Source organism: Bradyrhizobium sp. UFLA05-125 (genome assembly GCF_059803515.1).
The window spans coordinates 1-55,930 of record NZ_JBANBJ010000043.1; the positions used below are offsets into that span (position 1 = coordinate 1).

The window sequence follows — 55,930 nt, forward strand, 5'->3', positions numbered from 1 at the left end:
AAGCTATTGTCGCGCATCGAACCCTCCCTGCCGGGCTGGATTCGATCACCGAATTAATGAACATGCACAATTGCGAGCGCAGCGAAGCAATCCAGAAATCCCGCCGCGGAGACAGTCTGGATTGCTTCGCTGCGCTCGCAAGCAATGACGAGATCGTTGCACGCGCGTCCCATACTCTCGCTGTCATCGCCCGCCTCGTGCGCAATTGCGCACTGGGGCGGGCGATCCAGTATTTCAGAGACAGTGACGTACACGGAGAAGCTGCGGCGTACTGGATTCCCCGCCTTCGCCTTCACGGGGAATGACAGTGGTTATGTGGAAGTACGTTGCGCGCAATGACGGCGTCTGTTGAGCCAAGTCCCGTAATGACACGCCGCGTGAAGAGTTCCTTCACCATATGGGTTGACGAGGCGTTTACCTCTTCGCGTGAGGTCGCATTTACCAACGCGCCCGATCGCACCGTGAAAACAACTGCGATTGCTTGAGTGTAGCGTACGCGCAACGTCGATTAACTCCCCGGCAACCTAAATTAGATAACAACAAAAAGGATCGAATTGCACGGACGCACTGCGTTCGATCTTCTCTAGCGTAAGCGTTGCGTGAGCGTATCGATGTTTGTGTTGCGTAACCATCCGAAGGGCGCGCGGTTCGCGTCCTTCGGCATCGGTCTCTGCATCTTCGCATTGATGCCGAGAGAGACCGGATATCAGGACATTGCTTCGCTGCTGGCGCGCCAACCCGGCGTCGCCGAGCGTTGGCAGAGGCAGGTATTTTCCGCGGCGTCCTCGATCCAGCTCGCCACCTACACCTTTGCCCGTCCGATCGGAACCTCGGTTCCGCAGAGCGCCAGCTACCGCCTCGCGAGCCTGGACGATCGCGACGTCACGGGCAGCATCTCGCGCAATCCGGCGCTCCAGACGCCGCCGCGCTATCAGGCCGCCGATTTTCCGCGCGTGGATCGCACGCTAAAGGGCGACCGTCTCGCGACGGCCACCCCCGCGCCGGCTGAGCCGGCCGCGCCGTCCGCGGCGCCCGCCGTGCAGGATCCCGCCACATCGAACAGCTCGGTCTTTGGCGCCAAGACGGCTGCGTTGCCGCAGGCGATGTCGCCGGAGTCCGCGGCCGCGCTTGATCCCGAACTCGAGGAGGCGCTGCGCGCGCCGCCGCTGCCGCAATATTCGGGCGCGCCATCGGCAAGCGACACGGCGCTGCCGCTTGCGGGCCAGCCGCTCAACGATTTGAAGGGAGTCCCGGCCGCGCCGGCGCGCGATCCTTTCGGCGTCAAGACGTCGAACCTGTTCTTCGGCAGCTCGTCGCTCGGCGGGAGCCTCGAGAGCATGGAGAGCTGGCAGCCGGGCGCCGAGCCGCTGATCGTGATGCCGGACCCCGACATGAAGGTGATGGCCTCGCTGCCGCCGCCGTCGGAGGAGGTCGCAACGGCGACCGAGAGCGGCGAGAGCGTTGCGCCCAAGGGCGAGGTCAACGCCGACGACCAGCGCGTCAGGTCGCCGGCCGAACGGCTCGCCCTCGACGAGAAGTCGCGCGCCAAGTCAGAGAAGTGCCTGGCTGAAGCCGTGTACTTCGAGTCGCGCGGCGAGGCCGTGCGTGGCCAGATGGCGGTTGCGCAGGTGGTGATGAACCGCGTGTTCTCCGGCAAATATCCGGACACTGTCTGCGGGGTGGTCTATCAGAACAAATACCGCCACTTCGCCTGCCAGTTCACCTTCGCCTGCGACAACAATCCCGACGTGATCCGCGAGCCCGACATGTGGGAGCGCGCCAAGAAGATCGCGAAAGCAACGCTCGACGGTCAGATCTGGCTGCCCGAGGTCGGCAAGTCGACGCACTATCACGCCTATTGGGTGCGCCCGTCCTGGGTCGCCGAGATGAAGAAGATGTACAAGTTCGGCGTGCACACCTTCTACCGGCCGCGCGCCTGGGGCGACGGTAGCGAGGAGCCAAGCTGGGGCACGCCGGCGCAGACCGCCGCACTCTCAGCCGAGCTCGTGCTGGAAGCCAAGAGCTCGGCCGAGCTCGGCGCGTCCGAGCGGCGATAGCGCTCACGCCTCGATATCCAGCGCGCAGTCGAAGTTCGCCGCTGAGTGCGTCAGCGCGCCGGACGAGACGTAGTCGACGCCGGTGGCCGCGATCTCTGCAATCGAGCCCAGCGTGACACCTCCGGACGCTTCCAGCGCGACGCGGCCGGCCGCCAGTTTCACAGCTTCACGCAACGTGGTGGTATCCATGTTGTCGAGCAGCACCGCATCGGCAAGGCCAGCGTCCAGCACCTCGCGCAGTTGCGCCAGCGTGTCGACCTCGATCTCGATCTTCACGAGATGGCCGGCATGGCTGCGGGCGCGCTCCAGCACGGGGCGGATGCCGCCGGCGACTGCGATATGGTTGTCCTTGATCAGGATCGCATCATCCAGGCCGAAGCGGTGGTTGAAGCCACCGCCGCAGCGCACAGCGTATTTCTCCAGCGCACGCAGCCCAGGCGTGGTCTTGCGCGTGCAGCAGATCCGCATCTTGCTGCCTTCGGTCTGGCGGACGTAGTCGGCCGTCAGCGTTGCGATGCCGGAGAGCCGGCCAACGAAGTTCAGCGCGGTCCGCTCGGCCGTGAGAATGGCGCGAGCGGCGCCGGTGATCGTCAGCACGCGCTGTCCGGCCTTCACTTTCGCGCCATCGCGGACGTGGGCCTGCACCTCGACCGCGTCGGAGAGCTTTAGCAGCGTTGCCAGCGCCAACGGCAGTCCAGCGATCACGCCGGTCTGACGCGCGACCAGGATCGCGTGAGCCGTGTTGGCCTCGGGGATCGTCGCAAGCGAGGTGATGTCGCCGGCCCGACCGAGATCCTCGTCGAGTGCGCGGTGCACGGCCTCATCGATCGCGAGCGGCGACAGGAAAGCATCGGGATGGAGTAGGGAAGCTGGGGTCATGACAAGGGTCTCCGTCAGGCGATCATGGCTTGCGCCGCCCGCCGCGCAGGTTGTTCGGTCAGCGCTTCGGCGACCTCGATCGCCGCGGCGAGTGTCGTCATGGTTCGCTCTGCGAAGGCAGGCGCCTCGGCCGGATGGTCGGAGCGGAAATGCGCGCCGCGGCTCTCGTGCCGCGTGAAGGCGGATGCTGCGACGAGAAGCGCCGTGGTCGCCATGTTGCGAAGCGCAACGCTGCCGGCATCGCGTTCGAGCGCCGCGAAATATTGCACGGCTTCTGCAAGCCCGTTGTGATCGCGGATCACGCCGACATGCGCCGCCATCATGGCGCGCAGGCTGGTCTCGGCTCGCTTGTCGATGGCGGCATTGCGGGGCATCACCAGCACTTCCGGCGGCCGGGCCGGTGAGGGGATTGCGCGGCCGGCGATGTCCTCCGCGATGCGCGCGGCATAGACGACGGCCTCCAGCAGCGAGTTCGAGGCGAGCCGGTTGGCGCCATGCGCGCCAGTCGACGAGACCTCGCCGCCGGCCCAGAGCCCGTCGATGGACGTGCGGCCGCGGGCATCCACCGCGATGCCGCCCATGTGGTAGTGCGCGGCGGGCGCAATCGGGATCGGCTGCGTTGCCGGATCGAGGCCTGCCGCGATGCAGCTTGCATGGACGGTCGGGAATCTTTCGGCGAAGCGCGCACCCAACGCTTCCCGCGCATCGAGGAACGCGCCGCGGCCTGCCGCGATCTCCGCGAACACGCCGCGCGCGACGATGTCGCGCGGCGCCAGCTCGGCGAGCGGATGGCGTGCCGTCATGAAGCGTTCGCCTTTGCCGTTGATCAGCGTTGCGCCTTCGCCGCGCAGCGCTTCGGTCGCAAGCGGCGCTGGATCGCGGCCGGACATGATGGCGGTCGGATGGAACTGAACGAACTCCGGATCGGCGATGACGGCTCCGGCCCGTGCCGCGATCGCGAGCCCTGATCCGCTTGCTTCCAGTGGATTGGTCGTGACGGCGTAGAGATGGCCGATGCCACCGGTTGCCAGAACCACTGCGGGAGAAGCGATAATGACGGGGCGTGCCGCCGGATTGCTGGCGTCGCGGAGCTGCAATCCGGTGACGGCGCCGTCCTCGGTCAGCAGCGCCTCGGCGACAAGGCCTTCGATCAGACGGATCGACGGCGTGCGCCGCACGGCCTCGCTGAGCGCCGCGATGATCGCCGCGCCCGCCATGTCACCGCGCACATGCACGATGCGCCGGGCCGAATGCGCGGCTTCGCGCCCCACGGCGAGCCTGCCCTCGAGATCGCGGTCAAAGGGGACGCCGTAGCTGAGGAGATCGTGAATGCGTGGCGCTGCTTCGCGTGCGATTCCGAGCGCGACGTCTTCATCGACGAGACCGCCGCCGACCGCGACGGTATCGGCAGCATGCGCCTCCGGGTTGTCGCCTTCGCCGACGGCTGCCGCGATTCCGCCTTGCGCCCAGGTGCTTGATGCGCCCTGTCCGAGCGGCGCGGCCGAGATCAGCGTCACGGGTCGCGGCGCCAGCTTTAGCGCACAGAACAGCCCGGCGAGGCCGCCGCCGACGATGACGACGTCGTCGGTGGTACGGGTGAGGTCGTGGATGGTGTTTGGCATGGCTGTCTCCATTCACTCAACTGTCGTCCCGGATCAGCGCTCACTTCGTTCGCTTGTCCGGGACGACGGCTTCGTGTGTTGCGCTAGTTCTTCAAATTGATCATCCGCTCGACGGAACGCCGGGCGCGTTCGGCGATGGCGGGATCTATCGTCACCTCCTCACTGAGCGTCAGCAGGCTGTCCAAAATGTTGGACAGAGTGATGCGCTTCATGTGTGGGCAGAGATTGCAGGGGCGCAACATCTCGACCTCGGGCAGCTCGGCGCGCACATTGTCGGCCATCGAGCATTCGGTGATCATGACGAGCCGCTTCGGCCGCTTCTCGCGCACCCAGTTGATCATGTGGGCAGTCGAGCCGGTGAAATCGGCTTCCGCCAAAACATCAGGCGGGCATTCCGGATGCGCGATGATCTGCACGGACGGATCGGCTTCGCGAAAGCTGCGCAACTCCTCGCCGGTGAAGCGTTCATGCACCTCGCAGGCGCCTTTCCAGGCGATGATCTTCACGTCGGTCTTCGAGGCGACGTACTTTGCGAGGTACTGGTCGGGCAGGAAGATCACGCTCGGCGCGCGCAGGCTTTCGACCACCTGCACCGCGTTCGACGAGGTACAGCAGATGTCGACTTCCGCCTTCACCTCGGCCGAGGTGTTGACATAAGCGACGACGGGCACGCCGGGAAATTTTTCGCGCAGTAGGCGCACATCCGCGCCCGTGATGCTGGCGGCGAGCGAACAGCCGGCGCGGGAATCCGGGATCAGCACCGTCTTGTCCGGATTGAGCAGCTTCGACGTCTCCGCCATGAAGTGAACGCCGCATTGCACGATGATGTCGGCCTTCACCTTGGTCGCCTCGACCGCGAGCTGGAGCGAGTCGCCGCCGATGTCGGCGACGCAATGAAAGATCTCGGGGGCCTGGTAGTTGTGCGCGAGGATCACCGCGCCGCGCGCCTGCTTCAGCTCGTTGATCGCATTGATGGCCGGCGCCATCAGCGGCCACTCGATCGACGGGATCACGTGCTTCACCCGCTCGTAGAGATGCGCCGTGGCCTGCTCGACCTCCGGTGTCCATTCCAGCAAAGGCCGCGGTAATGCAGGGCCGCGATTGCCGACGGGCTTGCGTGCGGTGGGAGCGGTGTGGCCCTGCGGCCGCTTGGCAAAATCGTCGGGGCCGTAAATTCCAAAGATTGGCATCGAAGCCTCCCGTTCAAATATACTCAATATGAGTATATGTGGGCTGTTAGAAATCCGGCCTTTCGAGGCCGGTTGGGTTTGGGAGCCGCATCAGCTTTTGCCGGACAACATCCGCAGCTCGGAGAAGAGTCGGCAGCTCACGTTAATATGCTCAATATGAGCAGATCAAACATAGCACGGGAGGCTGCCGGCCGCCAGACTCATCCGGACACATTCCCGTGCGCGTACTCCGCGCGCGATTTGCAGGGCAGCAATGTTCGCTTCCCTCTTGGGATTTTCATGCAAATGCATTAACCCAATCCGGCGAGGTGACCTATTCCGGACCCCGCCAACCGCAGAAAAGGGAAAATGCATGTCGGCAAGCGTGGGCGACCTTGGTCCGGTTTCGCGTTCTTCCACTTCTCCTACTTCACCTTCTTCCTGGCGCACGCCAGCGATCATCATTCTCTGTGGCTGCGCCATCGGCATGCTGGGCTTCGGCCCGCGCTCGAGCCTCGGCTTCTTTGTCCAGCCGATGAGCCATGAATTTTCCTGGGGTCGCGACGTCTTCGGCCTCGCGATCGCCCTGCAGAATCTGTTGTGGGGACTGGGCCAGCCATTTGCCGGCGCGGTCGCCGATCGCTTCGGCCTGTTTCGCGTGATGTGCGTCGGCGCCGTGCTCTATGCCGGCGGCCTGTTGCTGATGCGCTATTCCTCGACGCCGTTGTCGCTCAACATCGGCGCCGGAGTCATGGTCGGCTTCGGGCTTGCCGGGTGCTCATTCAATCTCGTGCTGTCGGCGTTCAGCAAGCTTCTGCCGGCCGAGAAGCGTGGGCTGGCGCTCGGCGCCGGCACTGCGGCCGGCTCGTTCGGGCAATTCCTGTTCGCGCCCGTCGGCGTCGCGCTGATCGACAATTTCGGCTGGCAGCAGGCGCTCACGGTGTTCGCCGGCCTGATGCTGCTGATCGTTCCGCTCTCGCTCGCGCTGTCCACGCCGCCCGTTGCGAACTCATCCAGCACGACGGCCGCGGACGAGCAATCCTTCACCAAGGCACTCGCCGAGGCGTTCGGCCATCGCTCTTATGTGCTGCTCGTACTGGGCTTCTTCACCTGCGGTTTCCAGCTTGCCTTCATCACCGTGCACCTGCCGGCGTTCCTTGTCGATCGCGGCATCTCCACGCATGTTGGCGGCTGGGTGATCGCAGCCATCGGGCTCTTCAACATGGTGGGATCGCTGAGCGTTGGCTGGCTGCAGAACTATCTGCCCAAGCGCTACATCCTCTCGACGATCTATTTCATTCGTGCGCTCGCAACGCTCGCCTTCATCTCGTTTCCGATCACGCCGTTCTCGGCGGTCGCCTTCGGTGCGGTGTCCGGCCTGATGTGGCTCTCGACCGTGCCGCCAACCTCGGCGCTGGTGGCGCTGATGTTCGGCACGCGCTGGCTCGCAACCCTCTATGGCTTTGCTTTCGTCAGCCATCAGGTCGGCGGCTTCCTCGGCGTCTGGCTCGGCGGCATCGTGTTCGAGCGCTTCGGTTCCTATACGCCGATCTGGTGGCTCTCGATCCTGTTCGGCGTGCTGTCCGCGCTGATCAATCTCCCGATCGTAGAGAAACCCGTCGCCAGAGCGGTTGCACAGCCTGCCTGATCGGCTAAACATCCCCAAAACAAGTCAGGGAGTTTTGCCGTGGCAACGTTCAAGGCGATCCGGATCGACAAGGCGGACAAAGGCACTTCTGCCGTGCTCACGCAGTTCGACGAAGCCGAGCTGATGGACGGTGACGTCACCGTGCGCGTCGAGTGGTCGACGCTGAACTACAAGGACGGCCTCGCGCTCACCGGCAAGGCGCCGGTGGTGCGCCGCTTCCCGATGATCGCCGGCATCGATTTCGCCGGCACCGTCGAGCAGTCCTCCCATCCGCAATGGAAGGTGGGCGACAAGGTCGTCTGCACCGGCTGGGGCATGGGCGAGACGCATCTCGGTGCCTATGCCGAGAAGGCGCGGGTGAAGGGCGACTGGCTGGTCGCGCTGCCGCAGGGCCTGTCGGCGCGCGATGCCATGGCGGTCGGCACCGCCGGTTTCACTGCAATGCTCGCAGTGCTGGCGCTGGAGAAGCAGGGCATCTCGCCGAAGAGCGGCCCCGTGGTGGTGACGGGCGCGGCCGGTGGCGTCGGCTCGGTTGCGACCGCCGTGCTGTCAAAGCTCGGCTATCACGTCATCGCCTCCACCGGTCGCGCGGCGGAAGCGAGTTATCTGGAGGAGTTGGGAGCGGCGGAGGTGATCGACCGCAACGAGCTGTCCGCGCCCGCAAAGCCACTCGCCAAGGAGCGCTGGGCCGGCGGCGTCGACAGTGTCGGCTCGACCACGCTGGCCAATCTGCTGTCGATGACGAAGTATGGCGGAGCGATTGCAGCCTGCGGTCTTGCCGCCGGCATGGATCTGCCGTCCTCGGTCGCGCCATTTATTTTGCGCGGGGTGTGCCTTCTGGGCATCGATTCGGTGATGTGCCCGCCGGAGCCGCGGAAGGCGGCCTGGCAACGCCTGGCGTCCGATCTTGATCGGACGAAACTAGCTGAAATCACTAAAGAAATTCCGCTCGACCAAGTCATCGAGTGGGGGCCGAAGATTCTCGCGGGCGAGGTCCGCGGCCGCATCGTGGTAAAAATTCTCTAACGGCGTTCAGACTTTACCAACCAAGCTGCTTCAATGTCGCCACGGTTAGTATGGTAAGCAGCGGGTAAAGGGTTCAGGCTTGCCCGCTACTGGGGTTGTCGGAGTAAGAGCATGCTTGCGCGTATTGTGTTGGGAGCTGTCACGGCGGCGGCAACGGTTGCGCCGGCCATTGCAGGAAGTATGAACGCGGACGAGGCGCGCCGGTTCGTGGCGGGCAAGGTGTTCGCCTTCACCTGTTTCGACGGGACCCGCGGTGCAGGCCGCATCCTCGACGATCTCGGCGCCGCAGGCGCCGTGCAGTTCTCGGGCGCCGGTCCCGTTCGCCACATCCGTCTGCCGGGCAACACGCTCCAGATTCGTGGCCAGAACGTCTGCGCCTCGATCAAGGGCATTCCATTCGAACCCTGCTTCAACCTCGAAAAGACCGATGACCGCAGCTTCCGCGGCTCGGTCTCGGGCATGGGCTTTGCCTATTGCGATTTCCACCACCAGGGTGGCAATCAGATGCTGATGGCGCGTGCGGTGGCGCGGCCGCGATCGCTGCGCGCGCCGGGCACGACCGGCTCCGTCAGCGCATCCGCAACCGAAGTTGCCGCACGTGTCGAGACGCCGCGTGTCGAGACCGGCCGCATCGAGCCGGTGAAGTCGCAAGCGAAGCCCGAAGCGCCGAAGAATGACGGCGCGCTCGAGTTGCGCCGCTCGACCGACTGAGCTTTGCCTGTCAGGCGCGTATGCTTTCCGCGCCGTTTATCGTTGAAACCTGACGAGCTGTGTTTGCCGCCGCGCCGTAGTCATACGGGCGGCGGTTTTCATGCCTTGGTAGCCGTTCGCGCCGAAGCCTTGCGTGACGGCCAGCGGGGGGGCGGCCCGACAAGAGGGTTCGACGATGGCGCGGTATTACTTTCGGATCAGCACCGGCCGCTATTCCGGCGCATCCGATCACGCTTATGAATTCGAGAATCGTGCGGCCGCCTGGAGCGAGATGACGGAGGTTTGCGCGAACCTGCTTGGCGGCATCGCACGCGGCCTGAAGCCCAACGCGCAATGGCATATGGATCTCCTCGACGAGAACAAGCAGCTCGTGTTTCGCATCAGCCTGGCCAGTGAGGCAGTGAAGGAGCGCAGCTCCACTGCCTAGAATCCGAGCGGCCTACCGCCGCGTGTGGTTAACTTGTTAAGCGCGCGTTCCGTGCTGATTTTCAAGAGGTTTTCTTCAATTCCCGTAGTTTTCCGGCGCGCGCTGTTAATCAAATCGGAATTCCCGGCGCTCAGCTTTTAGGCAAGGGCGATCAACGCCGAGGGTGGCCGACAATGACTTGGCCGCGCATATCCGGGAAACGTGCCCATGCTGAGCTTTGTCCAGAATTTGCGGATCGGTACCAAGCTGGCGGTGACGTCGGCGTTCGGTATCCTTTTGGTCGTCGCCATGATCGCAAGCCAGATCATAGGCAACGGCAATGTGCGTCATTCCAACCAAGCGGCCTTCGCGCAGCAGGAGCTGGCACGGGATGCCGTCGAAGCCAGGCTCTGGGTGCGCAGCATGCAGCTCGCCGTCCGGGATATTCGGCTCGGCAACAATGCAGGTGAATTGCAAAAGGCGAACGAGTCTCTGGTCGAGCGGTCAAGGTCGCTGGGCAACGCCGTCGATGCGATGCTCAAGCTGTCACAGTCTGCGGAAAACCGCGCGCGGATCGAAAAGCTCAGGAATCTCTCCGCAGATTATCTGAAGGGTGCGCAGCAGATCGCCGCGATCCGGAGCGAGATGATCGCCGCGACGAGCGCAGATGCCGCCCGTATCGCCAAGCTCACCGAAGAGAGCATGCGCATCTCGCGCGAAATCACATTGCCGACCGCTACCGAAATGGACGGGCTGGCAGGCCAGATCGCCGACTTCGCAAGACACAAGAGCGAGGAGGAGATCGCCGGCTCCCTTCAGGAGATGGCGTCCAGCGAACATATCGGAACGGTGGTCGGCATCTGCGCCGCGCTTGTCCTGATCTGCTCCTGGCTGATGTCCTTCACGACCATTGCGCGGCCGATCCGCGCGCTCACTGTGGCCATGGACAAGCTCGCTGGCGGCGATTTCTCCGTGGTGCTGCCGGGGCTCGGTCGCAAGGACGAGGTCGGTGGCGTCGCCGCGGCCGTCGAGAAGTTCAAGATCGTGTCCGAGCAGAAGGCGCGTGAGGAGGCCGAAGCCAAGATCAAGCAGGACCAGATTGCCGCCGCGCAGCGCAAGGCCGAGATGCACAAGCTCGCCAGCAGCTTCGAAGCCGCCGTCGGCGAGATCGTCGACACCGTGTCCTCAGCCGCGACCGAGCTCGAAGCGTCGGCTTCGACGCTCACTTCCACTGCGGAGCGCGCGCAGGAACTGACCACGATGGTCGCAGCGGCGTCTGAAGAGGCCTCCACCAATGTGCAGTCGGTGGCCTCCGCGACGGAGGAGCTGTCATCGTCGATCACCGAGATCAGCCGGCAGGTGCAACAGTCCGCGCGCGTCGCCAATGAGGCGGTCGGCCAGGCGCGCACCACGACCGAGCGCGTCAGCGAATTGTCCAAGGCGGCTACCCGCATTGGCGACGTGGTCGAGCTGATCAACACCATTGCGGGCCAGACCAATCTGCTCGCGCTCAACGCCACCATCGAGGCGGCGCGCGCCGGCGAGGCCGGTCGGGGTTTCGCCGTCGTGGCTTCCGAGGTCAAGGCACTGGCTGAACAGACCGCCAAGGCGACCGGCGAGATCGGTCAGCAGATCTCCGGTATCCAGACGGCGACGCAGGAGTCGGTCAGCGCCATCCGCGACATCAGCGACACCATCGAAAGGCTGTCGGAGATCTCCTCGACCATTGCGGCTGCAGTGGAAGAGCAGGGCGCGGCGACTCAGGAAATCTCGCGCAATGTGCAGCAGGCTGCGCAGGGCACGCATCAGGTGTCATCCAACATCACCGACGTGCAGCGCGGGGCGGGCGAAACCGGATCGGCCTCAACGCAGGTGCTGGCGGCCGCGCAGTCGCTCGCGGGCGACAGCAACCGGCTCAAGCTCGAAGTCGGAAAATTTCTCGGCACCGTGCGCGCCGCGTGAGGGCTCGGCACACCTCGCAGGTCTGAGCGGCAGCCCCAGTGATCCCTTCCGGCCGCCGCGCTTTGCCGCGGCGGCCGTGCGTTCATGATGGAAAGCGGCAGCGAAACAATCGCAGGGTTAACGATCCAGAAAACCCAAGCAGGCATCATCCCCGCAATTGGGCCGTATTACTACGGAGTTTCAAATTAACCGTGGCTTGGAACTCAGCGTGCATCTTCGACCCAACAAGAACCAGCCAGCATTTGTCGAACTGAACCCATCCGATCGTCCGTTTTGTCGATCGGAGCGCTAACGACTGCGTCCGCCTGCGTACCGTCCATCTGTCGGGATTATTGCAATGTCGAAATTGTCGATCCGATTGAAAATACTGACCGTGTTGAGTGCTCTGGTGCTCGCGCTCGCCGGCGTCGGCATGATGGCGATCAGCACCATGCAGACCATCAACGCGCATACGGTCGAGATTTCCGAGAGCTGGCTGCCCAGCGTCCGCGCGCTGGGATCGCTTCGCGCCGACATCAACGAGCTACGGGTCGCGCTCCGCCTGCACCTGATGCAGGACAGCGCCGAGGGCAAGGAGGCCGCCGAGAAGCGGATGGCGTCGTTGCGCGAGCGTATCGAGACGACGCGCAAGAGCTATGAGCCTTTGATTACCTCGCCCGAAGAGCGCGCCCTGTATGACCAGTGGAGCAAGGCCTGGGCCGACTATCTGAATGGCGTGCAGGAGGTGATGACGCTGTCGCGCAAGAGTGTCGGCCACTTCCCGACCGACGCCAACGAGCTGTTGCAGACCAAGGTCGCCAAGATGGCGCAGGCCGCCGATCCGCTGCTCCAGCAGGACATCGAGCTCAACAACAAGGGTGCCGAGGCGGAAACCAGGAAGGCCGCCGACAGCTACACCATCGCCTTCCGTGTTCTGCTCGGCATCATCGTGACGTCGGTGCTGATCGCGATTGCAGCCGCCTATTTCCTGGTGCAGGACGTCTCGCGCGGCATCGCCTCGATTGTCCGGCCGATGCAGGCGCTCGGCAACGGCGAGCTCTCGGCAGAAGTCCCGCATCGCGGCGCGCGAACCGAGATCGGATCGATGGCCGATGCGCTGCAGATCTTCAAGGAAGCTCTGATCGCGAAAAAGGCGGCCGACGAGGCGGCGGCGCGCGACGCCGAGGCCAAGATCGAGCGAGCCCGCCGCGTCGACGGAATCACACGCAATTTCGAGGCCATGATCGGCGAGATCGTCGAAACCGTGTCCTCGGCGTCGACCGAGCTCGAGGCGTCCGCGAGCACGTTGAGCGGCACCGCGCAGCGCGGCCAGGAGCTCGCGACCGTGGTTGCGGCGGCATCCGAGGAAGCATCCACGAACGTCCAGTCCGTCGCGTCGGCGTCGGAGGAGCTATCATCGTCGATCAACGAGATCAGCCGGCAGGTGCAGGAATCGGCGCGCATGGCGGCGGAGGCCGTCGACCAGGCGGCGCGCACCAACGAGCGTGTCAACGCGCTGTCGCAGGCGGCCGCGCGCATCGGCGACGTCGTAGAGCTCATCAACACGATCGCGGGACAGACCAACCTGCTGGCGCTGAACGCGACGATTGAAGCCGCGCGTGCCGGCGAAGCGGGCCGCGGCTTCGCCGTCGTGGCGTCCGAGGTCAAGGCGCTTGCCGAACAGACCGCGAAGGCGACCGGGGAGATCGGCCTCCAGGTTTCGGGCATCCAGACGGCCACGCAGGAGTCCGTCAGCGCGATCAAGGAGATCGCGGGCACCATCGAGCGGCTGTCCGAAGTGTCGTCGGCTATCGCCGCGGCCGTCGAGGAGCAGGGCGCCGCCACGCAGGAGATTTCGCGCAACGTGCAGCAGGCCTCGGTCGGCACGCAGGAGGTCTCCTCCAACATCACCGACGTGCAGCGCGGCGCGATCGATACCGGCTCGGCCTCGACAGAGGTGCTGTCAGCCGCGAAATCGCTTGCGTCCGACAGCACGCGCCTCAAGGTCGAGGTCGCCAGCTTCCTGGAGTCGGTGCGCGCGGCCTGATCATCACGCGCTCGTCGGCGTCACGGCTGGCGGCGCCTGCCGGCGGAACAGAATCCGCTGGTAGAGCCAGCCGATCGCGACCAGCACGATGCCGAGGCCCATGAACGACAGCGCGCGCCACACGCCTGTCAGCGTCGACATGTCGATGACGAAGGCTTTCAGGATCGTCAGCGCGATGACGACGGCCGATGCCAGTCGCGCGCGCTCCGAATTGACCAAAAGCCCGACGCCGAGCAGCACCACACCGAAGCCGAGCCAGCCGATCGAATAGGTGTATTGTTCGGCACCCGTCGTCGCGCCGTAGAGCAGCACCGGTCCGTGATAGAAACGGCGGATCTCCAGCGTTACGTAAACGAGGGCGAACACCAATGCGCTGCCCGCGATCGTGTTGGCGTAGGCTTTGGGGCGATGTCCTGCCACCGCGTAGGAGAGCAGCAGCATGAGCATCGCCGGCAGCGCGTAGCCGAGCAGCAGCAGATTGAACACCAGGCCGCCGACGTCGATGCTGCTGAGCAGCCACGGATTCTCCAGCAGCAGGAGGCCGAACACGCTGATGAGGCCTGCGATCACCGTGAGCGCGATCGCGCCGACATTGTGCACGATGCTGCCGCTGCGCAGCCTTAGCCGTTCGAGCCCGATCGCCATTGCGAGCGTCACGCAGACCTGGAGGGCGAATTCGAGCAGCGAGGGCGGCGATGCCATGTCGCCGCCGGTCGCGAAATGACGGATTTCCATGAAGGCGAGAAGCGCGGTGAACAGGATCGCGGCGGCTTCCACCATCCGCAGCGGCGCGTCGTCGCCGCGGCGATGCAGGAAGCGGCTCGCCGCCCAGAACGACAGCGCCGGCACGCCGTAGCCCCAGAGCAGCCAGTTCAGAATCGGCGTGGTGCCGACGGCATCGCCGACGATACGCGGCTCGTAGGCAATGCGCGCGGTGACGATGGCGGCAAAGATCGCGGCGAGCCAGCGCAGGAAGGCGATCGGCCGCTGGATGGAGATCCAGGCGGTGCCGAGCGACATCAGCGCCAGCGCGATCGTGAGCCAGCCCTTCTCCAGCGCAAAGGTCAGCGCAAGCGCCAGCGCGCCGAGCGTGCCGGTTGCGAACAGGGCAATCGAGATCGCAAGGCCGGGCCGGTTCTCGCGCCGGGAGAGCGCTTCGGTCGCGGCCGCAAAGGCGGCAGCGAGCAGCACGGCGAGGATCGCGAACGGGATCGAGCGCTCGAGATGCGCGATGCGTGCATAGGCGGCGATCAGCAATGCGACGGGTGTGAATGTCGCGACAGAGGACCATACCACCGGAATGATCGCGGAGGTCGACCGCCCTTGCGCCAGGAAGCCCGCGATGCCAAAGCCCGCCGCGAAAGTTGCCGCCATCAGCAGGTGCAGCGTCACCGAGGCATCGGTCGCGTTCGGTCCGACGCCTGGCATGGGACCGCCGGGCAGCTCCAGCATGTCCGGATTGGCACGTACCGCCCAGTTGGCGAAGACGATGAAGACGATGGCTGCCGCGGCGCCAAGTGCGCCGGTGGCGGCAGGCGCCCGCCAGACAACGAGCAGCGTCGCCGCGACGAGCATGGTGAAGAAGATCAGCACGACATTGTTATGGAAGCTCGCCAGCACGACCAGCATCGCGCCGAACAGATAGGCAGCGAGCGAGCCGGAGGAAACCGGCTCGATCCGGCCTTCGTCGATGCTGGGGCCGAACATGAAGCCGCAGACGACGAGCATCGCGGCGAGGACGAAGCCAGCCATGACGTGAAACAGGTGCGGCCCGGTCAGGTCCCGGTGGTCCAGCCCAGGGAATGTCCATAGCAACGCGAACACGATGGTGGTGACCGCAAGCCAGCGCCACAGCCGGATGCGCGCGAGGCCAAAGCTCGCTGCGGTGACGATCGCCAGATAGATGTAGAGCGCCGAATAGTCCGGCTCGTCCGAGGAGACGAGGATCGGCGTGACGAAGGCGCCGACCACGCCGAGGCCGGCGAGTGCAGGGCCATGCAGCAACGCAGCAGCAAGCGTGCCGAGCGCAACGAGGCCGAGCAGCACGAAGGCGGTGGCGGGCGCGAGAAAATCGTAGAGCGCATAGGCAGCATAGACGGTGGCAAACGCTACGGCCGTGCCCGCCGCGGTGAGGATCGCGGGGATGTTGGCGATCGGCAGCGCAGGGATCTCGGCGATGCCCTCCTTGCGCCGCGTCCATTCGCCGGCGCCAAGCAGCGCTAGCGCGAACAGGCCGCCGAGGAAGACGCGCACACCGGGGCCGAGAAGCCCGGCCTCGATCGAATAGCGCACCATGAAGAAGCCGCCGAGCGCGAGCGCAAGGCCGCCGATCCACACCACCCAGCGGGTGCCGAGACGCTCTTCGAGACCCGGCCCTGCGGCCGGCGGCGGTGGCGCGGCCTGAGTTGCATCCGTTTCGATCGGCGGCGGCGCGGCCTGATCGGCGACGAGCGGTGGCGCCAGTTCAACATCAGGTATGGGCGGCTCCGCCGTGCTCGGTGCGGCAGGCGCTGGTGTTTGCTCCATCGCCTGCTGTGGCGTCAGCGGGGGCGGCTGGATCGGCCGCGGCGCATGCAGGTTGGCTTCCAGCGCGCTAAGCCGTCGGCGCAGGTCGGTCGCCTGGTTGGACGCTTTCAATGCGATGAGGAAGGCGGCGACTGCGATCATCACCGCGAAGACGTCGAACGGGGCGTCGAACATAAGGCCTCCAGGCGACCGGCCGTATCAGCCCAATCGCGCGATCTATTTTCTCTCTCGAGCATGATCCTGATCGGAAAAACGGTCTCCACTTTTTCCGGAGTCATGCTCCTAGCGCCGGGAGCGGACGCGCAAGCCGGGTGCCGGCCGCTCCTGGAGCACTTCGCGGCGGAAGCGATACAGTGCTGCCGGCCGCCCGCCGGTCTGTGTCGACATCACGCCGGTCGGTTCGACCAGAGCCTCGTTTTCCACCAGGCGACGGAAATTCTGCTTGTGCAGGTGCCGGCCGGAGATTGCCTCCACCGTGTGCTGCAATTCCGTGAGTGTGAACTCGGCGGGCAAAAGTTCAAAGATAACAGGACGATACTTCAGCTTTGCGCGCAGCCTGGCAATTCCGGTGGCGAGAATGCGGCGGTGGTCGAACCGCATCGAGAGGCCAAGCGCAGGAAGCGCCTTGCGCGCTAATGCCGCAGGACGGCCGTCGCGCCGCGCTTCCTCGATCAGCCCGGCCTCGTAGAGCAACTCATAGCGGTCGAGTACGCGCTCCTCGTCCCAGCTAGCTCCCTCGAGGCCGAAATTAAGCCGCACGCGATCTCTGCGCGGCAGCGCACGGATCGTCTCGGGCGTCTCCTCGTCGGCCCACTGGGCGAGTGCCGGAATGATGTCGCGGGCGATGATCGCCGGCGGCTGCTCGCGCCAGTCCTCCCAGGGGAAGAAGCGATACCACGGCTCGAACGATGCACCGGCCGCATGAACGCCGTTGTCAGCGGCGCGAGTCAGCGCGAGATAGCCGATCGAGACCATATGCGCGCCAGTATCGGCGGCCTCCGCATGACGGCCGCGATCGCCGAAAGTGTAGAGCTGCTCGACATAGCCGAGCCTCAAGCCCGCCTGCGCCTCGACCCAGGCGCGCAGGCCGATCTCGAAAGTGCGATGCGTCAGTGCATCGAACGGGCCGAAGGGCAGGCCCGCCAGACCGTCGCTGCCGCGCGCGGTGAGGATCAGCGGCTCGTGGGCCTCGATCGCGACGATCGCGGCAGTCAGGCCGATCTCGATCGGCGTCAGCAGCTTGTCGCTCATCCGGGAAAGGCGTTTTGCGAGGTCATTCGAGCTCGATCACGAACGGACGGCTCTCCACCATCATCGCGCCCGGACCCATCTCGTCGAGCGCGCGCAGCATGCGGCCGTCGCGACGGAGCGCGCGATCGGCGAGCTCGACGATGCGACGGTTGGGCGAGGCGATCGGCGAGGCCGCGCGGATCTTCTTCGCGATCTCGATCTCGTCGCGATGCGGATTGAGCAAGCATGCCGCGGCAAAGGCGCTCGCGGTGGAGCGGCTGATGCCGGCATAGCAATGCACGACCAGTGGCGCGCTGCGATCCCAGCCGCGGACGAAGTTCAGCACCTGTTCAATATGTCCTTCCGAGGGCGCAACGAAGCCGTCCAGTTCCTCGGTGATGTCATCCATCGAGACTTTCAGATGATTGGCCGGCAGCACCGACAACGGCCGCACCACCTGCTCGACATTGGCCATCACCGTCAGCACATGGCTGGCCCCGGTGAGGCGAACGGTTTCAGGCAGGGCGGCGAGGGAGCAGACGTGGATCATGGTGGTCCTTTTGGTCGCCGATTATATCTGGCACCGTAGGGTGGGCAAAGCGAAGCGTGCCCACCATTTTCGAGCAAGGTACGAGGTGGTGGGCAGGGCGCTTCGCGCCTTTGCCCACCCTACGAAGTGCTAAAGCTACGAAAACGTATTGAACCGCTCCAGAAACCGTTTCTCGGCCCTGGCGGCCGTCCATGGCGTCAGGTAGTCGCGGAGCACGGTTTCGGGCAGGCCCGGGTCGCGGCCGAACAGGCGCTTCGCCTCGCTGTCGCTGAAGCCGGCGAGCTGGGTGGCCTCGAGATACGCAGCGCCACGGTCGGCGGCCTTGATGGCCAGCGTGATCTCCTCAGCCAGCACCGCCGGCAGTCCGAAGCGGATGTGGATGGCGCCGAGCAGGCGCTTCTCCACCGCCTTGTAGTGACCATCGAGCACCGCCTTGAACGGCGAGATCATGTCGCCGATCACATATTCTGGTGCGTCGTGCAGCAGCGCTGCAAGCCGTACACGCTGGTCGACGCGTGGGCTCTGGTGTCGCATCACGGTTTCGACCAGCAGGGTGTGCTGGGCTACCGAAAAGATGTGCGCGCCCGTGGTCTGCCCGTTCCAGCGCGCGACGCGCGCGAGTCCATGGGCGATGTCGGCGATCTCGACGTCGAGCGGCGAGGGGTCGAGCAGATCGAGCCGGCGGCCGGACAGCATGCGCTGCCAGGCGCGGGACTGCACGTCGTTTACGGCGCGCTTTCCGGCCTTCATTTGGCTTTGAGGCGCGGCTTGCGCTGCGTCTTGCCGCAGGACGCGTGGCAATGGCAGTCGACGAGATGGTCGTTGACCATGCCGGTCGCCTGCATGAAAGCATAGACGATGGTGGGGCCGACGAACTTGAAGCCGCGCGACGACAGCTCCTTGGAGATCTGCACCGACAGCGGCGTCGAGGCCGGCACGCTCGCGGTGGTCTTGAAATGGTTGACGAGCGGCCTGCCGTCGAAGAAATCCCAGAGCAGCTTCGAGAAGCCGGGGCCCTTCTCCATGATCTCCAGATAGGACTTTGCGCTCAGAATCGTGCCGTCGATCTTGGCGCGGTTGCGCACGATCCCGGCATCGTTCATCAGCGCATGCACCTTCTTGGCGTTGTAGCGCGCTATCTTCTCAGGCTGGAAATCATCGAAGGCTTTACGGAAATTGTCGCGCTTACGCAAAATCGTGATCCAGGAGAGGCCGGCCTGGAAACCGTCGAGAATCAGTTTCTCGTAGAGCGCGCGATCGTCATATTCCGGCACGCCCCATTCGGTGTCGTGATAGGCAACATACAGCGGATCTTCGCCGGGCCAGGGGCAGCGCGTCAGTCCGTCGGCATGAAGGCGAGGAGCGCGGCTCATACGACGGGCTGTTTCGCTGGAATGCGGACGACGTCGGGGTCCGCGAGCCTCACATCGAGCCCGCCGGCGCTGAGCGTCTGCCCGGCATCGAGCGCGTCGGCGACGCGATCGATGCGAACGAGCGCAATGCCCTTGCCCTGTGCCGTCGAGCCGATGGTGCCGACCGGCTTGTCGCCGGCGAGGATAGTGGCCCCGGCCTCTGGCGAGGGCCCGTCGAGCAGAACCTTGACGCTGCGTGTGCGCGCGGTGCCGCGATGCTGCATGCGCGAGACCACCTCCTGGCCGACATAGCAGCCCTTGTCGAAATCGACGCCTGCAAGGCGATCCATGTTGGTTTCGTGCGGGAATGCATCGCCATACATGAAGTCGAGTCCGCCGCGCGGCACGCCCAGCGCGATGCGATGCGCGTCATATTCGGACGCCTCGACGAGCTCGGCGCCGATCAGCGCAGCAAGCTTCTCCTGGAGTTCCGCAGGGACCAGGATGCGCAACCCGAGCCGCTCGTCGCGCGGGTCGGTGAAAGCAAGGTCGGGCTCGGCGGCAGGCTTACCGTCCCAGCCAGCGAGCACGCCGAGGTTGTCGGAGAGATTTTCGACGGTGACCTTGGCGCGCAGCTTGTAGAATTTCAGCTTGGTGGCGAGGGTCTCCGCCAGCGCCTTCGGGCAGTCGATCAGGTAGCCGCCGCCACGCCCGGCGGGCGCCTCCGTGATCAGGAAATCCACGATGATCTTGCCCTGCGGCGTCAGTAGCGCGCCGAATCGGCCGAGCCCGGGCTTGAGCCTGCCGACATCCGTGGTGAAGAGGCCATTGAGGAAGCTCTGCGCATCCTCGCCTGCGACCTTGATCACGCCCCGATCGGGAAGAAACGCTGCCTTCATTGCGAAAATCTCTTGCGACATGTCGGCTTCGAACGTAAGCCCGCCCTGCTTAAACGACAAGGCCTCGAGCCCTGCGCCTGAGGGATGAGAGAGACTGACAGCCATGACCCAGCGTTTTGACGTGATTCTGAAATCCGGCACGGTGGTCAATCAGGACGGCGAGGGGGTCCGCGATATCGGCATTGTCGATGGCCGCATCGCGGAGATTGGCTCGCTCGCGCAAGGCGCGGCGGCGGAGGTCATCGACTGCAAGGGCCTCCACATCCTGCCCGGCGTGATCGACACGCAGGTGCATTTCCGCGAGCCGGGGCTGACGCACAAGGAAGACCTCGAGACCGGTTCGCGCAGCGCCGTAATGGGCGGCGTCACCGCCGTGTTCGAGATGCCGAACACCTCGCCGCTCACGGTGACGGAAGCCGATTTCACCGACAAGGTGAAGCGCGGCCATCATCGCATGCATTGCGATTTCGCCTTCTTCATCGGCGGTACGCGCGAGAACGTGCAGGATCTGCCGCATCTCGAGCGCGCGCCGGGCTGCGCCGGTGTGAAGGTGTTCATCGGCTCCTCGACCGGCGCGCTGCTGGTTGAGGACGAAGACAGCCTGCGTCGCATTTTCCAGGTGATCCGTCGCCGCGCGTCGTTCCACGCCGAGGACGAATATCGTCTCAACGAGCGCAAGTCGTTGCGCATCGAGGGCGATGCGCGCTCGCACCCCGTTTGGCGCGACGAGACCGCGGCGCTGATGGCGACGCAGCGCCTCGTGAAGCTCGCGCGCGAGACGGGCAGGCGCATCCACGTGCTGCACATCTCGACCAAGGAAGAGATCGAGTTCTTGCGAGACCACAAGGATGTCGCCTCCTGCGAGGCGACGCCGCATCACCTCACCATGGCCGCGCCCGAATGCTATGAGCGGCTCGGTACGCTCGCGCAGATGAATCCGCCGGTGCGCTCGGCCGATCACCGCGCCGGCATCTGGCGCGGTATCGAGCAGGGCATCATCGACATCCTCGGCTCCGACCATGCGCCGCATACCCTGGAGGAGAAGCAGAAGACCTATCCGGCCTCGCCCTCGGGCATGACGGGCGTGCAGACGCTGGTGCCGTTGATGCTCGACCACGTCAACGCGGGCCGGCTGTCGCTCGCCCGCTTCGTCGATCTCAGCAGTGCCGGGCCCGCGCGCCTCTTCAACATCGCCTGCAAGGGCCGCATCGCGGCGGGCTATGATGCCGACTTCACCATCGTCGACCTCAAGCGCAGTGAGACCATCACCAACAAATGGATCGCCTCCAAAGCCGGCTGGACGCCTTACGACGGCGTACGCGTCACGGGCTGGCCGGTCGGCACCTTCGTCCGCGGCAAGCGCGTGATGTGGCAAGGCGAGCTCGTGGCGCCGTCACAGGGCGAGCCGGTGCGGTTTCTGGAGACGCTGAAGCAGTAGGGTCAAAGCTTCCCACGCGCATGACTGTCATGCCCCGGCTTGACCGGGGCATCCAGTACGCCGCGGCTTCTCGGTTCGATCGCAGGCGTCTCGGATTACTGGATTGCCCGCTTTCGCGGGCAATGACAGTGTCACGGGACGTACAAGCAGAAATTGGGAGAGCGCCCAATGACCAAGCCATCGTCCCTCGTCTCCACCGAGCAACTCGCGGCCATGCTCGGCCAGCCGAACCTCCGCCTTTACGACTGCACGACCTATCTCGAGCCCGCGCCGCAAGGCAGCAGCGATCCTTATCTCGTCGTGTCCGGCCGAAGGAGCTTTGAGGCCGGCTATATCCCCGGCGCCGACTTCCTCGACCTGCAAGGTGAGTTCTCCGACACGTCGACGCATCTGCGCTTCATGATGCCGGGCACGGAGCAGCTCGAAGCCGCGTTCGGCCGCCATGGCCTCGATGCGTCGAAGACAATCGTGCTCTACAGCATTGGCAGCATGATGTGGGCGACACGGTTCTGGTGGATGCTGCGCTCGCTCGGCGTCGATGCGCGTGTGCTGGACGGTGGCTTTGACAAATGGAAGGCCGAAGGGCGATCGGTCGAGCAGGGGGCGCCGAGCGGTTATCCGGCGACGACATTCAAGGCCGCGCGGCGTGAAGGCTTCTTCATCGACAAATCCGCCGTGCTCGCGCGGATCGACGATCCTTCCACGATCATCGTCAATGCGCTTGGACCACAGTTTCATCGAGGACTGGAACCGAGCCGCTATGGCCGGTCCGGCCGCATCCCTGGCAGCGTGAACGTGCCGGCCGCAGCGCTCGTCGATGTCGCCGACAAGACGCTAACCACGCTTGCCGATGCCGAGCCGAAGTTCGCAAGCCAAGGCATCACGCGCGACAAGAACGTGATCTGCTATTGCGGCGGCGGCATCTCCGCGACCATCGATCTCTTGCTGCTGGCGCAGCTCGGCTACGACAAGCTCACGCTCTACGACGGTTCCATGGGCGAATGGGCCAGGGATTCCGAGCTGCCAATCGAGACGGGCTGAGAGTAGATTGGCGGGAACCTTTTCGGCGGGCCTGCATCCAATGTCCGGAAAAGCTGGAGACGAGCCCGTGACCGCCATCCATCGCGCCGCAATATCGGAAGCCACAGACCTGGCCGAGGCCAAGCTGGTTGAGCGCGCCAAGGCCCGCGACGAGGCCGCCCTGCGCACGATCATGCAAGCCAATAACCGCAGGCTCTACCGGCTCGCCCGCGGCATCCTGCGCAACGACAGCGAGGCCGAGGATGTGGTGCAGGAGACCTATGTTCGGGCGTTCACGCATCTCGACGGCTTTCGCGGCGAATCCGGCCTGTCGACCTGGCTGTCGCGCATTGCAATCAACGAGGCGCTCGGCCGGGTGAGAAGCCGGAAGGTGCATGTCGAGCTCGGTGCGCTGCCCGAGGCAGCGCTCGAAGCCCAGATCATCCAGTTTCCCGTGTCCTCCGCCGCAGGCGATCCGGAAAAATCCATGGCCCAACGTGAAATCCAGCGCGTCGTCGAGCATGCGGTCGATGAGCTGCCTGATGTGTTCCGCATGGTCTTCATCGCGCGCGTGATGGAGGGCATGACCATCGAGGAGACCGCGGAGCTGCTAGCCGTCAAGCCTGAGACCGTGAAGACGCGGCTGCATCGCGCTCGCACGATGCTGCGCGAGAACGTCGAGAAGAAGATTGGGCCGGTGGTGATGGATGCATTCCCGTTCGCCGGCCAGCGGTGTGAACGTCTGACCGAAGCCGTGCTGAAGCGGCTCGCAATGGGCGCGTAATTCTTGGGAACCTTTGCCGGAATGTCCCATCCAACTCCTGTGCAGGTCATACGCCGGATGAGTTCCGGCACCACAGGAGTGTCAAGCCATGTTCATCCGATGGAGCGCTGCGATCGCCACGATCGCCCTTTTTGTCAGTCCTGGCTACGTGCAAGGCGCGGGAGCGGCTGACAAGCCGACCGATCCGCAGATCGCCCATATCGCCTACACTGCGGGCGTGATCGACATCAACGCCGCCAAACAGGCTCTCAAGAAAGCCAAGAACAAGGACGTGAAAGCGTTCGCGCAGGACATGGTGCGGGACCATGAGGCAGTGAACAAGCAGGCGCTCGCGCTGGTGAAGAAGCTGAAGGTGACACCCGAAGACAACGACACGAGCCGCACGCTCACGAAGCAGGCGAACGACAAGCTCGCCGAGCTTTCGAAGCTCAAAGGCGCGGACTTCGACAAGGCCTATGTCGACAACGAGGTCGCGTATCACAAGTCAGTCGACAGCGCGCTGGAGACCCAGCTCATTCCCTCCGCGGACAATGCGGAGCTGAAGGGCCTGCTGCAAACCGGCTTGAAGATCTTCCAGGGTCACGAGCAGCATGCCGAGCATGTCGCGGCCGAGCTGAAATAGGTAGGAGGCGATGATGCCGGGGCGGCTGCTGGCGATGACCGCAATCGTGCTCGCGTCGATGCTCGTCCCGGCGCACGCCGCGACCGTGCAGATATCGATGGAGAATCTCGAGATATTGCCAGCCGACGTTTCTGCGAAGGTCGGCGACACCATCGAGTGGGTCAACAAGGACGTGTTGGCCCACACGGCGACGGCAAGGAATGGCGACTTCGATGTGAACCTGCCGGCGAAGAAATCGGCGACCTTCGTCGTGAAGAAGGCGGGGACAGTGGAGTATTATTGTCGCTATCACCCCAACATGAAGGCGACGCTCGAGATCGCGCCCTGAGGTATTTTCCCGGGCGGGTTCGGGGGAATACTCCCGGACGGTCGCGGGCTATTGCTTATCTTAAGATGCGCGCTTTCGTGCGACGATGGGCGTAGCCATCGCGACCTTTCATTCAGCCGCCACTTCGCCCCGCTTCCTCCGGCGGGGTGATTTTTAGCTATTGCTTGGCGAGTGCGATCGAGAATTCGCCGTTGCGGATGCGCGCGGGAAAGCCCTCGACAAACTTCGCCACCGCGTCCTCGCCATAGGTGCCGACGAGCTCGGCAAGCGCTGCGAACAGGCTCGCCTGCGCGAGACAATCGCCGTCGACGCCGTCATGGCGCGCTTCCGCCCAGGCCTCGTTGAGATAGCTGAGCGCAGCCTGCTTCTGCTCGTGATCGGGCAGCGGCGCGCGGGTGGGGGCGAAGGACACGGGAATGCTCATGAAACTCGAATGGCTGGAGGCGCAATCCACGGCGATGCGCTGCGTGAGAGGTGTAGCACGCAGATTAACGCCGCCTAGGCCACATCTTTAGGAAAGGTTAACGGAGCCGAACAATGTGGATGAGTTGCTCCGGCGACACATCCGGTAGTGCCAATCTCATGGTGAGGAGGCGCGTCCACCTCACTCTTGTCATTCCGGGACGCGCCATCAGGCGCGGGCCCGGAATCCATCGTTCGGCGGTTTCTGCGGCCCAATGGATTTCCGGGCTCGCGACGGAGCCTGTCATCGGGCCGCGCTTTGCGCAGATCCGTTGGTCGCGCCCCGGAAGGACGAGAAACCTCACAAGCTGTCAGGATGAGGGTTGGCAGTTGAAGGCGTCGGCAATTCAGTTCGCGTAACGCGCCGTGAGGTCGCGGGAGATTTTGGAGCCTTCCTCGATGTAGCGGCGGATCGCTACCGTGGCGGCCGGCGTACAGCTCCGGTAAGTCTGCTGAAAACCATTATAGCCGCGGTTGAAGCCGGCGATCATGCGGGTGCGGCGCTCGCCGGAGGGGGTTTCGGCATCGATCAGCGCCTGCATCTCGTTGCGCCATTTGTTGCCTTCGTTGGCCCCGCAGATGCCGCGCAGATAGTGCAGGCCGCCGAGGATTTCCGCCAGCCGCTGCAAGTCGCCGTCGAACGGCGCCGCCGCGTCCTGGGCCCGGGCGGGCAGGACGGCGCAGGCAAGAATCAGGGCCAAAACGGCCGGAAATCGCTTGGACATCGGGGGCGTGTATGCCCCTTAAGGGCGGCAGACGCAAGGCAGCCGCCCTTGCCGTCAGGCCCCGATCAGGCGCTTTGCGGCATGGATGATTTCGTCCAGCCCACCGGTCAGCTTGAGGTCGCCGAGGCTGCCCAGCGCGTCGGGAGCGAGCCAGCGGAAATCGTCCAGCTCCTCATTCAGAACCGGCTCCCTGGCCGTCCAGCGCGCTGCAAAGGACATGATCAGGTAGTGGCCGGCGCCCCCCGTCGACGGCAGCACCTCGCGCCAGCCGGCAAGACCGACGATGTCGATCGCCAGCCCGGTTTCCTCGTCGACCTCGCGCGTCAGTGCCTGATGCAGCGATTCGCCGAATTCGACCCGGCCGCCCGGCAGCGAATAAAAGCCCTTGGCCGGCGAGCGGGCGCGTCGAACCAGCAGCACCTTGCCGTCGCGGAAAATCGCGGCGCTGACCGCGAGCTGGGGATGGCTCGGCTGCACGGTGCCCGCCTCAATTCGACATGATGGTATCGACGTCGGCTTCTGCGCCGCCGTTGATGATGCCGCCGCAGGCCGCGATCAGCGGCTTGACCCAGAGCGTGGCCTGCTCGGCAAGCTTGACGCGCGTGGCGTCCTTTTCCACCTCGCGCATGGCCGAGCCGACCGCGGTCAGGATCGAGGTCATGGTGTCGGTGATGTGGTCGAACTGGGCGCGCACGTCGGGAGCGGCTTTCTCATAGGCCTCGATCGCGAGATCGCGCGCCTTGAAGTTCGAGGCCGTGAAATGTTCGGCATAGGACAATGGCGTCCAGGTCAAGAAGTCTTCGGCGCATTCCGGCATGTCCGGGACCATTTCGAGCAGCATGACGGCTTCATTGAAATGGTTCAGATAGTCGGTGGCAAGTCCGGTCCGCGGGTTGATGTTGGCCACGCGCAGCCGCTCAGCCCAGGCCGCCGCCTCGGGGCCCGTCACTACAAGAGTCCGCGCGGGTTCGGAGACCATTGAGCTCATCGGCCGCAGTGTTGACGTTGGGGGTTAAAAGGTGCTGAACGGACCCCATATAGGCCCTCAAGGATGTGCGGACGCTTTGTCATAACCTCGGCCCCGGCGGCTTTGCGGCAACTCTTTGGCTACCTCGAGCAGCCGAATTTCCCGCCACGGTACAACGTCGCCCCCACACAACCGATTCCAGTGGTGCTGGTCGACAAGGGCGCGCGGCATTTCCAGCTGATGCGCTGGGGGTTGCTGCCGACCTGGGTGAAGGATCCCCGTGGTTTTACGTTACTGATCAACGCGCGCTCGGAGACGGTGCTGGAAAAGCCCGCATTCAAGAACGCGATTCGGAGGCGCCGCGGCCTGATTCCGGCCGACGGTTACTACGAATGGAAGGCAGTGGACGGCCGCAAGCAGCCCTATTTCATCCATCGTGCCGATGGGCAGCCGCTCGGTTTTGCCGCGGTGTTCGAGACCTGGGTCGGGCCGAACGGCGAGGAGCTCGACACGGTCGCGATCGTCACGGCCGCCGCGAGCGAGGACCTCGCCACGCTGCATGACCGCGTGCCGGTGACGATTTCGCCTGACGATTTCGGGCGATGGCTCGACTGCCGCGGCGACGAGCTCGATGGGATCCTGCCGCTGATGGCTGCCCCGCGCATTGGCGAATTCGCCTGGCACCCGGTCTCCACCCGCGTCAACCGCGTCGCCAATGACGACGCGCAGCTTTTGCTGCCGATCAGCGCCGAAGAGATGGAGGCGGAAGCGCCGAAGCCGAAGCGCGCGGCGCGAAAAGCCGTTGGCGTGTCGCCCGATGACGGGCAGGGATCGTTATTCTGATTGCAGGCGTCGTAGGGTGGGCAAAGGCGCAACGCGCCGTGCCCACCATCTCTCCCGTTCGCGATACGCGATGGTGGGCACGCTTCGCTTTGCCCACCCTACAGCTGCGGAGTTTGCGGCGGCAGTCTACACGATCTCCCGCGCCCGCAGCTCCGCGATCTCCGCTGCGTCAAAACCCAGCTCGCCCAGCACCGCATCCGTATCCGCGCCCAGCTCCGGCGCCATGTGGTCGAGCTTGCCGCCGCCGTGCGCCAGTTTGAATCCGCTGCCGGCGAAGCGCAGGCGGCCGTAGGGCGTGTCGAGCTCCTGGATCGCGCCGCGCGCAACGATCTGCGGATGGTCGATGATCTCCTCGATAGTCCAGATGCTGGCGCAGGGCGCGCCCGCGTCCTCCAAAAGCGTCTCCCATTCGCGTGGGCTCTTCGTCGCCAGCGCCTCCTCGATGATCGCGCGTAGCGCGGGCTCATTCTCGTTCCGGGAAAACCAGTCGGCAAAGCGCGGATCGCATAGCGTGTCGGCGCGGCCGAGGGCCGTCATCAGTGCGCGGTATTGCTTCTCGTTGTTGACCGCGAGCAGGATGTAGCCGTCGCCGCACCTGAACAGGTTCGCGGTGGTCTTGCGGCTGACGGCCTGGTTGCCCGAAAGCTGCTGGCGATGCCCCACGACCGACCAGTCCGCGATCTGGCCCGACAGGAACGCCAGCGTCGCCTCCAGCATGGAGACGTCGACGAGCTGCCCCTTGCCGGTACGGTCGCGCTGATAGAGCGCGCTGGAGACGGCGAACGCCGCGGTCGCGCCCGAAAGGACGTCGCAAACCGCAAAGCCCGCACGTGTCGGTCCGGTTTCGGGATGGCCCGTGATCGCCATGATGCCGGAGAGCGCCTGTATCTTGCCGTCATAGCCGGGGCGCAGCCGGTCGGGGCCGGTCTGGCCGAAGCCGGATACGGCACAGTAGATCAGCTTCGGATTGATCGCGGACAGCGCCTCATGGCCGATGCTAAGCTTGTCCATCACACCCGGGCGAAAGTTCTCCATGACGACATCGACCTGCGCGGCGAGCCTTTTCACGATTGCGATCGCATCCGGCTTTTGCAGATCGAGCGTCAGGCTGCGCTTGTTGCCGTTGATCGCCTGGAACGCGGGCGCGAGCCCGCGCTCCGCCCATTCGCGGCTGAGCGGCGTGCGGCGCATGTCCTCGCCCTCGCGCCGCTCGACCTTGATGACGTCTGCGCCCAGCAGCGCGAGCTGGTAGCTCGCATAGGGGCCCGCCAGCACTTGCGTAAAGTCGAGGATCTTGACGCCTTCAAAGGGCCTCGTCACGGCGCGCTTCTCCCGTCAGGCCGCACGGTTGCCGCGCGCAATCTCCTTCTGCTTGTCGAACTCGGCGCGCCGCCGCGCAAGCTCCTCAGCGCTGAGTTGCGCGACGTTGTTGTAGTCGAGCTTCCAGGAAGCGTCCTCGCTCCAACGCAGCGGCGATTGCATCGTGGTGCGCGGGCCACTGGCGGACTCGAGCAGCTTCAACGCCAGCTCCAGCGTCTGCGCCTGCGAGGCGGCATCATGCGGCTTGCCGGCGGAATTGCCGAGTGGGAAGTCGGAGAACAAAAAGCGCGGCACGGCGGCATGCTCGACGATGTCCTTGGCGCAACCCATGATGACGGTGGGAATACCGCTCTCCTCGAGATGCCGAGCGACCAGCGCGGAGGTTTGGTGGCAGACCGGACAGTTCGGTACCAGGACTGCAACATCGACCTCGTCGGCGAGGCAGCGCGCCAGAATCTCCGGCGCGTCGGTGTCGAGGGTGACGCGATGGCTGCGGTTGGTTGGCGCACCGAAGAAGCGCGGGCTCGCCTCGCCGATGCGCCCCGCGGCGGAGGCCTTCAGGAGCTGCGGCAGTGGAAACCAGGTACCGCTGTCGGTCGCGCTCGTGTGCTTGCGGTCGTAGCCGATGTGCGAGATGCGCAAATCGTGCGGTTGCGTGGTGTCGCCGTCATAGACCTTGTGGAACTTTGCCCCGCCATTGTACGCCGCCCCCGGCCCCTGATCGCCCTTGGTCGGATCGTAAGGCGCGGCCGTGGTGATGATGGTCACGCGCGATTGCGAGAGCCTCTTCTTTAGCGGCTGGAACGGCGCGTCGACATAATGCGCCCAGCGATATGGCGTGGTGTAGCCGATGGCCGAGTAGTAATCGCGCGTCCGCTGCATATAGGGGATGGGAGCGTCGTAGTCGGGCGCAAAGCCGAATTCATCGTCGCGCGGAGCTGACATGGAAGCCGACATTGGGCGCGTCTCCTCTCGTTCTCGTTGCGGACAGAGTAGAGATAGTCGGCGATTTGCTCAACTGCGGGTCGGGTGATGCAGACCAGAATTGCGGTCGTAGGTGGGGCCGCGCCGACGCTGCCTCTTACCCTCCCCTGGAGGGGGAGGGTCGATCGCGCGCAGCGCGAGCGGGGGTGGGGTGAAGGTCGTTCCGCATGAACACTGCCTGTGTGGAGAGATCAACCCATCCCGACGCTTCGCGGCGACCCTCCCCCTCCAGGGGAGGGTAAGCAAGCTCAGCGAAACACATGCAGCGCCGCATACTGCAGCAGCATGATGGTCTTTGCATCCACGATGCGGCCGTCGGCGATCATTGCGAGCGCCTCGTCGATCGAAATCTCCAGCACCTCGATCTCCTCGCCTTCGTGTTCGAGGCCGCCGCCGTCGCCGATCTTCATCTCCGGCTCGTATTCGGCAACGAAGAAGTGCAGCTTCTCCGTTAGCGCGCCGGGGGTCATGAAGGCCTCGAATACCTTGTGGACATCGTGCAGGCGATATCCGATCTCCTCCTCGGCCTCGCTGCGGATACGCGCTTCGGGATCGGCGTCGTCGAGCATGCCGGCGGCGGCTTCGATCAGCAGGTCGTCATAGCCGTTGACGAATGTGGGATAGCGAAATTGCCGCACCAGCACGACGGTGCGCCGCTTGCGGTTGTAAGGCAACAGCGTCGCACCGTTGCCGCGGTCATAGACCTCGCGGGTTTGCGTCTGCCATTCCCCATTGTTGCGGCGCCACTCGAAGGTCGTCGCTTTCAGGATGTACTTCTTGTCCGAGAGCAGGCGGACGTCTTTGACGCGGACACGGTCGGAAACGGACATGGAGGCCTCTAAGGAGTAGGGTCGCGGCCGTCGAGCCATTTGGCGAACATCACCGACGTTGACTCTTCGAAGCCGAGGGAAGTGTAGAACGCACCGGCCTGCTTGTTCTCGCGGCGGACCAGGAGCTGGAGTTTCGCGATGCCGGCATTGCGCAGCCAGTCCTCGGCCGCAGCCATGATGATGCTGCCATAGCCGCGCTTGCGGAAATCGGGATCGACCGCGACGTAATAGATCCAGCCGCGATGGCCGTCATGACCGACCATCGCGCTGGCCACGATCGCATTGCCGTTCCGTCCGATCAGCACGGTCGAATTCGCCTCGCGCCGCGCGAGCGCGATATCGGCATGCGGGTCGTTCCAGGGTCGTGTCAGGCCGCAGCGCTGCCACAGCGCGACGACGGTTTGGACATCGGCATCCGCGATTTGAGCGATCGCGAGCGGGAGAGGGGAGACGGACACGTTCACAGCACTTTTCCGGGGTTCAAGATTCCAAATGGGTCGAGCATTGCCTTGACCTGCCGCATGAGTTCGATCGCGGTCTTGTCCTTCACGTCGGGCAGTTCGTCGCGCTTGAGCACGCCGATGCCGTGCTCGGCCGAGATCGAGCCGCCCAAACGCAGCACGATCTCGAACACGACCGTGTTGACGTCGTGCCAGCGGGCAAGGAAGTCGGCAGCATCGGCCCCGATCGGCTGACTGACGTTGTAATGCAGATTGCCGTCGCCGAGATGGCCGAACGGCACCGGCCGCGCGCCGGGGATCAGCTTGACCACGGCGGCATCAGCCTCCGCGATGAAGGCAGGCACCTCCGCGACGGGTACGGAGATGTCGTGCTTGATCGAGCCGCCCTCCGGCTTCTGCGCCGCCGACATCTCGTCGCGCAGCTTCCAGAAGCCGGCGCGCTGCGTCAGGTTCGCGGCGATCACGGCGTCGTCGACGATCTCCTCCTCCATCGCGCGAGATAGGATCGATTCCAGCATCGCGCGCGCGTCGTCGCGCGGCGAGGACAATTCCATCAGCACGTACCAGGGATGCTTTTGCTCCAGCGGATCGCGCACGTCGATGCCATGGCGAATCGAGAAGTCGACCGCCATTTCCGCCAGGAGCTCAAAGCTCGTCAGCGCGTTCGAGGCTTCGCCTTGCGCGATGGTCAGCAGCTTCAGCGCCTGTGCCGGCGATTTCAGCCCGACGAATGCGGTCTCGATCGCTCGCGGCTTCGGAAACAGCTTGAGGGTCGCTGCGGTGATGATGCCGAGCGTGCCTTCGGCGCCGATGAAGAGGTTATGCAGGTTATAGCCGGTGTTGTCCTTCTTCAGCTTCGACAGCGCGTTGAGCACGCGCCCGTCAGCCAGCACGACCTCGAGCCCCAGCGCCATCTCGCGCGCAACGCCGTAGGCGAGCGCGGCGGTGCCGCCGGCATTGGTCGAGAGATTGCCGCCGATCGTGCAGCTTCCCTCCGCGCCCAGCGAGAGCGGGAACAGGCGATCCACCTCGGCCGCCTTCTGCTGCGCGATTTGCAGCACCACGCCGGCCTCGCAGGTCATGGTGTTGGAGGCGGTGTCGACCTCGCGGATCTTGTCCAGCCGACGCAGCGACACCACCACCTCGCCATTGTGCGGGGTCTGGCCACCGACGAGCCCGGTGTTGCCGCCCTGCGGCACGAGCGCGATTTTGTGTTCTGAGGCGAGCTTGCAGATGGCGGAGACTTCCGCAGTCGTCGCGGGCCGCAGCACCAGCGGCGAGCGGCCATGAAACAGGTTGCGCTCCTCGGTGAGGTACGGCTCGATGTCCGCCGGGTCGGTCACGGCATATCTGGCGCCGACGATGGCGCGAAATTTCTCGATCAGCTCGGGCGCAAGCGGAGCGACGGCAGGTGTCGTGACGTTCATCTCTTCTTCTTTCTTCATCGCAATCCATTCTATTGCACATGATCCTATCGGAAAACCGCTGCACACTTTGCGCTAACGCGGCCCTCCGGTCCGGATCATGTGCTACCGCGCGACCGCTGCGCGCCGCAGCCGGTCGTTGATCGCTTCGCCGAGCCCTTCCTCGGGGATCGGCATCACCGCGATGGCGCGCGGGCTCTTCGCATCGAGGGCGCGAAGATGGCCGAACAGATTGGCGGCGGCTTCATCGAGATCACCGCTCGCTGACAAGTTCATGACGCTTGCCGCCTGTTCGATGCCGGGCAGCACGGCTGGTCCGAAGGCGAGCAGGGCCTCGCCGGGCGCGACGTCGTGCGCAATGAGCCGTACGGCGGCGCGCGGCGCGTAATGCGAGGCGAGCATGCCGGGCGCCAGCGGCTGGCTGTCGTCGCTTTCGACATCCTGCGGCGGCCGCGCCAGCGGCGCGCCGAGCGCGGCCTCGATTTTTTCGCGCGACAATCCGCCGGGGCGAAGCAGCATCGGCGTCTCGAAGCAGCCGAGAATCGTCGATTCGACGCCGACCTCGACGGGCCCGCCGTCGACGATCAGGTCGATCCGCCCCGCAAGATCGCCTTCCACATGCGCCGCCAGCGTCGGCGAGACATGGCCGGAGATGTTCGCCGACGGCGCCACTACCGCCCCGCCGAAGGCACGCAGGATCGCCTGCGCCACCGGGTGGGCGGGAATCCGGATTGCGACCGTATCGAGCCCGGCGGTCGCGAGATCAGCGACCGGACAGCCTGCGCTCTTTGGCACCACCAGCGTAAGCGGCCCCGGCCAGAATTCTTCCGCGAGTCGGATGGCGCACGAATCGAACCGCCCGATGCGCTTCGCCGCCGTGAGGTCGGCGACATGAGCGATCAGCGGATTGAAGGCGGGGCGGCCCTTGGCGGCATAGAGATGGGCGATCGCGGTCGCGTTGGCGGCATCAGCACCCAATCCGTAGACCGTCTCGGTCGGAAACGCGACCAGCAGGCCTGCGGCAAGCGCTCGCGCAGCGGCGTCAGTAGCGGCCGGTCCGGCCTGCAGAATCTGGGTGGTCAAGCCCGTTTTCACTGGGACAAAATTCCTCAAATCGGCCGCTTGCGGTGTGCCGAACCCGACGCTATAAGCCGCCTTCTTGTCGGAGTGTGGCTCAGCCCGGTAGAGCACTGCGTTCGGGACGCAGGGGTCGCAGGTTCGAATCCTGCCACTCCGACCATTATTTCCAAAAGTTGACGTTTTGCAGAGGCTTGGGCCGAAAGATCGGCCCGCCCTGCAAGACCTTCTTGCACGGGTTTTGAAGGCCGGTCCACGGCGGATTTTGAATCGGCAGGGCAGGCTGTCCGGATGGCATGGCTCTCGCCTGCATTTGCTTCATCAGGCGCGCTTCGCGCATCACGCTTTCTCCGGTCGTGCTTCTCCAAAACGCATGCGGCGCGGTCGAGATCGGCCGCGCCGCTGTAACTTGCCCTAAAGAGCAGAGGCGTCAGTAGTCATCCGGCGCGTAGGCCGGCGCGCCCCAGCCGGGCTCGGCGTATCCATAACCATAACCCGGGCCCCAATAACCGTAGGCGTTGGTGTGGTGCCAGCTTCCAGGGTACCGGCACTGGCCGACCCCGGCCATCAACTGGCCGCCGCTCAGCGCCGGTCCGGCCGCGCCGACGGCGTTTTCACTCGATGGGGTACACCCGCCCGGACCGCGTCCCGCGGCGAGGCTGGGGCTTGCAGTCGCGAGCGGCAAAATCGTGGCCATCAGTGCGGCCGCGCTCACAAGTTTCATACGTGTCGTCATGGTTGTCTCCATGTCTCGGTTTGACAGGGGACCAATCCCTGCCGCTAGCAGCCGTTCCTCAACGAACGGTCGCGATTTCGCGAGCAATAGGGGTTTCGTCGGGTTTCGCGGAACACCGTGATCCCGTTTACATGAGTGCTATTCAGCGAGCGCGCGCCGGCAGCGCCATCAATCTGGCGAGCGCGGTGCGCAGTGTCATCTCGCCATAGCCTTGTAGCCGGACCGACTCCTCGGGGACGGATGTCATGTTTGCCCGTTCGCCACCCGCTTCGGTTCGAAACCCGTTTGCCAGCAATGTCTGCCCGGGCTGCGGCATCTCCCCGAGCGAATGAAGTCGACATTGATCGATCCGAAGGTGACGATCATCGCGTCCCTCCCTCACACGATCTGGAAGAAATGGCCGTCCTCGACCTCTTCATAGACGCGCTTAGGCGGCGCGTAATTGGCTGCGCGGAAGGGGCTCTTGATCTCGTCGCTGGAGAGCCGACGCGTCTGTCGCCGCGACGGATCGGCGATCGGGACAGCCGCCATCAGGCGCTTGGTATAATCATGCTGCGGGTTCTCGAAAACCGCCTTGCGAGGCCCGATTTCGACGATCTCGCCGAGATACATCACGGCAACCCTGTGGCTGATCCGTTCTACGACGGCCATGTCGTGGCTGATGAAAAGGTAGCCGAGGCCGTATTTCTCCTGCAGGTCCAGCATCAGGTTGATCACCTGCGCCTTCACCGAAACGTCGAGTGCCGAAACGGACTCGTCCGCGATCAGCAGCTTGGGTTCGAGGGCGAGCGCGCGAGCGATGCAGACGCGTTGGCGTTGTCCGCCAGAAAACTCGTGCGGAAAACGGTCACCCATGGACGCCAATAGGCCGACGCGTTCAAGAAGGTCGCCGACGCGTTGCTTGGCTTCCCTGGCGTTTGCCAGGCCGTGCGTTATCATCGGCTCGGCAATCGCGTGACCGACGCGGATGCGCGGATTGAGGCTCTCGAAGGGGTCCTGGAAAATCATCTGGGCTTCGCGACGAATGCTGGCGAGGTCGCCCTTACCGGCCTTGAGGACATCCTTGCCGTCGATCCGGATTTCGCCGGAGAGCGCGGGAGTCAGGCGAATGATCGATCGGCCGGTCGTCGACTTGCCGCAACCGGATTCACCAACTAACGAGAGGGTTTCGCCTTGCCGTAGCTCGAGCGAGACGCCTTCGACCGCGTGGATGCGACCGATGGTTTTGCGCAGGAAGCCGCGTTTCACCGGAAAGCGTGTGATGAGGTTGTCCACCTTGAGGATCGGTGGTTTGTCCTGTCTAACCGTGTCCTCCGTTGGCTTGACCGGCTGGATCTCGCCAGTCGCCATATCAACCTGAGCGAAACGTAACGGCCGGGCTTGGCCGGTCATCGAGCCGAGTTGTGGCACGGCTGACAGAAGCGCACGGGTGTAGGGATGCTTGGCGCCCGCGAAGAGATTGTGGGTCGTGTCCGTCTCGACCTGCTCTCCGCGATACATGACTACGGTACGATCGGAGATCTCAGCAACCACGCCCATGTCGTGTGTAATGAAGAGGACTGAGAGGCCTTCTTCCTCCTGGAGCGTTTTAATAAGCTCCAGAATCTGCGCCTGGATGGTCACGTCGAGCGCCGTGGTCGGCTCGTCGGCGATCAGCAGCTTCGGGGCGCAGGCAAGCGCGATTGCGATCACCACGCGCTGGCGCATACCCCCCGAAAAGTTCATCGGATATTCGTTGAGGCGGGACTTCGCCGAGGCAATGCGCACTTTTTCGAGCAGGCGAACGGCCTCGGCCTCAGCCCGGGACTGCGACATTCCGCGATGCTGCACCAGAACCTCGGTGATCTGCGTGCCGATCTTCAGCACCGGGTTGAGCGAGGTCATCGGCTCCTGGAAGATCATGCCGATCCGGTTGCCGCGGATTGTCTGCATGTCGGCGAGGGGCAGGGAGAGCAGATCTTGTCCTTCGAAGTCGATCCTGCCCGCAATTCTCGAATAGTCCTGCGACAACAGGCGCATGATGGACATCGCCATGACGCTCTTGCCGGACCCGGATTCACCGACGACGGCGACCGTCTCGCTGGGGCCGATATCAAAACTGATGTCGCGCACGACATTGCGCCATTCGCCGCCGATGCGGAAGGCGGTATTGAGATTGGAAATCGAAAGGACCGGTTTCGTCACGGCTCAGCCTTCCCGCCGAGGATTGAGGATATCGCGCAGCGCGTCGCCGATCAGATTGATCCCGACGATCAGCAGCAGAAGCGCAAGGCCCGGAAAGAAGCTGATCCAGTAGTCACCCGAGAGCAGGTATTCGAAGCCGTTGGAGATCAGGAGCCCGAGCGACGGTTCGGTGACCGGCAAGCCGATGCCGAGGAAGGAAAGCGTCGCTTCCAGCATGATCGCGTATGCGACACGCATGGTGGCGACGACGATCAAGGGTGGCAGGCAGTTCGGCAGGATGTGGCGGAAGAGGATGCTCCGGTCCGGGAGAGCCATGGAGCGCGCCGCGTCCACATAAGCGCGCTTGCGTTCCACCAATGCCGAACCGCGGACAGTCCGGGCATAGTAGGCCCATTGGGTCACGACCAGCGCCAGGATGATCTTGTCGACGCCCTGTCCGAGGATGGCGAGGAAGATCAGTGCAATGAGAATGGCCGGGAAGCTAAGCTGAATATCGACGATGCGCATCAGGAAAGAATCGAGGCGACCGCCGACATAGGCGCTGAGGAGGCCGAGCGAGGCGCCAATGACCAGCGCGATGGCGGCGCTTGATATCCCGACTAGCAGGCTCGTGCGAAGGCCGTAGAGGATGGCGCTCAAGAGGTCTCGCCCCTGATCGTCCGTGCCGATCAGATAATGAATGCCATTCACGCTTTGCGATCCGGGCGGCAGACGACCGTCGAGAATGTCGAGTTGCGACAGGTCGTAAGGGTTCTGCGGTGCGATGAAGGGCGCGAATATTGCGGCGACAGTGAAGATTGCTACGATGACGAGACCTGCCAGCGCGGGGTTCTCTTGTAGGAGTGCGGAAATCGTCTGGCGGAACGGTGAGCGTGAGGCGGCCCCGCCGAAGCCGCCCTGGCCGGCATGCACCGAGCCTGCGTTTGGGCTATCCTTGCTCAATGCGAGTTTGCTCAATGCGAGTTTCCTTCAAGACGAACGCGGGGATCGACGATCGAATAGAGGATGTCGACGAGTAGATTGATGATGCTGAACATCACGACCGTGATCATCACGTAGGCGAGGATGACAGGACGGTCGAGCACGCCGATCGCGTCGATAATAAGTTTGCCCATGCCGGGCCAGGCGAAGATCGTCTCGGTGACGACAGCGAATGCGATCAGCGAGCCGAGTTCGAGACCGATCACGGTAATCAGCGGAATCAGCGTATTCCTCAAGACGTGAACGGTGACGATCCGTCTTTCCGGAAGTCCCTTCGCACGGGCAAACCGTACGAAATCGAGCTGCATCGTCTCCATCACGCCGGCCCGGGTGAGGCGGATGACCAGCGATATCTTGAAGAGCGCCAGGTTGAAAGCGGGCAATAGCAGGTGGGACAGGCCGTTGAGTGTGAAAAGGCTGAGAGGCACACCGAAGACCGGCACCGTGTCGCCACGCCCAGAAGCCGGTAGCCAACCTAGATGTACGCTGAACAGCATGATCATCACGAGGCCGATCCAGAAGGTTGGCAGACTGAAACCGAGGATTGAGAAGGTCATGATTGACTTCGAGATCAGACCCTTGGGCTTTAGACCAGCATAGGTGCCGAGCGGAATGCCAATGATCAGCGCTATGACCAACGCGACGAAGGCAAGCTCCAGGGTCGCCGGCATGCGCTTGAGGATAAGCGTCAGCGCAGGTTGGTTGAACACGAAGGAATTACCAAGATCTCCCGACAATGCGCGTGTGAGGAAGAGCCAGTATTGCTCCCATACCGACTTATCGAGCCCAAAGGATTGGATGACCTGAAGGCGCTCCGCCGGCGTGGCGGTGGGACTCAACAGCATGTCGACCGGGTTGCCGATGAGGTAGAGGCCGGCAAAGACCAAGACAGACATGACGAGCAGCGTGAGCACGGTTTGGATCGACCGGTCTAACAGGTACCCGCTCATGAATCGCAACCTCCCTGCGTTACTCGGACGATTCCGGTGATGCGAGAGCCATTAGGATGGGTGCTGCATCGTCCACGCCCAGATTCGGATCGATGAGGAGCCTGCGGCTGCTCATGCAACGGTCTTTTCAGCGTAGCGAGATAGCCGATCGAGAATGAAGGCGATTGCGCCCTCGGCGTCGACCCTGGTGACGATATCGGCGTTCGGCTCCAGGCCGCTCTTACCGTACCAGTCGGCAATCGTCTGTCCCATGCAGAGCTGGCTCTCGTATTCCACGAAGACGCGGGCCTTTTGCGTCTCGAACAGATGCGGCGCCAGAATGTAGGCCATGACTAGCGGATCATGCAGCGGGCCCCCGCGTGAGCCATAACGGCGCACGTCGTTGCGATCCCAGAAAGCCATCATCTCGGCGAGTGTTTTCGAAATTCGGCCGCTGACGCGGGAGAATTCGGCGACATGCTCCGGTTTCAATATGACCTGGTGCGTTGCATCGAGCGGGAGCGCAGCGATCGGGATGCCGCTCGAAAAGACCACATGCGCCGCATGTGGGTCGGCAAGCACGTTGAATTCAGAAGTCATCGTGCGATTACCGGGTTCACGGTAGGCGCCACCCATCATCACGATGCGCTCGATGCCGTCGGCAATCTGCGGCTTCATACGCAGAGCGACGGCAAGGTTGGTCATTGGCCCGAGGCAGCAGATGGTGATGCGCTCACCCCTGTCCGCAGCGCTGGTCAGGGCCTCGATCAGGAAATCGACCGCGGACATGTGCTCAGCTTTCTTGACCGGATCCGGCCAAGTGGTGTTGCCAAGTCCGGTCTTGCCATGGAATTCGCCGTGAATCGGATCGCGCAGCATCGGCCGAAAACAGCCGGCATAAACCGGAATATCGGTGCGCCCACCGAGCTCGCAGACCAGCAACGCGTTGCGAACCGTTCGCTCCAGTGGCTGGTTGCCACAGACGGGCGTGATGCCGACGATCTCGAGTTCTGGTGACACGAACGCGGTCAGCAGCGCAATCGTGTCGTCAATACCGGGATCGCAGTCAATGATGATCGAGATCGGTTTCATTCTGGGATGCCTTCAATGTGTGGGATGCGAAAAGATCAAAGCGCACAACATCGCGAAGCACGCAGCCACGGAAAGATACTGGATCATCTTTTGCCCGGTCAGTTCGAAGTCACGTAGTAAGGAAGGGTGTAGCCGTCCGACCGGCCAGGGTATGACAGGTCCTTGTTTAGCGCCCAGGTGTTGGCCAGATAGAAGACCGGTATGACGCCAAGGTCACCCATGGCGATCTCGGTCGCCTTGCGAAGAAGTTCCTCGCGCTTGGTGTCGTCGAGTGTCGAGCGAGCAGCGTTCAGCGCCTTGTCGAACTCTGGATTGGAATAGCGTCCGCGGTTGCCTTGTCCCGCCCTTTCGCCGAAGGTTTCCAGGATTGGGCCGAGCACGCCCGAGGCTTCGCCGGTCTCGACCGCAGCACCGCCCATGATGAAGCTGAATTCCAGATTGGAAGCGCGAGTGAAATAGACGCTACCTGGCAAGGTCGCGACCGCGGTCTTGATGCCAACGCGACTGAAGAACTGGCCAAGGGCCTGTGCGATCCTGGAATCGTTCGGATAGCGGTCGTTGGAGGCGTGAAAGGTCAGCGAGAAACCATTCGGATAGCCGGCCTTAGCAAGAAGCTCCCTCGCCTTATTCGGATCATAGGGATCGACCTTGATGGAAGGATCATAGCCGAAATATCCCTCAGGGACCAACTGACCGGCGGGTACGCCTTGTCCGTCCATGATGCGATCGACGAGCGCCGGTCGGTTGATCGAAAGCGAAAGCGCGCGTCGTACCTCGGGTTTCAGGAGCGGGTTCTTGCCGTCCTGTCCCTTGGCAAATGGCGATTCCTCGCGCGCCTGGTCCATGTGTAGGTAGATGATCCGGTTGCCGGCAATACTCACGACCTTGAGCCGGTCTGAGGCCTGTAGCTTCCGCGTGTCCGCGGTCGGGATGCTTTCGATCATGTCGACATCGCCGGAGAGCATCACGGCGACACGGGCGTTGCTGTTCTTGAACACCTTGAAGGTGACCTTGTCCCAGGCCGCCTTTTCGCCCCAATACGCGTCGTTGCGGGCCAGCACGACATTATCGTCCGGCACCCAGGAGACGAACTTGAAGGGGCCAGTGCCAATCACGCGCTTGCCGGAGTTCATCTCTTCCGTCGTGGCGTTCTCCATCTCGGCCGGCAGGATTGCAATACGGCTGAGGTTGTTGAGCAGCAGCGGCGTCGGGCCGGCTGTCTTGATGCGAACTGTCAGCGGATCGACCGCGGTGACCTCAGTGATCGCCTTGACATAGGGGGCAAAGGAACTCGGGCTGTTCTTCGCAGCGAGCGGCACGCGCTTGATGCTGGCAACGACATCGTCTGCAGTGAAGTCGCTTCCGTCGTGAAACTTGACGTTCGGTCGTAGCTTGAACTCCCAGGTCGTTGCGTCGATCGTCTTCCACGAAACTGCCAGCGCGGGCTGGATCTGCTGCTTTGCGTCCTGGTTGACGAGACCGTCGAAGATGTTGCGCGCCATGGCGCTGTTCGGGCCGACGACATAGAACTGCGGATCCATGGACGTGGTCGATGCCGCCAGTCCGACGGTCAGGTTCTTCGCATGGGTCGCGAATGGTGTCGCAAAGACTGACGCAGCCATTGCGGCTGCGATTGTAAGGAATTTCACAATGGAGCTCCTCCGGGGTTTCCGAAATCCGCGCACTCCCCAATGAATTTTGATCTGTCATTAAGGGGTCCAGCGAGAAAAGAAAAATTGCATTCTGTGACCAGCCCATGCCTTAATGTTATGGGTGGAGATGCAGATGCGATTGAAGCCGCGGCAGGTTGAAGCGTTCAGAACCGTGATGATGACGGGCGGCATAACGGCTGCGGCCGACGCGATGAACGTCACGCAGCCCGCTGTGAGCCGCCTCATCCGCGATCTGGAGGAAATCGTCGAGATCACCCTGTTCGAGCGGGTGGCAAGCCGCCTCGTACCGACCGCCGAGGGGACGCGGCTCTTCCGCGAGGTCGAGCGGCTGTATCTCGGCCTCGACCAGATCGCCCAGGCGGCTGAGGATATCCGCCGTCACAAGAACACCGTTCTGAGGATCGCGAGCGTAACTTCGCTGGTTCGGCCCTACCTCCACCACGCCATCACCGACGTCGTTGGTGACCGGCTCGATATTCCGCTGGTGATCGATGTCGAGAACAGCCGCAATATCTGGGACATGGTCGACAAGAACCGCTACGACCTCGGTTTCGTTTTCGGCTCACCACGCATGGCGGACAAGAATGCGGCCCTTCTGCATGCCTCTCACGCGGTCGCCGCCATGTTGCCGGGGCACCGGCTGGCCTCCCGGAAAGTCGTGACGCCCGCCGACCTTCTGGACGAGCGTGTCCTGATCCCTGGCCGCAATTCGCCCCTGAGACTGGCGCTCGACCGGGCCTTTTCCAAGGAGGATCGCCGGCCGGCAAGCACGATGGAAACCTCGATGCTCAATTGTTGCTATTTCGCAGCGGCAGGAATGGGCATCGGCATCGTCGACTATACAAGCCTGCATTCCGCCGGAACGGACGTCGTAGCCATCCCGTTCAGACCATTCATTGAAGTCTCTTACTTCGCCATCCGCCCGTCCGGTGGGCACCGCATCACGATCTTGGACGACATAGTCAAGCGGATGAGCGAGTTAATCGACTCAGCGCCGCAAACCGCTCGATTCCCGTCGATCTCGCAAACAACTCGCAGGAGCCGGTAGCAACTGGTAGTTCAATTTGGGGCACACCTCGCAAAGCAACCGAGGCAAGCATTCTACGACTTGTTGGTTGAAGAGCAGGAAGATCGTGATCCCTTCACATGAACGCGTCTTAACGAGCGCGCCATCATCTGCGCGCCACCAGTACGCCGAGCAGAAAGGACACCAGCAACGATGGTAGCGGCGCCTCGCGGACCATGCCGCGGACGATGTCCGGCCAATGTTGGTCGGTGCCGGTCACGCCTGTCGGCCAGATACCCCATTCCGATGCAAGCATGCCGATTTCGCGCCGTGTAAGCCTCGAGGCGTCGCGGACGCGGAAGATCGCAGTCTCCGAGCGTTCGCGCGCCGGCAGCGCCATCAACGTGGCGAGCGCGGTGCGTAGCGTCATCTCGCCGTAGCCTTGCAAGCGAACCGACTCTTCCGGGTCGGATGTCATGCGAGCGCCTCCGTCACGCCGCGAAGTGGCGGGCGAGGGTGAAGACGGCCGTCGCGCAGAGCACCAGCGTCGAGATCGCGCCGGCGACGCAGCGCGCGAGGCGTGCGCGTGTCAGATGTCTCGTCGTGTTCCTTGCCATGTTCCTCTCCTCTTCTTTCGAGGGGGAAATCGTGACGAAGCCAGTTGGTTCCTCACCCACGGCGGTCATGGTTGCAGTTTGGGCCGTGTGGCGCAGGGGCAATCGCCGATCCTGGGGGCTCAGCGATCATCGGCAGGCGAACACGCCGACCTTGATTTGGGAACGATTGTTCCCTATTGTGTGCGAATGCGAAGAAGCGCGCGAAAATTGCAGCCCATCTCACGTCCGCCCGGCCGGCCGCGCGAGTTCGACCTGGACGTGGCGCTGGACAAGGCGGTGCGGGTGTTTTGCGAACGCGGTTACCATGCCACCTCGATCGGAGATCTGACCGCGGCAATGGAACTCGCGACGGGCAGCGTCTACAAGGCGTTTCGAGACAAGCATGCCGTCTTTCTCGCCGCACTCGAGCGCTACACGGCGCGGCGCCAGGACGAAGTTCGGCGCGCTGCCGCGCAGGGCGCGAGCGGACGCGATCGCCTGCGCAACGTGCTGCTTTCCTACATCGAGGCGTCCAAGGGCGCCGAGGGGCGACGTGGCTGCCTCGTGGTCGGCAGTGCCGTCGAGCTGGCCGCTGTCGATCCGGAGATTGCGGCGTGGGTCGCGGCCCGGCTGAAAGCCAATGAAGGTTTTCTCGCCGGTCTCATTCGCGAAGGTCAGGCCGACGGCTCGGTTCCTCGCCATATCGATCCCGACGATACCGCGCGATTGATGATCTGCATGACGCAGGGGCTCCGCGTGGTCGGCAAGGCGCGGCTGCCGCTGGATAGCGAGCGCCTGGTCGGGGTCGCGATGAAGCTGCTCGCCTGATTTGTTTGCCTAATTAGGAAACGATCGTTTCCTATCATTGGAGTGTGTGATGACGATGAATGCGACGATCGAGGCCGTGCCCGACGAGGGCTCGGTTTCGCAGGCCCTGACCGTCCTGCTTGCCGCCGCCTGCGGCATGGTCGCGGCGAATATCTATTATGCGCAGCCGCTGATCGGGCCAATCAGCACGGCGCTGGGCCTCTCACATGACGCCGCGGGCCTGATCGTCACCATGACGCAGATCGGCTATGGCGTCGGGCTCCTGCTGATCGTCCCGCTCGGGGATCTCGTCGAAAACCGCACGCTGATCTGCTCCGTCATCGGTCTTGGCGCCGCGGCGTTGCTGGCCGCCGCCTGCGCAACACAGGCCTTGCCGTTCCTCCTGGCCGCGCTCTTTATCGGGCTCGGCTCGGTTGCGGTCCAGATCATCATCCCCTATGCCGCGCATCTTGCGCCGGCAGCGACGCGCGGACGCGTCGTCGGCAACGTCTCGACCGGCCTGATGCTCGGCATCATGCTGGCGCGGCCGGTTTCGAGTTTCCTGACGTCGATCTCCTCATGGCATGCCGTCTTCTTTGGCTCGACTGTGCTGATGGTCGCGCTCGCCGGTGTGCTCTGGCGGGTGCTGCCGAGGCGCATGCCGGTCGAGCGGCTGCATTATTTCGACCTCCTGCGATCGATGCCGCGTCTAGCGCGGACGACGCCGCTCCTGAAGCGTCGCGCGCTCTATCAGGCCTTTCTGTTCGCAGCGTTCAGCCTGTTCTGGACGGTGACGCCGCTCCTGCTGGCGGGGCCAGCGTTCGGCCTGTCCCAGCGCGGCATCGCGCTGTTCGCACTCGCGGGTGTCGCAGGCGCCGTGGCTGCACCAATTGCGGGACGTCTTGCCGATCGGGGACTCAGCCGTATCGCCACTCTCGGCGCGATGCTGCTGGTCGCGTCCGGTTATCTGATCACGCATATCGGCGCAGCCGGCTCCACGCTGAATCTCGTCTGCCTCGTCGTTGCAGCGATCGCGATCGATTTCGGCGTGCAAGGCAATGTCGTCCTCGGCTTTCGTGCGATCTTCGCGCTCGGCCCGGAGCACCGCAGCCGCCTCAACGGCCTCTATATGGCGACGTTCTTCACGGCCGGTGCCGCTGGCTCCGCGCTCGGCGGCTTCGCCTTTGCGCATGGCGGCTGGATGCTCGCATCCTGGATCGGCTTTGCGCTGCCGGCCGCGGCACTGATCTACGCTACCTTCGAGTGACGCGCTCACGGCGGGCAAGGATTCGGAAACTATCCGCGATCTCTCTGTTCGCCGCTAACGAATCGAAAAAGAGTTCTGACGCACCTTGGCCCTGCGAAAGGGAAATGGGGAGTTTTTGATATGGACGGGCAAGCCATCCTGGAGAACGTACGGCGCTATCGGGCGATCGCGTCACTGCACCGCCAGACGGCCGCGTTCCGGCCGCGTCAGAGCTGGTCTCTGCTCGAGCAGGCAAGCGAATGGGAATCCCGCGCGCTGGCGGAACTCGAGGCCTACTTCGCCGGCGGCGATCGCCGCTGGTCCGGGGTTGCCCAAGTCCGCATGGAACAGCTGGCGGCGTGAAGCCAAGGCGACCGCTTCCGCTGCAAGGCCCGCTCGGCCGGCAGGCCATTTCTACTTTGCATGGGGTTGTTTTCGACTTTTTGGCAGGAGCTCACGCTCGCGCACGCCGACGGCGGCCATTTACCAAGTTCCCGTTTGCGCAGTGCACTGTCGCGGGCCCTGAACAGGTATGCTAGCTTGGCTGGAACCTCAGTCGCGTTCGCGGCGCAAAAAGGGGATTCCAATGAGCCGCCCGGGAACGTTCTCTGGACCAAAAATACAGCCGTGGTCCTGGCAGGCCTTTGCCTTCGCCTTCATTGTGCTGGCGGCATCGACTGGTCTCCAGGGCGCCTGCGTTCTCCTTGGAGCTCAGCTCTATTTCGCCGCGTTCCTGCCCGCCGTTTTCATCGTGGGGATCATTGCGGGAGCACCTGCGGCAGTGTTTGCCATCCTGCTCACCGTTCCGCTGGTGTGGTGGGCGTTCATGCCGCCCTTCTTCGAGTTCAGCACGCTGACCCGCTCCGACGCGCATGACATCAATCTGTTCTTCCTGTTCAGCGTATTGTTGATCGGCCTTGCCGATCTCTGTCGTCAGACGATGACGATCATCAATGGCGGTGGCCTCAAGACAACCGACAAGACAGTCGCGCCGAATTCGCAATAGTGCTCGCGGTCAGGGACTCGCCTTGGCCATCTGATGCCGGCTCGGCCACAACCGCAGTCGAAGCAGAACCAGCGCCAGCAACGCAACCATTGCCAGACCGCCGAGCGAGGGGATCAGCGGGGGGCTCATCGCGGCGCGCGGGTCGTAGAACAGTCGAAGGCCGGCCGCCAGCAGCATGCCGTAACTACCGGCCGCGAAGATCAGCCCGCAGGTGGCGCCCTGTTCGCGGGCGCTTGCGGCCTTAAGAAGATCCGAAAGCAGCAGCGCAAGACCAATGCCTGCGATCGGAAGATCGTAGTCATAGGCATAGGGGCTGACCATCACCGAGGCCAGAGCCGCGACCCCGAGCGCGGTGCGCGGCTGCGCTTCGCGGGCGACGGCAAGCACGATCGACAGCAGCGCAAGGCTGGCGACGATGATCTGTCCTGCGAAGGCGAGGGCAGGGGCCGCGCCGAGCGAACGCAGAGCCGCGTAGAACGAAATCATGCGGTAGAGCGGAAGGTCGCCTTGGGCAAGATAGGTGGCCTGGTCCCTGAACGCGCCGAAGAGCGCGGTCCAGATTTCCGGCCCGAGCAGCAGCGTGCAGAGCAACGAGCTCGCCAGCACGGCCATCGCGGCCGTCGCCAGCGCCATCCACCTTCGGGTGAGCACGAGATAAGCCACCATGGTTGCCGCCAGATGCGGCTTGATGACCATCGCCCCGAGCGCAAGGCCTGCGATGATTTGTGCGAATATCTGTTTCCGCTCGACGTTGAGGCAGATGAGGCCGATCAAGCCTCCGGCCAAAAAACCGTTCTGGCCGCAATCGAGCGTCACGGCAAGCGCCGGAAGCAGCACGACCAGCAGCACCGCGAGAGCGTTCCCCGCAAGCGACCGCAACGTCGCGAGATAAAAGGTGAGCGTTGCCGCCGTGAACAGGAAGTACGCCGCGCTGAGCGGCAGCAGCGCAAGGGGCGCGATCACGAGGTCGAACTGCGGCGGATAGGCCCACGGCATGAAGTTCGAGATGCCGAACGTCTCGATCTGCATCTGGAGGAGCCTGTCGAGCTGGTAGGCCTGGCCGACATCGCCGGACCAAACCCTCTGCGCGACAATGTAGAAGTCGTCGAAATCGACCAGGCCGCGCGGTTGCAGTGCACCTGCCGCGGAGAACCAGGCCGCTTTGGCGAGAACGGCGATCACCAGCGCAGCAAGCACAGCGCGCACACGCATCGTGCGCCTCGAATCCGAGGGTTGCGCGAGCTCGAATGTCCTGGTGAACATGGTTGGATCGTCGTTGACGTGCCCGTGCTGGGCGTCACGCTGGCGTGCAGCCGCCGCACGCTAAATCATGATGCCGGACAATCCTTAAGAGAATTGAAGTTGCGTCGCGGACGGAAGCTGTGACAGCGAGCGATGCCAGGCTTAAGAAGCCGATACGGGGCTTTCCTAAAGTTGACTCGATGTCGTCCCGTGAGCCGCAAGCATGGGCGGGATTCTACCGTCCGCGCAATTCGGGCACGTCGGGTAGGTAGTTCGAACCCTCCGAGCCCAGAAAGTCGAACATCGCCTGCGCCGGTGGCAGCAGCACCTTGTCGCTGCGGCGGATCACGTACCATTGCCGGACGATCGGCAGGCCCGCGACATCGAGGATGATGAGACGGCCCTCGGCGAGCTCATGCGCGACCGTGTGCGCGGAGATGAAGGCGATGCCGAGACCCGCGATGACCGCCTGTTTGATGGTCTCGTTGCTGCTCATCTCCATGCCGATGATCGGCTCGAGATCCGATTTCTGGAACATGCCTTCCATCAGCGTCCTGGTGCCGGATCCAGGCTCGCGGGTGAGGAAAGTCTCGTGCACGAGATCAGTCAGGTTGAGGCCGGAATCCTTCGCCAGCCAATGCCCCTTGCGCGCGACGATGATGTGCGGGTTGCGCCCGAGCTGCCGCACGTCGACCGTGACGTCGGCCGGTGGCCGACCCATCACAGCGAAATCGAGATCGTAGCCATGCATGGCCTCGCGGATGTCCTCGCGATTGCCAATGGTCAGCTTGATCTCGATCTTCGGATAGCGCTGCGAGAACGCCGCAATGGCGTGCGGCACGAAGTATTTTGCGGTCGAAACCGCGCCAAGATGCACCGTGCCGCCGGTTCGCCCCGCCAGAAGATCGAGCGCGCCCTGACAGTCCGCGATCGCGGCTTCGACGCGATCGGCGAGCACCAGCACCTCCTTGCCCGCTTCGGTCAGCAACATGCCGTCGCCGGTCCGCTGCACCAGCGGCAGCCCAGCCAGATCCTGCAATTGCCGGAGTTGCTGGGTGACCGCCGGCTGCGTCAGCCCGAGATGCGTCGACGCCGCCGTCACGCTGCCCCTGGCTGACAGCGCTGCGAGGGACCGGAGCTGCCGGATCGTCAGATGCCGGAGTTGGGTCGCTGGATGGATATTATAAGAAAATTCTTTGGCGCTCATTATGAATAGAAATTTTCCTTATTAGGCCGGCTCTGTCAATTTCTTCGTGCTGGTACCAGCCGCTCCCCCGATCCGGGAACAAGGTAGCGGCGGCCGCGAGGGGATAGACGCAAGATGACCGGGCAACTCAGGCTGGACGACTATCTTCAACGGTACTCTGAAACCGCGCCCGAGGCGCTGGCCCTGGCAGCCGCCGTCGATGCCATCGCTACCGCCGCGATCGAGATTGCCGACCTCACCGGCACCGGCCAGTTGTCCGATGCCTCGGGTCTGACCACCGGATGCAACAGCGACGGCGATCTGCAGCGCGACCTCGACCTGCGAGCGGATGCCGTCCTGCGCCGCTGCCTCGGCAAAGCGCCAATCGCGGCGCTTGCCTCGGAGGAGATGCGCGAGCCTCAGATCGTCGACCGCGCGGCAAGAATCTGCGTCGCGATCGATCCGCTCGACGGCTCCTCCAACATCGACATCAACATGACCGTAGGCACGATTTTCTCGATCCTGCCAGCGCCTGACGATCTCGGCATTGCCTTCCACCAGCGTGGCTCAGCGCAGCTTGCGGCGGGGTTCGTTACCTACGGTCCGCAGACCTCGCTGGTGTTGACGCTTGGCGATGGCGTTGACGTCTTCACGCTGGATCGCGCGCGCTGCTTCCGACTGGCGCGGCGCGGCGTGCAGATTCCCGAGACGGCCGACGAATTCGCGATCAACGCCTCGAACCGCCGGCACTGGGATGCGCCGGTGCGCGCCTTCGTCGACGAATGCCTCGCCGGCGTCGACGGTCCGGCGAACCGCAATTTCAACATGCGCTGGGTCGCATCGCTCGTTGCGGAAGCCTATCGCATCCTGACTCGCGGCGGCGTGTTCCTCTATCCCTCCGATGCGCGCCCCGGTTACGGCGACGGCCGCCTGCGCCTGACCTACGAGGCGCATCCGATGGCCTTCATCATGGAGCAGGCCGGCGGCGCGGCATCGACCGGGCGCGAGCGCATCCTCGATCTGGCCGCGCACAATCTGCACCAGCGCGTGCCGCTGATCATGGGCTCGCACCACGAGGTGCGGCGCGTCGAGGAACTGCATTGCGATCCGCTGCTGGTCGCGAGCGTGTCGGCGCCGCTGTTCGCGCGGCGCGGCTTCTTCCGGCTGTGAGGAGGATAGCGCATGTCCAGGAAGCATCCGATCATCTCGATCACCGGCTCCTCCGGCGCCGGCACGACCTCGGTCAAGAAGACCTTTGAGCAGATCTTCTTCCGCGAGCGCGTCAACGCCGTCTACATCGAGGGCGACGCGTTCCACCGCTACGACCGGGCCGAGATGCGCACGCAGATGGCGAAAGAGGCCGAGCGCGGCAACAAGCATTTCAGCCATTTCAGCCCCGAGACCAATCTGTTCGAGGAACTGGAGCGGGCGTTCCGCGACTATGGCGAGGCCGGCACCGCGGTGACGCGCCACTATATCCACGACGCCGAGGAGTCCGTGTTGCATGGCGCACCTCCCGGCACCTTCACCGAATGGCAGCGGTTGCCAGAAAATTCGGACCTCTTGTTCTATGAGGGCCTCCACGGTGCCGTCGTCACCGACAAGGTCAATGTCGCGCGCTATGCCGACTTAAAGATCGGCGTCGTGCCCGTCATCAATCTCGAATGGATCCAGAAGCTGCACCGCGACCGTAGCGCGCGCGGCTATTCGACCGAGGCGGTCACCGACACCATTTTGCGGCGGATGCCGGATTACATCCACTACATCTGCCCGCAATTCACCGAGACCGACATCAATTTCCAGCGCGTGCCGACGGTCGACACGTCCAATCCCTTCATCGCGCGCTGGATTCCGACGCCGGACGAATCGATGGTCGTGATCCGCTTCAAGAACCCGCGCGGCATCGACTTCCCCTATCTGCTCTCGATGCTGCCGCACAGCTTCATGTCGCGTGCAAACTCGATCGTCTGTCCCGGCGCCAAGCTCGATCTCGCGATGCAGCTCATTCTGACGCCTTTGATCATGCAGCTCATCGAGCGCAAGCGAAGCATGAAGTGATGCACGACGACAACGGGAGAATCCGATGAATATCTCGGTTCATGCCGAAGCCGACCTCAGCGCGGTCAGCCATACCGATCTCGCCAACGCCGTCCGCTTTCTCGCGGTCGATGCCATCGAGCAATCGCAGTCTGGCCATCCCGGCCTGCCCATGGGCATGGCCGACGTCGCGACCGTGTTGTTCTCGCGCTTCCTCAAATTCGACGCCGCGCATCCGAACTGGCCGGACCGTGACCGCTTCGTGCTTTCTGCTGGCCACGGATCGATGCTGCTCTATGCGCTGCTCTATCTCATCGGCGGCGCCGTCAGCCTCGACGACATCAGGGCGTTCCGGCAATGGGGCTCGAAGACGCCGGGTCATCCGGAATATGGCCACACGCCGGGCGTTGAGACCACAACGGGTCCGCTCGGGCAGGGGATTGCCACTGCCGTCGGCATGGCGCTCGCCGAGCGCATGGCCAACGCGCATCATGGCGACGGCCTCGTCGATCACTTCACCTACGTGATCGCCGGCGACGGCTGCCTGATGGAAGGCATCAGCCAGGAGGCGATCTCGCTCGCCGGTCATCTCCAGCTCAGTCGCATGATCGTGTTGTTCGACGACAACGGCATCTCCATCGACGGGCCGACCTCGCTTGCGACCTCCGACGATCACCTCGCGCGCTTCGCCGCCTCCGGCTGGTCGGTGCGTCGCATCGACGGCCATGATCCGGAAGCGGTCGCGCAGGCGATCGCGGAAGAGCGCCAAACCGCAAGGCCGTCGCTGATCGCCTGCCGAACCATCATCGGCTACGGCGCGCCAGACCGCCAGGGGACCGAGAAGGCTCATGGCGCGCCGCTCGGCACCGAGCAGACGGCGGCCGCGCGTCGGACTCTCGGCTGGGACTATCAGCCCTTCGTGGTGCCGATTCCGATCCTGAAGGCGTGGCGCATGATCGGGCAGCGCGGGCAGGTCGACCGCCTCGCCTGGCTCGATCGCTACGAGTGTGCGAGCCCTGCGCAGCGCGAGCTGTTCATCGAGGGCAAGGTTCTGGCCCTGCCGAGCGCCTATGCCCAGGCGTCGGCGAAGTTGCGCGAGCGCTTTGCCACCGAACGTCCGAAGCTTGCGACCCGGCAGGCCTCGCAACAGGTGCTCGACGGCATCGCCTCGTCGATCCCGGGGCTGATCGGCGGCTCGGCGGATCTGACCCATTCGAATCTGACGCATGCGAAGACGCAGGTTCCCGTCACGGGCGGCCGGTTTGCCGGCGACTACATCCACTACGGCATTCGTGAGCACGGCATGGCGGCCGCGATGAACGGCATCGCGCTGCATGGCGGCTTCATCCCCTATGGCGGCACGTTCCTCGCCTTCTCCGACTACAGCCGGCCGGCCATCCGGCTTGCAGCCCTGATGCGGCTGCGTGTCATCCACGTAATGACCCATGACTCCATCGGTCTTGGCGAAGATGGCCCGACGCACCAGCCGGTCGAGCATCTCGCCGCGCTCCGTGTGATTCCAAATTTGCTGGTGTTTCGTCCCGCCGACGCCGTGGAAACGCTGGAGGCATGGGACTGCGCGCTGGAAGCGACGAGGCGTCCCTCCGTGCTGTGCCTGTCGCGCCAGGCTTTGCCGACCTTTCGCAGCGATGCGCGCGGCACGAACCGCGTCGCGCGCGGCGCTTATCTCGTCGTCGCGCCTGACGGCGGCCGCGATGTGACGCTGATCGCAACGGGCTCGGAGGTTTCGATCGCGATCGAGGCCGCGCGCCTGCTCGCGACCGAGCATATCCGTGCGGCCGTGGTCTCGGCGCCATGCTTCGCACTGTTCGAGGAGCAGCGGGAAGAGTACCGCGCCGCCGTGCTGGGCACCGCGCCGCGCGTCGGCATCGAGGCTGCCGTCCTCGGCGACTGGCCGCGCTGGATCGGCGCTGACGGCGAATTCGTCGGCATGCGCGGCTTCGGCGCCTCGGCGCCGGCGCCCGTCCTCTATCGCGAGTTCAACATTACACCACAGAGCGTTGCGGAAGCGGCCAGGCGCTCGGTCGCCCGCGCGAGGGAAGGAAAAGCAGCATGAGCTTGCGTGTGGCCATCAACGGTTTTGGGCGGATCGGTCGCAACGTGCTGCGCGCGATCGCCGAGTCCCGCCGCAACGACGTCGAGGTGGTGTCCATCAATGACCTCGGTCCGGTCGAAACAAATGCACATCTGCTCCGGTATGACTCCGTCCATGGCCGCTTCCCGGGCGAAGTCAGGGTTGATGGTGACACCATCGACATAGGTGCTGGACCGATCAAGGTGACCGCGATCAAGGATCCGGCGCAACTGCCGCATCGCGCGCTCGGGATCGACATCGCGCTCGAATGTACTGGGCTCTTCACCTCACGCGACAAGGCGGCTGCACATCTTCAGGCCGGTGCCAAGCGCGTGCTGGTCTCGGCGCCCGCGAGCGAGGTCGACCTCACCGTCGTGTTCGGCGTCAACCATCTCAAGCTGACGAGCGACCACGTCGTGGTCTCCAACGCCTCGTGCTCGACCAATTGCCTCGCGCCGCTCGCCCAGGTGCTGGATGAAGCGGTCGGGATCGAGAAAGGCTTCATGACCACGATCCATTCGTACACCGGCGACCAGCCGACGCTCGATACCTACCACAAGGACCTCTATCGCGCCCGCGCCGCGGCGCTGTCGATGATCCCGACTTCGACCGGTGCGGCCAAGGCGGTCGGTCTGGTCCTGCCGGAGCTCAAGGGCAAGCTCGATGGCGTGGCGATCCGCGTGCCGACGCCGAACGTCTCGGCGGTGGATTTCAAATTCGTCGCCAGGCGCGCAACCAGCGCGAAGGAAATCAACGATGCCATGCAGGCCGCGGCGAACGGCTGGCTCAAGGGCATTCTGGGTGTCACCGATGCACCCAACGTCTCAACCGACTTCAACCACGATCCACGCTCCAGCATCGTCCATCTCGACCAGACCAGGGTCATGGACGGCAATCTGGTGCGGGTGATGAGCTGGTACGACAACGAATGGGGCTTTTCCAATCGCATGGCCGACACGGCGGTGGCGATAGGCCGGCTGATCTGAACTGAAAGACGAGAAACGAACGGAGACGTCCCTTGGCACGCATTACACTTCGACAACTGCTCGATCACGCCGCGACCCATGGCTACGCGGTGCCGGCGTTCAACATCAACAACATGGAGCAGGGCATCGCGATCATGCAGGCGGCGGCCGAGGTCGATGCGCCCGTGATCATGCAGGCCTCGCGCGGCGCACGCAGCTATGCGGGCGATCTCATGCTCTCGCACATGATCGATGCGCTGGAGCGAACCTATCCGGACATACCGCTCTGCATGCACCAGGACCACGGCAATGACGAGGCGACCTGTGCCAGTGCAATCGCCCATGGCTTCACCTCCGTCATGATGGACGGCTCGCTGAAGGCCGACGCCAAGACGGCGGCCGACTACGACTACAATGTCGCGATCACCCGCCGCGTCGTCGATCTCGCGCACTGGGTCGGCGCCTCCGTGGAAGGCGAGCTCGGTGTGCTCGGCTCGCTCGAGCATGGCGGCGGCGAGCAGGAGGATGGCCACGGCGTCGAGGGCAAGGTCAGCCACGACCAGTTGCTGACCGATCCCGATCAGGCCGTCGATTTCGTCCGCACCACCAAGGTCGATGCGCTCGCGATCGCCATGGGCACCTCGCACGGCGCCTACAAGTTCAGCCGCAAGCCGGATGGCGACATTCTGGCGATGCGGGTGGTCGAGGAGATTCATCGCCGGCTGCCGAATACTCATCTCGTCATGCATGGGTCCTCGTCGGTGCCGCAACCGCTCCAGGACATGTTCAACCAGTTCGGCGGCGAGATGCCGCAGACCTGGGGCGTGCCGGTGGAGGAGATCGTCCGCGGCATCAAGAGCGGCGTGCGCAAGGTCAACATCGATACCGACTGCCGCCTGGCGATGACCGCAGTGTTCCGCAAAGTGGCTTCACAGGCGCGTTCCGAGTTCGATCCACGCAAATTCCTGAAACCCGCGATGGATGCGATGCGCGAACTCTGCCGCGAGCGCTTCGAGCAGTTCGGCACCGCAGGCCATGCAAGCAAGATCAAGGTCATTCCCATGAGCGAGATGGCGCGGCGGTACCGCGCCGGCGAATTGGACCCGCGCATCGACGCCCGGGAATCCGTCGCGGCCTAATCAATCAGAGAGAGCAGAGAAGAGCAGGAGAGAGACATGAACGCACATGCAGGCACGGTTCGCGGCAAAGAGCGCTATCGCTCCGGCGTCATGGAATACAAGCGCATGGGCTATTGGGAGCCCGACTATGTGCCGAAGGACACCGACGTCATCGCGCTGTTCCGGGTGACGCCACAGGAGGGCGTCGACCCGATCGAGGCCTCGGCGGCCGTGGCCGGTGAATCCTCGACCGCGACCTGGACGGTGGTATGGACCGATCGTCTCACCGCAGCGGAGAAGTATCGCGCCAAGTGCTACCGCGTCGATCCGGTGCCGGGCACGCCGGGCTCGTATTTCGCCTATATCGCCTACGACCTCGACCTGTTCGAGCCGGGCTCGATCGCGAACCTCTCGGCCTCGATCATCGGCAATGTCTTCGGCTTCAAGCCGCTGAAGGCTTTGCGGCTTGAGGACATGCGCTTCCCGGTCGCCTATGTGAAGACATTCCAGGGGCCCGCGACCGGCATTGTGGTCGAGCGCGAGCGGCTCGACAAGTTCGGCCGGCCGCTGCTAGGAGCGACGGTGAAGCCGAAGCTCGGCCTCTCCGGGCGCAACTACGGCAGAGTCGTCTACGAAGCACTCAAAGGTGGACTCGACTTCACCAAGGATGACGAGAACATCAACTCGCAGCCCTTCATGCATTGGCGCGACCGCTTCCTCTATTGCATGGAGGCGGTAAACCGCGCGCAGGCCGCCTCGGGCGAGGTGAAAGGCACGTACCTCAACGTCACAGCCGCCACGATGGAGGACATGTATGAGCGCGCCGAGTTCGCCAAGGAGCTTGGCTCGGTCATCGTCATGATCGACCTCGTCATCGGCTACACCGCGATTCAGTCCATGGCGAAATGGGCGCGCCGCAACGATATGATCCTGCATCTGCACCGCGCCGGTCACTCGACCTATACACGGCAGAAGAGCCACGGTGTGTCGTTCCGCGTCATCGCCAAATGGATGCGGCTTGCCGGCGTCGACCATATCCATGCCGGCACTGTGGTCGGCAAGCTCGAAGGTGATCCCAACACCACGCGCGGCTATTACGACGTCTGTCGCGAGGACTTCAATTCCTTGAGGCTCGAGCATGGCCTGTTCTTCGATCAGTCCTGGGCGAGCTTGAACAAGATGATGCCAGTGGCCTCAGGCGGTATCCATGCCGGCCAGATGCACCAGTTGCTTGACCTCTTGGGCGAAGACGTCGTGCTGCAGTTCGGCGGCGGCACGATTGGTCATCCCATGGGGATTGCTGCGGGCGCGACAGCCAACCGCGTTGCGCTGGAAGCGATGATCCTCGCCCGCAACGAGGGCCGCGATTACGTCCACGAAGGGCCGGAGATCCTTGCCAAGGCGGCGCAGACTTGCACGCCGCTGAAGGCTGCGCTCGAGGTCTGGAAGGACGTGACCTTCAACTATCAATCCACCGATACGCCGGACTTCGTGCCGACGGCGCTGGAATCCGTTTGAGGAGACATGAGATGAAGCTGACACAAGGGTGTTTTTCCTACCTGCCGGATCTCACTGACGATCAAATCTACAAGCAGGTGCAGTACTGCCTCGCCAATGGCTGGGCCGTGAACATCGAGTTCACCGACGATCCGCATCCCCGCAACACCTATTGGGAGATGTGGG

At 64.0% G+C, this 55,930-nt stretch carries 56 protein-coding genes and 1 tRNA gene (1 of these 57 cut by a window edge); 27 read left to right on the top strand and 30 right to left on the bottom strand.

Annotated features, from left to right (window positions below; translation table 11 throughout):
- Both SO156_RS29460 and SO156_RS29465 read left to right on the top strand, forming a co-directional pair.
- Window positions 1-305: hypothetical protein (locus SO156_RS29460; protein ID WP_498537211.1), on the top strand; the 305-nt coding region annotated here is incomplete at its 5' end.
- 306 nt (window positions 306-611) lie between these two features.
- Window positions 612-2,057, top strand: a complete 1,446-nt coding sequence (locus SO156_RS29465) for a cell wall hydrolase (protein ID WP_458145220.1) — start codon at window positions 612-614, stop codon at window positions 2,055-2,057.
- Between the two features lie 3 nt (window positions 2,058-2,060).
- On the opposite strand, the gene nadC is transcribed toward SO156_RS29465, so the two are convergent.
- The 3 genes from nadC to nadA form a co-directional block, all read right to left on the bottom strand.
- Window positions 2,061-2,936, bottom strand: a complete 876-nt coding sequence (nadC, locus tag SO156_RS29470) for a carboxylating nicotinate-nucleotide diphosphorylase (protein WP_458145221.1) — start codon at window positions 2,934-2,936, stop codon at window positions 2,061-2,063.
- Between the two features lie 14 nt (window positions 2,937-2,950).
- Window positions 2,951-4,558: an L-aspartate oxidase gene (locus tag SO156_RS29475; protein ID WP_498537212.1), complete on the bottom strand. Its 1,608-nt coding sequence runs from the start codon at window positions 4,556-4,558 to the stop codon at window positions 2,951-2,953.
- A gap of 83 nt (window positions 4,559-4,641) precedes the next feature.
- Window positions 4,642-5,748, bottom strand: coding sequence for a quinolinate synthase NadA (gene nadA, locus SO156_RS29480; RefSeq protein ID WP_498537213.1), 1,107 nt, complete (start codon window positions 5,746-5,748; stop codon window positions 4,642-4,644).
- 352 nt (window positions 5,749-6,100) lie between these two features.
- On the opposite strand from nadA, the gene SO156_RS29485 reads away from it, so the two are divergent.
- The 6 genes from SO156_RS29485 to SO156_RS29510 all read left to right on the top strand — a co-directional run bounded on the left by SO156_RS29485 (window position 6,101) and on the right by SO156_RS29510 (window position 13,506).
- Complete coding sequence (locus SO156_RS29485; RefSeq protein WP_498537214.1) at window positions 6,101-7,375, top strand: MFS transporter; 1,275 nt, start codon at window positions 6,101-6,103, stop codon at window positions 7,373-7,375.
- Window positions 7,376-7,414: 39 nt separating this feature from the next.
- A complete protein-coding gene (acuI, locus tag SO156_RS29490; RefSeq protein WP_498537215.1) occupies window positions 7,415-8,401 on the top strand; it encodes an acrylyl-CoA reductase (NADPH) in 987 nt (328 codons plus the stop codon).
- 111 nt (window positions 8,402-8,512) lie between these two features.
- Entirely contained in the window at window positions 8,513-9,112 is a 600-nt protein-coding gene (locus SO156_RS29495; protein ID WP_458145226.1) for a hypothetical protein, read from the top strand.
- Between the two features lie 175 nt (window positions 9,113-9,287).
- Complete coding sequence (locus SO156_RS29500; protein WP_498537216.1) at window positions 9,288-9,539, top strand: DUF6894 family protein; 252 nt, start codon at window positions 9,288-9,290, stop codon at window positions 9,537-9,539.
- Window positions 9,540-9,746: 207 nt separating this feature from the next.
- Window positions 9,747-11,480, top strand: coding sequence for a methyl-accepting chemotaxis protein (locus SO156_RS29505; RefSeq protein WP_498537217.1), 1,734 nt, complete (start codon window positions 9,747-9,749; stop codon window positions 11,478-11,480).
- A gap of 337 nt (window positions 11,481-11,817) precedes the next feature.
- Window positions 11,818-13,506, top strand: coding sequence for a methyl-accepting chemotaxis protein (locus SO156_RS29510; RefSeq protein ID WP_498537218.1), 1,689 nt, complete (start codon window positions 11,818-11,820; stop codon window positions 13,504-13,506).
- Between the two features lie 3 nt (window positions 13,507-13,509).
- On the opposite strand, the gene SO156_RS29515 is transcribed toward SO156_RS29510, so the two are convergent.
- The 6 genes from SO156_RS29515 to ygfZ form a co-directional block, all read right to left on the bottom strand.
- Window positions 13,510-16,206, bottom strand: coding sequence for a DUF2339 domain-containing protein (locus SO156_RS29515; protein WP_498537219.1), 2,697 nt, complete (start codon window positions 16,204-16,206; stop codon window positions 13,510-13,512).
- Window positions 16,207-16,314: 108 nt separating this feature from the next.
- Window positions 16,315-17,283, bottom strand: a complete 969-nt coding sequence (locus SO156_RS29520; RefSeq protein ID WP_458145231.1) for an NUDIX hydrolase — start codon at window positions 17,281-17,283, stop codon at window positions 16,315-16,317.
- Between the two features lie 22 nt (window positions 17,284-17,305).
- Window positions 17,306-17,812, bottom strand: coding sequence for a tyrosine phosphatase family protein (locus SO156_RS29525; RefSeq protein ID WP_458145232.1), 507 nt, complete (start codon window positions 17,810-17,812; stop codon window positions 17,306-17,308).
- 135 nt (window positions 17,813-17,947) lie between these two features.
- Window positions 17,948-18,562: a YfbR-like 5'-deoxynucleotidase gene (locus tag SO156_RS29530; protein ID WP_498537220.1), complete on the bottom strand. Its 615-nt coding sequence runs from the start codon at window positions 18,560-18,562 to the stop codon at window positions 17,948-17,950.
- Window positions 18,559-19,185 (bottom strand): DNA-3-methyladenine glycosylase I, encoded by a 627-nt coding sequence (locus SO156_RS29535; protein ID WP_458145234.1) that lies wholly within the window; start codon window positions 19,183-19,185, stop codon window positions 18,559-18,561. Before SO156_RS29535 ends, SO156_RS29530 begins: the two co-directional genes overlap by 4 nt.
- Entirely contained in the window at window positions 19,182-20,063 is an 882-nt protein-coding gene (gene ygfZ, locus SO156_RS29540) for a CAF17-like 4Fe-4S cluster assembly/insertion protein YgfZ (RefSeq protein ID WP_498537221.1), read from the bottom strand. The genes SO156_RS29535 and ygfZ overlap by 4 nt, the downstream gene beginning before the upstream one ends.
- 103 nt (window positions 20,064-20,166) lie before the next feature.
- Here ygfZ and SO156_RS29545 point away from each other — a divergent pair, with 103 nt between their 5' ends.
- From SO156_RS29545 to SO156_RS29565, 5 genes are all read left to right on the top strand, one after another.
- Window positions 20,167-21,501 (top strand): dihydroorotase, encoded by a 1,335-nt coding sequence (locus tag SO156_RS29545; protein ID WP_498537222.1) that lies wholly within the window; start codon window positions 20,167-20,169, stop codon window positions 21,499-21,501.
- A gap of 168 nt (window positions 21,502-21,669) precedes the next feature.
- Window positions 21,670-22,542, top strand: coding sequence for a sulfurtransferase (locus SO156_RS29550; protein ID WP_458145237.1), 873 nt, complete (start codon window positions 21,670-21,672; stop codon window positions 22,540-22,542).
- A 40-nt stretch (window positions 22,543-22,582) separates the two neighbouring features.
- Window positions 22,583-23,305, top strand: coding sequence for an RNA polymerase sigma factor (locus tag SO156_RS29555; protein WP_458145238.1), 723 nt, complete (start codon window positions 22,583-22,585; stop codon window positions 23,303-23,305).
- A gap of 88 nt (window positions 23,306-23,393) precedes the next feature.
- Window positions 23,394-23,927 carry a DUF4142 domain-containing protein gene (locus tag SO156_RS29560; protein ID WP_498537223.1) on the top strand — a complete coding sequence of 178 codons (534 nt, stop codon included), beginning with the start codon at window positions 23,394-23,396 and terminating at the stop codon, window positions 23,925-23,927.
- A 10-nt stretch (window positions 23,928-23,937) separates the two neighbouring features.
- Window positions 23,938-24,255, top strand: coding sequence for a cupredoxin domain-containing protein (locus tag SO156_RS29565; protein WP_498537224.1), 318 nt, complete (start codon window positions 23,938-23,940; stop codon window positions 24,253-24,255).
- Window positions 24,256-24,412: 157 nt separating this feature from the next.
- Here the strand turns inward: SO156_RS29565 and SO156_RS29570 are convergent, their stop codons facing one another.
- The 4 genes from SO156_RS29570 to SO156_RS29585 all read right to left on the bottom strand — a co-directional run bounded on the left by SO156_RS29570 (window position 24,413) and on the right by SO156_RS29585 (window position 26,430).
- Window positions 24,413-24,679, bottom strand: coding sequence for a hypothetical protein (locus SO156_RS29570; protein ID WP_498537225.1), 267 nt, complete (start codon window positions 24,677-24,679; stop codon window positions 24,413-24,415).
- Window positions 24,680-25,064: 385 nt separating this feature from the next.
- The gene (locus SO156_RS29575) at window positions 25,065-25,442 is read right to left on the bottom strand and encodes a TIGR02301 family protein (protein ID WP_458145242.1); all 378 of its coding nucleotides are present in this window, start codon (window positions 25,440-25,442) and stop codon (window positions 25,065-25,067) included.
- A 54-nt stretch (window positions 25,443-25,496) separates the two neighbouring features.
- Window positions 25,497-25,919, bottom strand: a complete 423-nt coding sequence (locus tag SO156_RS29580; protein WP_498537226.1) for an NUDIX hydrolase — start codon at window positions 25,917-25,919, stop codon at window positions 25,497-25,499.
- Window positions 25,920-25,929: 10 nt separating this feature from the next.
- A complete protein-coding gene (locus SO156_RS29585; protein WP_458145244.1) occupies window positions 25,930-26,430 on the bottom strand; it encodes a hypothetical protein in 501 nt (166 codons plus the stop codon).
- A gap of 63 nt (window positions 26,431-26,493) precedes the next feature.
- On the opposite strand from SO156_RS29585, the gene SO156_RS29590 reads away from it, so the two are divergent.
- Entirely contained in the window at window positions 26,494-27,252 is a 759-nt protein-coding gene (locus SO156_RS29590; protein WP_498537227.1) for an SOS response-associated peptidase, read from the top strand.
- Window positions 27,253-27,378: 126 nt separating this feature from the next.
- On the opposite strand, the gene SO156_RS29595 is transcribed toward SO156_RS29590, so the two are convergent.
- The 6 genes from SO156_RS29595 to SO156_RS29620 all read right to left on the bottom strand — a co-directional run bounded on the left by SO156_RS29595 (window position 27,379) and on the right by SO156_RS29620 (window position 33,354).
- Complete coding sequence (locus SO156_RS29595) at window positions 27,379-28,572, bottom strand: CaiB/BaiF CoA transferase family protein (protein WP_498537228.1); 1,194 nt, start codon at window positions 28,570-28,572, stop codon at window positions 27,379-27,381.
- Window positions 28,573-28,587: 15 nt separating this feature from the next.
- A complete protein-coding gene (locus SO156_RS29600; RefSeq protein WP_498537262.1) occupies window positions 28,588-29,517 on the bottom strand; it encodes a glycine reductase in 930 nt (309 codons plus the stop codon).
- A gap of 287 nt (window positions 29,518-29,804) precedes the next feature.
- Window positions 29,805-30,386, bottom strand: coding sequence for an NUDIX domain-containing protein (locus SO156_RS29605; protein WP_458145247.1), 582 nt, complete (start codon window positions 30,384-30,386; stop codon window positions 29,805-29,807).
- An 8-nt stretch (window positions 30,387-30,394) separates the two neighbouring features.
- Entirely contained in the window at window positions 30,395-30,850 is a 456-nt protein-coding gene (locus tag SO156_RS29610; RefSeq protein WP_498537229.1) for a GNAT family acetyltransferase, read from the bottom strand.
- On the bottom strand, window positions 30,847-32,274 hold the full coding sequence (locus SO156_RS29615; protein WP_498537263.1) for an FAD-binding oxidoreductase: 1,428 nt from the start codon (window positions 32,272-32,274) through the stop codon (window positions 30,847-30,849). The genes SO156_RS29610 and SO156_RS29615 overlap by 4 nt, the downstream gene beginning before the upstream one ends.
- 102 nt (window positions 32,275-32,376) lie before the next feature.
- On the bottom strand, window positions 32,377-33,354 hold the full coding sequence (locus SO156_RS29620; protein WP_458145249.1) for an L-threonylcarbamoyladenylate synthase: 978 nt from the start codon (window positions 33,352-33,354) through the stop codon (window positions 32,377-32,379).
- Window positions 33,355-33,434: 80 nt separating this feature from the next.
- On the opposite strand from SO156_RS29620, the gene SO156_RS29625 reads away from it, so the two are divergent.
- Window positions 33,435-33,511 (top strand) — tRNA-Pro (locus SO156_RS29625).
- Here SO156_RS29625 and SO156_RS29630 read toward each other — a convergent pair.
- The 7 genes from SO156_RS29630 to SO156_RS29660 all read right to left on the bottom strand — a co-directional run bounded on the left by SO156_RS29630 (window position 33,512) and on the right by SO156_RS29660 (window position 40,919).
- On the bottom strand, window positions 33,512-33,688 hold the full coding sequence (locus SO156_RS29630) for a hypothetical protein (RefSeq protein ID WP_498537230.1): 177 nt from the start codon (window positions 33,686-33,688) through the stop codon (window positions 33,512-33,514).
- A 90-nt stretch (window positions 33,689-33,778) separates the two neighbouring features.
- A complete protein-coding gene (locus tag SO156_RS29635) occupies window positions 33,779-34,084 on the bottom strand; it encodes a hypothetical protein (RefSeq protein ID WP_498537231.1) in 306 nt (101 codons plus the stop codon).
- A 378-nt stretch (window positions 34,085-34,462) separates the two neighbouring features.
- Window positions 34,463-36,268: an ABC transporter ATP-binding protein gene (locus tag SO156_RS29640; RefSeq protein ID WP_498537232.1), complete on the bottom strand. Its 1,806-nt coding sequence runs from the start codon at window positions 36,266-36,268 to the stop codon at window positions 34,463-34,465.
- Between the two features lie 3 nt (window positions 36,269-36,271).
- Window positions 36,272-37,180: an ABC transporter permease gene (locus SO156_RS29645; RefSeq protein ID WP_498537264.1), complete on the bottom strand. Its 909-nt coding sequence runs from the start codon at window positions 37,178-37,180 to the stop codon at window positions 36,272-36,274.
- Between the two features lie 41 nt (window positions 37,181-37,221).
- Complete coding sequence (locus SO156_RS29650; protein ID WP_458151404.1) at window positions 37,222-38,199, bottom strand: ABC transporter permease; 978 nt, start codon at window positions 38,197-38,199, stop codon at window positions 37,222-37,224.
- 111 nt (window positions 38,200-38,310) lie between these two features.
- Window positions 38,311-39,270 (bottom strand): nucleoside hydrolase, encoded by a 960-nt coding sequence (locus SO156_RS29655; protein WP_498537233.1) that lies wholly within the window; start codon window positions 39,268-39,270, stop codon window positions 38,311-38,313.
- A gap of 98 nt (window positions 39,271-39,368) precedes the next feature.
- Window positions 39,369-40,919, bottom strand: coding sequence for an ABC transporter substrate-binding protein (locus SO156_RS29660; RefSeq protein WP_498537234.1), 1,551 nt, complete (start codon window positions 40,917-40,919; stop codon window positions 39,369-39,371).
- A gap of 136 nt (window positions 40,920-41,055) precedes the next feature.
- Between SO156_RS29660 and SO156_RS29665 the strand changes: the two genes are divergently transcribed.
- Window positions 41,056-41,991 carry a LysR substrate-binding domain-containing protein gene (locus tag SO156_RS29665; protein ID WP_498537235.1) on the top strand — a complete coding sequence of 312 codons (936 nt, stop codon included), beginning with the start codon at window positions 41,056-41,058 and terminating at the stop codon, window positions 41,989-41,991.
- 124 nt (window positions 41,992-42,115) lie between these two features.
- On the opposite strand, the gene SO156_RS29670 is transcribed toward SO156_RS29665, so the two are convergent.
- Window positions 42,116-42,427, bottom strand: coding sequence for a hypothetical protein (locus SO156_RS29670; RefSeq protein WP_498537236.1), 312 nt, complete (start codon window positions 42,425-42,427; stop codon window positions 42,116-42,118).
- 13 nt (window positions 42,428-42,440) lie between these two features.
- Entirely contained in the window at window positions 42,441-42,566 is a 126-nt protein-coding gene (locus tag SO156_RS29675) for a hypothetical protein (RefSeq protein ID WP_498537237.1), read from the bottom strand.
- Window positions 42,567-42,752: 186 nt separating this feature from the next.
- Here SO156_RS29675 and SO156_RS29680 point away from each other — a divergent pair, with 186 nt between their 5' ends.
- From SO156_RS29680 to SO156_RS29695, 4 genes are all read left to right on the top strand, one after another.
- Window positions 42,753-43,373, top strand: coding sequence for a TetR/AcrR family transcriptional regulator (locus tag SO156_RS29680; protein WP_498537238.1), 621 nt, complete (start codon window positions 42,753-42,755; stop codon window positions 43,371-43,373).
- A 49-nt stretch (window positions 43,374-43,422) separates the two neighbouring features.
- Window positions 43,423-44,619 (top strand): MFS transporter, encoded by a 1,197-nt coding sequence (locus SO156_RS29685; protein ID WP_498537239.1) that lies wholly within the window; start codon window positions 43,423-43,425, stop codon window positions 44,617-44,619.
- Between the two features lie 120 nt (window positions 44,620-44,739).
- Window positions 44,740-44,961 (top strand): hypothetical protein, encoded by a 222-nt coding sequence (locus SO156_RS29690; protein WP_458150581.1) that lies wholly within the window; start codon window positions 44,740-44,742, stop codon window positions 44,959-44,961.
- Window positions 44,962-45,184: 223 nt separating this feature from the next.
- Complete coding sequence (locus tag SO156_RS29695) at window positions 45,185-45,604, top strand: DUF4118 domain-containing protein (RefSeq protein ID WP_458150582.1); 420 nt, start codon at window positions 45,185-45,187, stop codon at window positions 45,602-45,604.
- A 9-nt stretch (window positions 45,605-45,613) separates the two neighbouring features.
- Here SO156_RS29695 and SO156_RS29700 read toward each other — a convergent pair whose 3' ends face one another.
- Together SO156_RS29700 and SO156_RS29705 are read right to left on the bottom strand one after the other, a co-directional pair.
- Window positions 45,614-46,816, bottom strand: coding sequence for a glycosyltransferase family 87 protein (locus SO156_RS29700; protein ID WP_498537240.1), 1,203 nt, complete (start codon window positions 46,814-46,816; stop codon window positions 45,614-45,616).
- A gap of 265 nt (window positions 46,817-47,081) precedes the next feature.
- Window positions 47,082-48,053 (bottom strand): LysR family transcriptional regulator, encoded by a 972-nt coding sequence (locus tag SO156_RS29705; protein ID WP_498537241.1) that lies wholly within the window; start codon window positions 48,051-48,053, stop codon window positions 47,082-47,084.
- Between the two features lie 114 nt (window positions 48,054-48,167).
- Here SO156_RS29705 and SO156_RS29710 point away from each other — a divergent pair, with 114 nt between their 5' ends.
- The 7 genes in view from SO156_RS29710 to SO156_RS29740 are tightly spaced (at most 36 nt apart) and all read left to right on the top strand, a layout consistent with a single transcriptional unit that may run on beyond the window.
- Complete coding sequence (locus SO156_RS29710; RefSeq protein WP_498537242.1) at window positions 48,168-49,202, top strand: class 1 fructose-bisphosphatase; 1,035 nt, start codon at window positions 48,168-48,170, stop codon at window positions 49,200-49,202.
- Between the two features lie 12 nt (window positions 49,203-49,214).
- Entirely contained in the window at window positions 49,215-50,090 is an 876-nt protein-coding gene (locus SO156_RS29715) for a phosphoribulokinase (RefSeq protein ID WP_498537243.1), read from the top strand.
- A gap of 25 nt (window positions 50,091-50,115) precedes the next feature.
- Complete coding sequence (tkt, locus tag SO156_RS29720; protein WP_498537244.1) at window positions 50,116-52,146, top strand: transketolase; 2,031 nt, start codon at window positions 50,116-50,118, stop codon at window positions 52,144-52,146.
- The gene (gene gap, locus SO156_RS29725) at window positions 52,143-53,150 is read left to right on the top strand and encodes a type I glyceraldehyde-3-phosphate dehydrogenase (protein WP_498537245.1); all 1,008 of its coding nucleotides are present in this window, start codon (window positions 52,143-52,145) and stop codon (window positions 53,148-53,150) included. Before tkt ends, gap begins: the two co-directional genes overlap by 4 nt.
- A gap of 32 nt (window positions 53,151-53,182) precedes the next feature.
- The gene (fba, locus tag SO156_RS29730; protein WP_498537246.1) at window positions 53,183-54,268 is read left to right on the top strand and encodes a class II fructose-bisphosphate aldolase; all 1,086 of its coding nucleotides are present in this window, start codon (window positions 53,183-53,185) and stop codon (window positions 54,266-54,268) included.
- Between the two features lie 36 nt (window positions 54,269-54,304).
- Entirely contained in the window at window positions 54,305-55,765 is a 1,461-nt protein-coding gene (locus SO156_RS29735; protein WP_458150591.1) for a form I ribulose bisphosphate carboxylase large subunit, read from the top strand.
- Window positions 55,766-55,776: 11 nt separating this feature from the next.
- Window positions 55,777-55,930 carry the beginning of a ribulose bisphosphate carboxylase small subunit gene (locus tag SO156_RS29740; protein ID WP_458150592.1) on the top strand. It continues 254 nt past the right edge of the window, so only the first 154 of its 408 coding nucleotides appear in the window; it begins with the start codon at window positions 55,777-55,779; its stop codon lies off the right edge, out of view.

Excerpts from the sequence above, each read along its gene's own strand:
- SO156_RS29735 (WP_458150591.1), top strand. The coding sequence starts at position 54,305 with ATGAACGCACATGCAGGCACGGTTCGCGGCAAAGAGCGCTATCGCTCC.
- SO156_RS29555 (WP_458145238.1), top strand. The coding sequence starts at position 22,583 with ATGTCCGGAAAAGCTGGAGACGAGCCCGTGACCGCCATCCATCGCGCC.
- SO156_RS29530 (WP_498537220.1), bottom strand. The coding sequence starts at position 18,562 with ATGAAGGCCGGAAAGCGCGCCGTAAACGACGTGCAGTCCCGCGCCTGG.
- ygfZ (WP_498537221.1), bottom strand. The coding sequence starts at position 20,063 with ATGAAGGCAGCGTTTCTTCCCGATCGGGGCGTGATCAAGGTCGCAGGC.
- SO156_RS29675 (WP_498537237.1), bottom strand. The coding sequence starts at position 42,566 with ATGGCAAGGAACACGACGAGACATCTGACACGCGCACGCCTCGCGCGC.
- SO156_RS29600 (WP_498537262.1), bottom strand. The coding sequence starts at position 29,517 with ATGTCAGCTCCGCGCGACGATGAATTCGGCTTTGCGCCCGACTACGAC.
- SO156_RS29650 (WP_458151404.1), bottom strand. The coding sequence starts at position 38,199 with ATGAGCGGGTACCTGTTAGACCGGTCGATCCAAACCGTGCTCACGCTG.
- SO156_RS29565 (WP_498537224.1), top strand. The coding sequence starts at position 23,938 with ATGATGCCGGGGCGGCTGCTGGCGATGACCGCAATCGTGCTCGCGTCG.
- SO156_RS29590 (WP_498537227.1), top strand. The coding sequence starts at position 26,494 with ATGTGCGGACGCTTTGTCATAACCTCGGCCCCGGCGGCTTTGCGGCAA.
- SO156_RS29570 (WP_498537225.1), bottom strand. The coding sequence starts at position 24,679 with ATGAGCATTCCCGTGTCCTTCGCCCCCACCCGCGCGCCGCTGCCCGAT.
- SO156_RS29550 (WP_458145237.1), top strand. The coding sequence starts at position 21,670 with ATGACCAAGCCATCGTCCCTCGTCTCCACCGAGCAACTCGCGGCCATG.
- SO156_RS29560 (WP_498537223.1), top strand. The coding sequence starts at position 23,394 with ATGTTCATCCGATGGAGCGCTGCGATCGCCACGATCGCCCTTTTTGTC.
- SO156_RS29685 (WP_498537239.1), top strand. The coding sequence starts at position 43,423 with ATGACGATGAATGCGACGATCGAGGCCGTGCCCGACGAGGGCTCGGTT.
- SO156_RS29710 (WP_498537242.1), top strand. The coding sequence starts at position 48,168 with ATGACCGGGCAACTCAGGCTGGACGACTATCTTCAACGGTACTCTGAA.
- SO156_RS29520 (WP_458145231.1), bottom strand. The coding sequence starts at position 17,283 with ATGAGCGACAAGCTGCTGACGCCGATCGAGATCGGCCTGACTGCCGCG.
- SO156_RS29495 (WP_458145226.1), top strand. The coding sequence starts at position 8,513 with ATGCTTGCGCGTATTGTGTTGGGAGCTGTCACGGCGGCGGCAACGGTT.
- SO156_RS29510 (WP_498537218.1), top strand. The coding sequence starts at position 11,818 with ATGTCGAAATTGTCGATCCGATTGAAAATACTGACCGTGTTGAGTGCT.
- tkt (WP_498537244.1), top strand. The coding sequence starts at position 50,116 with ATGAATATCTCGGTTCATGCCGAAGCCGACCTCAGCGCGGTCAGCCAT.
- SO156_RS29485 (WP_498537214.1), top strand. The coding sequence starts at position 6,101 with ATGTCGGCAAGCGTGGGCGACCTTGGTCCGGTTTCGCGTTCTTCCACT.
- SO156_RS29680 (WP_498537238.1), top strand. The coding sequence starts at position 42,753 with ATGCGAAGAAGCGCGCGAAAATTGCAGCCCATCTCACGTCCGCCCGGC.
- SO156_RS29535 (WP_458145234.1), bottom strand. The coding sequence starts at position 19,185 with ATGAGCCGCGCTCCTCGCCTTCATGCCGACGGACTGACGCGCTGCCCC.
- SO156_RS29695 (WP_458150582.1), top strand. The coding sequence starts at position 45,185 with ATGAGCCGCCCGGGAACGTTCTCTGGACCAAAAATACAGCCGTGGTCC.
- nadA (WP_498537213.1), bottom strand. The coding sequence starts at position 5,748 with ATGCCAATCTTTGGAATTTACGGCCCCGACGATTTTGCCAAGCGGCCG.
- SO156_RS29475 (WP_498537212.1), bottom strand. The coding sequence starts at position 4,558 with ATGCCAAACACCATCCACGACCTCACCCGTACCACCGACGACGTCGTC.
- SO156_RS29615 (WP_498537263.1), bottom strand. The coding sequence starts at position 32,274 with ATGAACGTCACGACACCTGCCGTCGCTCCGCTTGCGCCCGAGCTGATC.
- nadC (WP_458145221.1), bottom strand. The coding sequence starts at position 2,936 with ATGACCCCAGCTTCCCTACTCCATCCCGATGCTTTCCTGTCGCCGCTC.
- SO156_RS29585 (WP_458145244.1), bottom strand. The coding sequence starts at position 26,430 with ATGAGCTCAATGGTCTCCGAACCCGCGCGGACTCTTGTAGTGACGGGC.
- SO156_RS29635 (WP_498537231.1), bottom strand. The coding sequence starts at position 34,084 with ATGACGACACGTATGAAACTTGTGAGCGCGGCCGCACTGATGGCCACG.
- SO156_RS29700 (WP_498537240.1), bottom strand. The coding sequence starts at position 46,816 with ATGCGTGTGCGCGCTGTGCTTGCTGCGCTGGTGATCGCCGTTCTCGCC.
- SO156_RS29665 (WP_498537235.1), top strand. The coding sequence starts at position 41,056 with ATGCGATTGAAGCCGCGGCAGGTTGAAGCGTTCAGAACCGTGATGATG.
- SO156_RS29515 (WP_498537219.1), bottom strand. The coding sequence starts at position 16,206 with ATGTTCGACGCCCCGTTCGACGTCTTCGCGGTGATGATCGCAGTCGCC.
- SO156_RS29605 (WP_458145247.1), bottom strand. The coding sequence starts at position 30,386 with ATGTCCGTTTCCGACCGTGTCCGCGTCAAAGACGTCCGCCTGCTCTCG.
- gap (WP_498537245.1), top strand. The coding sequence starts at position 52,143 with ATGAGCTTGCGTGTGGCCATCAACGGTTTTGGGCGGATCGGTCGCAAC.
- SO156_RS29465 (WP_458145220.1), top strand. The coding sequence starts at position 612 with ATGTTTGTGTTGCGTAACCATCCGAAGGGCGCGCGGTTCGCGTCCTTC.
- SO156_RS29690 (WP_458150581.1), top strand. The coding sequence starts at position 44,740 with ATGGACGGGCAAGCCATCCTGGAGAACGTACGGCGCTATCGGGCGATC.
- SO156_RS29705 (WP_498537241.1), bottom strand. The coding sequence starts at position 48,053 with ATGAGCGCCAAAGAATTTTCTTATAATATCCATCCAGCGACCCAACTC.
- SO156_RS29545 (WP_498537222.1), top strand. The coding sequence starts at position 20,167 with ATGACCCAGCGTTTTGACGTGATTCTGAAATCCGGCACGGTGGTCAAT.
- SO156_RS29655 (WP_498537233.1), bottom strand. The coding sequence starts at position 39,270 with ATGAAACCGATCTCGATCATCATTGACTGCGATCCCGGTATTGACGAC.
- SO156_RS29630 (WP_498537230.1), bottom strand. The coding sequence starts at position 33,688 with ATGCGCGAAGCGCGCCTGATGAAGCAAATGCAGGCGAGAGCCATGCCA.
- SO156_RS29715 (WP_498537243.1), top strand. The coding sequence starts at position 49,215 with ATGTCCAGGAAGCATCCGATCATCTCGATCACCGGCTCCTCCGGCGCC.
- SO156_RS29505 (WP_498537217.1), top strand. The coding sequence starts at position 9,747 with ATGCTGAGCTTTGTCCAGAATTTGCGGATCGGTACCAAGCTGGCGGTG.
- SO156_RS29670 (WP_498537236.1), bottom strand. The coding sequence starts at position 42,427 with ATGACATCCGACCCGGAAGAGTCGGTTCGCTTGCAAGGCTACGGCGAG.
- SO156_RS29575 (WP_458145242.1), bottom strand. The coding sequence starts at position 25,442 with ATGTCCAAGCGATTTCCGGCCGTTTTGGCCCTGATTCTTGCCTGCGCC.
- SO156_RS29525 (WP_458145232.1), bottom strand. The coding sequence starts at position 17,812 with ATGATCCACGTCTGCTCCCTCGCCGCCCTGCCTGAAACCGTTCGCCTC.
- SO156_RS29500 (WP_498537216.1), top strand. The coding sequence starts at position 9,288 with ATGGCGCGGTATTACTTTCGGATCAGCACCGGCCGCTATTCCGGCGCA.